The 57671-nt window shown below is 38.4% G+C and carries 34 protein-coding genes (2 of these 34 running past the window's edge); 19 read left to right on the top strand and 15 right to left on the bottom strand.

Annotation, left to right across the window (positions count from 1 at the left end):
* From EZ444_RS02665 to EZ444_RS02640, 6 genes are all read right to left on the bottom strand, one after another.
* Positions 1-424: the 5' end (the start) of a hypothetical protein gene (locus EZ444_RS02665; RefSeq protein WP_131606956.1), read on the bottom strand. Its footprint begins 1202 nt before the window's first position; 424 of the gene's 1626 nt are visible here — the first part of the coding sequence; it begins with the start codon at positions 422-424; its stop codon lies off the left edge, out of view.
* A 75-nt stretch (positions 425-499) separates the two neighbouring features.
* Positions 500-1831, bottom strand: coding sequence for a glycoside hydrolase family 71/99-like protein (locus tag EZ444_RS02660; RefSeq protein WP_131606954.1), 1332 nt, complete (start codon positions 1829-1831; stop codon positions 500-502).
* A gap of 34 nt (positions 1832-1865) precedes the next feature.
* Positions 1866-2579, bottom strand: a complete 714-nt coding sequence (locus tag EZ444_RS02655; protein ID WP_131606952.1) for a DUF3823 domain-containing protein — start codon at positions 2577-2579, stop codon at positions 1866-1868.
* A gap of 19 nt (positions 2580-2598) precedes the next feature.
* The gene (locus tag EZ444_RS02650) at positions 2599-4443 is read right to left on the bottom strand and encodes a RagB/SusD family nutrient uptake outer membrane protein (protein ID WP_131606950.1); all 1845 of its coding nucleotides are present in this window, start codon (positions 4441-4443) and stop codon (positions 2599-2601) included.
* 10 nt (positions 4444-4453) lie between these two features.
* Positions 4454-7603, bottom strand: a complete 3150-nt coding sequence (locus EZ444_RS02645; protein ID WP_131606948.1) for a SusC/RagA family TonB-linked outer membrane protein — start codon at positions 7601-7603, stop codon at positions 4454-4456.
* Between the two features lie 295 nt (positions 7604-7898).
* Positions 7899-9173 carry a glycoside hydrolase family 71/99-like protein gene (locus EZ444_RS02640; RefSeq protein ID WP_131606946.1) on the bottom strand — a complete coding sequence of 425 codons (1275 nt, stop codon included), beginning with the start codon at positions 9171-9173 and terminating at the stop codon, positions 7899-7901.
* 221 nt (positions 9174-9394) lie between these two features.
* Here EZ444_RS02640 and EZ444_RS02635 point away from each other — a divergent pair, with 221 nt between their 5' ends.
* From EZ444_RS02635 to EZ444_RS02595, 9 genes are all read left to right on the top strand, one after another.
* Positions 9395-11944 carry a galactose oxidase gene (locus EZ444_RS02635; RefSeq protein WP_131606944.1) on the top strand — a complete coding sequence of 850 codons (2550 nt, stop codon included), beginning with the start codon at positions 9395-9397 and terminating at the stop codon, positions 11942-11944.
* Between the two features lie 67 nt (positions 11945-12011).
* Positions 12012-14585: a galactose oxidase gene (locus EZ444_RS02630; protein WP_131606942.1), complete on the top strand. Its 2574-nt coding sequence runs from the start codon at positions 12012-12014 to the stop codon at positions 14583-14585.
* A 236-nt stretch (positions 14586-14821) separates the two neighbouring features.
* Positions 14822-15214, top strand: a complete 393-nt coding sequence (locus EZ444_RS02625; protein ID WP_131606941.1) for a c-type cytochrome — start codon at positions 14822-14824, stop codon at positions 15212-15214.
* Positions 15215-15235: 21 nt separating this feature from the next.
* Positions 15236-17470: a DUF7133 domain-containing protein gene (locus EZ444_RS02620; RefSeq protein ID WP_205945191.1), complete on the top strand. Its 2235-nt coding sequence runs from the start codon at positions 15236-15238 to the stop codon at positions 17468-17470.
* Positions 17471-17572: 102 nt separating this feature from the next.
* Entirely contained in the window at positions 17573-19852 is a 2280-nt protein-coding gene (locus EZ444_RS02615) for a GH92 family glycosyl hydrolase (protein ID WP_131606939.1), read from the top strand.
* A 6-nt stretch (positions 19853-19858) separates the two neighbouring features.
* The gene (locus EZ444_RS02610; protein ID WP_131606937.1) at positions 19859-21112 is read left to right on the top strand and encodes a glycoside hydrolase family 71/99-like protein; all 1254 of its coding nucleotides are present in this window, start codon (positions 19859-19861) and stop codon (positions 21110-21112) included.
* A gap of 1 nt (position 21113) precedes the next feature.
* Positions 21114-23567 carry a glycoside hydrolase family 95 protein gene (locus EZ444_RS02605; protein ID WP_131606935.1) on the top strand — a complete coding sequence of 818 codons (2454 nt, stop codon included), beginning with the start codon at positions 21114-21116 and terminating at the stop codon, positions 23565-23567.
* Positions 23568-23597: 30 nt separating this feature from the next.
* Entirely contained in the window at positions 23598-24833 is a 1236-nt protein-coding gene (gene fucP / locus EZ444_RS02600; RefSeq protein ID WP_131606933.1) for an L-fucose:H+ symporter permease, read from the top strand.
* Positions 24834-24868: 35 nt separating this feature from the next.
* On the top strand, positions 24869-28504 hold the full coding sequence (locus tag EZ444_RS02595) for a glycoside hydrolase family 2 protein (protein WP_205945190.1): 3636 nt from the start codon (positions 24869-24871) through the stop codon (positions 28502-28504).
* A 351-nt stretch (positions 28505-28855) separates the two neighbouring features.
* Here EZ444_RS02595 and EZ444_RS02590 read toward each other — a convergent pair whose 3' ends face one another.
* The 6 genes from EZ444_RS02590 to EZ444_RS02565 form a co-directional block, all read right to left on the bottom strand.
* A complete protein-coding gene (locus EZ444_RS02590; protein WP_131606931.1) occupies positions 28856-30316 on the bottom strand; it encodes a BACON domain-containing protein in 1461 nt (486 codons plus the stop codon).
* 23 nt (positions 30317-30339) lie between these two features.
* Entirely contained in the window at positions 30340-31611 is a 1272-nt protein-coding gene (locus EZ444_RS02585) for a glycoside hydrolase family 71/99 protein (RefSeq protein ID WP_131606929.1), read from the bottom strand.
* 38 nt (positions 31612-31649) lie between these two features.
* Positions 31650-33662, bottom strand: a complete 2013-nt coding sequence (locus tag EZ444_RS02580) for a SusD/RagB family nutrient-binding outer membrane lipoprotein (RefSeq protein ID WP_131606927.1) — start codon at positions 33660-33662, stop codon at positions 31650-31652.
* Between the two features lie 11 nt (positions 33663-33673).
* A complete protein-coding gene (locus tag EZ444_RS02575; RefSeq protein WP_205945189.1) occupies positions 33674-36964 on the bottom strand; it encodes a SusC/RagA family TonB-linked outer membrane protein in 3291 nt (1096 codons plus the stop codon).
* 652 nt (positions 36965-37616) lie between these two features.
* A complete protein-coding gene (locus EZ444_RS02570) occupies positions 37617-38903 on the bottom strand; it encodes an MFS transporter (RefSeq protein WP_131606923.1) in 1287 nt (428 codons plus the stop codon).
* A 21-nt stretch (positions 38904-38924) separates the two neighbouring features.
* Positions 38925-39665, bottom strand: coding sequence for a ThuA domain-containing protein (locus tag EZ444_RS02565; protein ID WP_131606921.1), 741 nt, complete (start codon positions 39663-39665; stop codon positions 38925-38927).
* A gap of 207 nt (positions 39666-39872) precedes the next feature.
* Here EZ444_RS02565 and EZ444_RS02560 point away from each other — a divergent pair, with 207 nt between their 5' ends.
* From EZ444_RS02560 to EZ444_RS02515, 10 genes are all read left to right on the top strand, one after another.
* On the top strand, positions 39873-42230 hold the full coding sequence (locus EZ444_RS02560) for a TonB-dependent receptor (RefSeq protein ID WP_131606919.1): 2358 nt from the start codon (positions 39873-39875) through the stop codon (positions 42228-42230).
* Positions 42231-42344: 114 nt separating this feature from the next.
* On the top strand, positions 42345-43889 hold the full coding sequence (locus EZ444_RS02555; RefSeq protein ID WP_131606917.1) for a DUF5010 domain-containing protein: 1545 nt from the start codon (positions 42345-42347) through the stop codon (positions 43887-43889).
* A gap of 27 nt (positions 43890-43916) precedes the next feature.
* Positions 43917-44738 carry a sugar phosphate isomerase/epimerase family protein gene (locus EZ444_RS02550; RefSeq protein WP_131606915.1) on the top strand — a complete coding sequence of 274 codons (822 nt, stop codon included), beginning with the start codon at positions 43917-43919 and terminating at the stop codon, positions 44736-44738.
* Between the two features lie 52 nt (positions 44739-44790).
* Positions 44791-46221 carry a Gfo/Idh/MocA family oxidoreductase gene (locus EZ444_RS02545; protein WP_131606913.1) on the top strand — a complete coding sequence of 477 codons (1431 nt, stop codon included), beginning with the start codon at positions 44791-44793 and terminating at the stop codon, positions 46219-46221.
* Positions 46222-46943: 722 nt separating this feature from the next.
* Positions 46944-47504 carry an RNA polymerase sigma-70 factor gene (locus EZ444_RS02540; RefSeq protein ID WP_131606911.1) on the top strand — a complete coding sequence of 187 codons (561 nt, stop codon included), beginning with the start codon at positions 46944-46946 and terminating at the stop codon, positions 47502-47504.
* A 37-nt stretch (positions 47505-47541) separates the two neighbouring features.
* A complete protein-coding gene (locus tag EZ444_RS02535) occupies positions 47542-48117 on the top strand; it encodes an RNA polymerase sigma factor (protein WP_131606909.1) in 576 nt (191 codons plus the stop codon).
* A gap of 93 nt (positions 48118-48210) precedes the next feature.
* Positions 48211-49335 (top strand): FecR family protein, encoded by a 1125-nt coding sequence (locus tag EZ444_RS02530; RefSeq protein WP_131606907.1) that lies wholly within the window; start codon positions 48211-48213, stop codon positions 49333-49335.
* Positions 49336-49535: 200 nt separating this feature from the next.
* Positions 49536-52853, top strand: coding sequence for a SusC/RagA family TonB-linked outer membrane protein (locus tag EZ444_RS02525; RefSeq protein WP_131606905.1), 3318 nt, complete (start codon positions 49536-49538; stop codon positions 52851-52853).
* 11 nt (positions 52854-52864) lie between these two features.
* Entirely contained in the window at positions 52865-54277 is a 1413-nt protein-coding gene (locus EZ444_RS02520) for a RagB/SusD family nutrient uptake outer membrane protein (RefSeq protein ID WP_131606903.1), read from the top strand.
* Positions 54278-54347: 70 nt separating this feature from the next.
* Positions 54348-55901: a thioredoxin family protein gene (locus EZ444_RS02515; RefSeq protein ID WP_131606901.1), complete on the top strand. Its 1554-nt coding sequence runs from the start codon at positions 54348-54350 to the stop codon at positions 55899-55901.
* Positions 55902-55939: 38 nt separating this feature from the next.
* Here the strand turns inward: EZ444_RS02515 and EZ444_RS02510 are convergent, their stop codons facing one another.
* The 3 genes from EZ444_RS02510 to EZ444_RS02500 all read right to left on the bottom strand — a co-directional run.
* Positions 55940-57001, bottom strand: coding sequence for a hypothetical protein (locus EZ444_RS02510; protein WP_131606899.1), 1062 nt, complete (start codon positions 56999-57001; stop codon positions 55940-55942).
* Between the two features lie 163 nt (positions 57002-57164).
* The gene (locus tag EZ444_RS02505) at positions 57165-57392 is read right to left on the bottom strand and encodes a hypothetical protein (protein WP_131606897.1); all 228 of its coding nucleotides are present in this window, start codon (positions 57390-57392) and stop codon (positions 57165-57167) included.
* 178 nt (positions 57393-57570) lie between these two features.
* On the bottom strand, positions 57571-57671 hold the 3' portion of the coding sequence (locus EZ444_RS02500; protein ID WP_131606895.1) for a hypothetical protein. The gene runs 127 nt beyond the window's last position; the window shows 101 of its 228 coding nt (coding positions 128-228); its start codon lies beyond the right edge, outside the window — the gene reads right to left on this strand; its stop codon occupies positions 57571-57573.

The following is a 57671-nucleotide window of genomic DNA, read 5'->3' as shown; positions in this document are numbered from 1 at the left end:
GTTGGTCAGATTGTCCTGAACTGGTGATTTCAATTTGCCCTTCCTTAATGGAGAGTGGTTTCTCCACATATAACCAGAAGGATAGCTGTGCTTTGTCTGCTGTAAGCTTACTATTTACGGGAGTACTTAATCTTTTTATAAAGTGTAGATAATCGTCGCCTACCTTAAATTTTCCTCCAACAGCGCCTTCACCTTCTTTTTTAGTTACGGTTTCTATTACACCTGTTCCTCCTGAAACCTCCCATTCGTCAAGCTTATCAGCATTATCCAAAAGGACTAAAGTCGGATCTACCGGTTCTGGTATTACCGGCTCTGGTACTATACCACTAGTGTCTCTGGAACTATATTCTTCTTTTTTACAGCTGGCAAATGTAAGTGCCAGTGTAAAAATGAAGCATGCCATCATTATTTTTACTAGTTTCATTTCTTTTAGGTTTAAGTTTGTTGATTTGGTCTATTGTTAAACTCTATTAAATCTTTACTAAATTTTATGGGTTGTTTATGGGGTTCTTGCTGGTTTCTGATAATTATAACCTGGCTGTCCATGAACCCATTTGGCGGCCTGACCTGTTAACCATAAGTAATAATCAGAAGGCAAATCGTTTTCGATGCCCATAAATCTCAGGTCTCCATTTAATGGAGTTTCAGATTCTCTTGCACATTTAAAAATTGCAGTTCCTTCATCAATTTCATCGAACATAGCCACATACAGGGATTTTGCGCCGAATTGTACGGCACCCGCTACCTGTGTCCATAAAAAGTCGCCCTTTCTTCTTGGTATGGAGTTATAAAGCGTGGGATCCTTGTGCATATTGCCCCAGCTAAAACCAGGAAACACCAATGGAACATAGTCTACGTTATTGGTGTTACACCATTGCATATCCTGTCTAAGGTTGTTTGGATTGTAATTATCCATACCGTATCTGCCCACTGCCCAAGGCATAATGATATCCGCTTTCTTTATCAGTTGGTGCAATGCAGGAGTATTTTCTGTATCTGATCCAAAAGATCTCCAGTAATAAGGAACACCTAACATAATCGAGACCCTTTTTTCGCCCGATTTTAACTTATCAACCAAGGCATTTACGTTTGCAATGGTGTAATTTCTGTTGTCATTAAATCCAACTCCCCAAATGGTCATTAGTGGTTTTTTATTGTGCCACAAATAAGTGGGGTTCTCTACTTTATCATAAAGCTTAAAAATAGTGACCAGTTCATTCCAGTCCTGCTCTAAGTAGGCTACATCGGCACTGGAGCATCCACTCAAATCATACATTACACTAATGGCCCTGCCATATTTTTTTGCTGCCTTTAAAGCATTGGTAAGCACTTTATTAAAGTGCCTTTTTCCAGATGCATTAGAAGATTTTATTTCTCCAACAAAGCGTTGCATGTGTACACCATCTATACCGTAATCTTTCATCCATTTAAAGTGAAGATCTACACTTTCCTCGTCGTACGGACTATACAGATAAGCATCAGATCCGTTGGCAAATTTGAAAGGGGATTTATAGGTTTTGGAGTATTCAGCCATATCCGGCCAGAAATCAACGTTGGTGATTCCTGGAGCGAATGTGTTGTTGGGCCCCTGATAGTGGTACCAACCTCGGTTAGATCCATCTCCCTGGGCAGCAAACCATCCCTGGTAACCGGCCATTACCAATCCTGTATAAGAAGGGTACAATAATCCTGAGGTATCATAGCCTGTTTTTTTCTCGTCTGCTACCGGGTCAACAGGTGGTGGATCCACTGGCTTTTCACTCTTCTTGGAACAGGCGATAACTGAACCAATTATCATTAGAAAAAGGAACAGATATTTTATTTTTTTCATTGTTATTTCTTTAATGATCTACCTTATTGTTAAATCAGGGAACTTTTACTTCTACAATTTGCGATAAATTTGAGCTCTTAAAGCTGTCGTTTAAACGCACGCCAACTCTTACATAGAATGTTCTTCCCGGAGTGAGGTCCGGAATAGTGAATTCTATAGATTTAGTGGCGGGATCCATGTTTAACCAGTCTTTGTTAATCACTAGCTTTAGTGCATCAGAATAGTTAAAGATAGAAGCCCCCGGACCAACCATTTTGGTGGTGTTTACATAAGGTTGTGCTTCTATAATCGTTGGCAAGCCTGCTCCAATAGGAGCGTCTATATCAAAATTCAATTTCAGGGTTTTGTTCTCTATCACGTAAGTGAAATTTTTGATCACCAGGTAGGGGGTAAGCTCAAAGTCATGCTTACTAGCCGAGCCTATATTTACTGTTGCAGTATCCAGTACCGGCCAGAATGCACCTCCAACCGGAATCACCTTGTACTTTCCGGCAAATAGTTTGGAATCTTTAAACGTACCATCCATTTTACTGGGTATTTCCTGCGGTGCCGGTGTAGCGCTCCAGCTCACCTGGAACAACCTTACCTGAATATTCCCTGTAGCGGTCTGGAAATTTTGGCCAGTAACGGCATCAATTAACCGGCCTTCAAAAGAGGCGTTAGGCCCATCGTAATTATCTATTTTTGTACATGCAGCGCTTGCCAGTAAACCTACTCCTAACAAGATTCTGCTCATCAACTTCTTCATAATTGTATATTTTATCTTATTAATAATTAGGGTTATTAGGATATAGATTTGGATTTTTACCGAGTTCACCTCCAGGAATTGGCTCGTAGTAATATTTCTTTTCGAAATTGTAATTGCGATCAAAGGTCTCACGCTCCGCCATGAAAATATATTTATTCTCACTAATCACATAATATGGCATTAGACCTGTGAATTTTGCATTATTTAACAATACATCCGAAATTCTCCATCTCTTTAAATCCCAGTAATAATGATTTTCAAATGCGAGTTCTTTACACCTTTCATTACGAACTTCATTTACATTTACAGCGGCTAAGGACAACTGAGGGCCACCAGCTCTTTCTCTCAATAGGTTCAAGCAAGTAAGTGCATCATCCGGGTTATTCAATTCTGCAGCAGCTTCTGCCCTGTTTAACAGTACTTCAGCATAACGGAATTCTATCCAGGCTTGTTCACTTTGGAATAGACCTGTAGCCGGTTGTGCTTTGTTATAGTCTATGTATTTTCTTACAAAAAATCCGGTACGGGTAGCATTATCAGAAGCACCAGGGCGTTTCATGCCTGCTTCACCTATAATTCTTCTACCGTTATGTAAGGTGTTGGGGTCAGAGGTAGTAATACTAGCTCTTGATTCAAGAGTTTTCGCAACTTCCTGGGTAACTGTTCCGGTAAACATAGTTTCGTATAGTCCTCTTTGTGTATCGAAAGTTTTTCCTCTCAATGTAGCTCCCGGGAAATAAACTGTAGCTAGTAAACGTGGTTCCAGGTTACTGTTATTCATTAAATCTGCAAGGTTATTAAATTTGATAGGATGATCTGTTCCATCAAGTACAGGTAGTTTTCCCCATCGTTCTACAAATTCAAGGGTAGGGTAGGCTCTTGATTCTGGACCTACTGTCATGTATCCCGGAGAGAAAGTAGCATCCCAGCTATGCGCTGTTTTTGTGGTCATAGAATAATCCCTTACCAGGATGTTCTCTTCACTAGATGGATCAAGGAATACATCAACGTAGTTCTTTACCTTGTCTGCCGGAGTTTTATTATACAATTTGTATTTTGTTCCTTCAAATAATTTTGCAGCATCCCATGCTTTCTGGAAAAAAGAATTCGCTTTGTCTGCAGGGATACCCACCAAGCCAGCAGATCTTGCTTCTCCGTCTACAAAATTTGTAGATCCGTATTTTGCAATTGATCCTGCATATAACATCGCTCTTGATTTTAATGCCAGTGCAACATATTTATTTGCTCTTCCCCTCGGACTAGAAGCAACCATCATCTCGTAAGCCTTATCTAGATCTTCGCCTATGAATGTCCACACCTCTTCTTCTTTGTTACGGTGTACCTGTAATTCTTCTACACTTTGCTGCGGATAGTTTTGTACTGTAGAAACGATAGGTACACCACCATAACGTTTAACCAAAGAGAAATAAAAGAAAGCCCTGCAAAAATAAGCCTCGCCAAGTAATTCGTTAACCCGAGCTCCTGTAAAGTTAGCTGGGTACTTAGGCAGGTTTTCTATCACATAATTTACTGCTCTGATGTCATCATACGGCCAGTAGCCAAAACCACCGCCAATATCCATTCCTCCAAAAGGGCCTACCATTTCTCCAACGGTTGCGCCTGCATGAAAGAAATTCTGCCATTCGTGGTGTAGGTTCATGCCACCTCTGCCTTCTCCTCCTGGTCTGTATCTAAAATCTTCAATCGGCAGCTTACGGTAAATATTAGCCATGTATACATCTATACCAGCCTCTCCTCCAAACACCACGTCTTCGGTTACAACATTTGTTGGCTTTATATCTAACTTCTGGCAGGAAACCAATATCCCTGCTAATACAGCTATTATTAATTTATATCTTTTCATCTTTAATAATTTAAAAGGAAATACTGGCTCCAAGGTTAAATGTTCTGTTTAAAGGGTATTTATAACCACGTGCACCATGATCGAAACTCGCATCAGGGATTTGTCCAGGGTGTTCAGGATCGCTGTCTTTAAGTTTGGTAAAAGTTAACAGGTTATAAGCATTTGCATATACCCTCATTTTTTTAATACCCACTTTGGCTAGCGTAAGTGCCGGAATAGAATAACCTAACTCTAAAGTTTTTAACCTTAGGTAGCTGGCATCCTGTACCGCTTTGGTTCCTTCTGCAATTGGCGAACCCATTGCAGGATAGTTTCCTGGAACCCATTGGGTATTAGGGTCAAATACATTATCATTTGGGTTTACGGTATGCCAGCTGTCAAGAAACTTGGTTAAAGCACTTCTTCCATACATTAATGGTTCCGCATACTGCTCATCATATTGTACATAGAAACTGGTAGCACCGGCAAACAAAGCATTCAGATCGAAATTTTTGTAGCTTAAACCCAGGTTAATACCATAATTAACCAATGGGATATCTTTAGTAGCAATAGGCTGGTCGTCTTTCTCGTTAATCACACCATCTTCATTCCAGTCCTGGTAGTAATAATCTCCGGGAATAGTGTTGTTATTTCCTCCACCAGTATTTATAGGGTGACTAAAAATCTGGTCGTAATTAGTGAATTGTCCTGCATAGGTTTTTCCCCACCATATACTCGTGTAGCGATTGGTTCTTGATGATTTCCAGTTGCTGTATTCATTACCAGCGAGCCCCTGAATAACATCCCTGTCCATGGTACGTGTGGTAGAAAAGTTACCCCCAATGTTATAACCGAACTGACCTATTTTATTCCTGTAGTTTACAATGATCTCCACGCCTTCAGTTCTGTTGGAATTTAGGTTTTCCTGAGGTAACTCAATGCCAACAGTACCAGGTATTTGTACATCTCTAAGGGCTAATAGACCTTTCATATCTCTTCTGAATACATCAACTGATCCATCCAGTTTTCCATTAAACATGTTAAAGTCCAGTCCAATATTTTTAGTTTCAGCAGTGAACCAGGTAAGATCTGGATTAGTAAGCGCCCGTGCCGCTGCGCCATTATAGAATTTACCATCGAAGAAGTAACCCCACACACTGTTGTCATTAGGGTTAAGCGTTGGATAGTTGAAGCCCGAAATGTATTGAAAAGCAGTTGCACTATCATCACCGGTTCTACCGTAAGATGCCCTGATCTTTAAATTGCTCAGGATATCTGTAGGGACTAAATTTTTAAAGAAAGTTTCTTCGCTGATTCGCCATCCGATAGAGCCTGCTGGAAAGAATCCCCATTGATCTGCTCCCGGTTTGAACTTATTGGAACCATCCCTACGGAAACTGAATTCCGCCAGGTATTTGCCCTTATAGTCATAATTTAACCTTCCTATGTAACTCCTTGTTGCTTCTTCACGTAATCCGTTAACATTCATTGATCCCAGTTGTTGGTCGTCTTCCCCACCAAATAAATAATCTATAGGAATGGTTACATTTCGTTGGGCATAAAAATTATCAGATTTGAAATGGCTTTCTTCAAGTAATACCAAAGCCGATACGTTGTGTACCTGATTAAAAGTTTTAGTGTAATTTAACGAGAGCTGAGTAAGTATTGAAACACTGTTTGCATAAGAGCGGTTGATGTAAGCAGGAGAGCCTACCACGGTAGGTGCGTAGGTATCCTGCTCAGCATTATAGGTATATAGTTTATAAGCCCTTTTATGGTCTGTATTGTCATCAGCGTTGTATCCATAATTGTACATTCCTTTTGCCTTCAGTCCTTCAATACCTGGTATGTCGTATTCTAAGGTTAACTGTCCCTGAAAGTTCTTTTGCGTACGTTTTTTATAACCTACTTGGTCAGCATCAGTAATGGAAACAGGATTGGCATCGTCCGGCATTTTATTAGGGTACAATGGATTGTTATTTGCATAGATCTGGTTAGTAGGAACCTGGCTCCAAGCATATTTAAAAATGGTCCATAGATCCTGGAAAGGTTGATTTTTTTGATCTATATGTCCAGAGGTTAATATCTGTGCCCTGATGCGCCTGGTGATATTTACGTTTACATTAGAGCGGAAATTGTAGCGATTATAATCCAAATCACCACTTTTAAAAAGACCATCCTGTTTCATGTAGCCCAGGTTAAAGAAATAATTTGCTTTCTCTGTACCACCATCTACATTCATGTTATGCTGAATTTGAGGCGAAGTAGTGTTAAATGCCGCACCTATCCAGTCTGCCGAAGGGTATTTGCCTTCCAGCCAGGGTTGCATATCTCCATAAGAAAAGGTGGATTCCTGGTTATTAGGGAAATTACTGGCAAAGGATCTTTTATTCTTTTCGTTGGTTAACAACATATAATCAACGGCACCAACACCTTCCGGCATTCCTAAAAATTGTTGCCATCCTTGGTTAACAGAATAATTGATGTCATATTTGCCATCTTTCTTGCCTTTTTTAGTCGTAATTAAAATTACTCCGTTTGCCGCTCTTACACCATAAATTGCAGCAGCAGCATCTTTCAATACAGAGATGTTATCTATCTCATTTGGATCCATCCTTGAAAAATCACCACTACCTCTTGGTATGCCATCAATAACAATTAGCGGACTACCAAAGCCCCTGATGTCAAATGTGTTTTCATAACCACCTGGTTCACTGGTTTTTTGTAATATACGTACACCAGGAATTTTTCCGGTTAACATATTGACCACGTTCTCGTTTTTCGTTACTGTGATCTGTTCCGTGTTTAGGGTAGCGATGGAACCTGTTACTGTCGCTTTCTTTTGTGTACCGTAACCTACTACAATAAGCTCATTAAGTGTATTGTTGTTTTCCTGAAGTGTGATCGCAAAATTTCTTTTGGCGTTTACCTGTAGTTCCTGCGAAAGATAGCCTACATAAGAGATTTGGATGTAAGCATCAGCACTAGGTACGCTAAGGGAAAAACTTCCCTTACTGTCAGTAAAGGTGCCTACTGTAGTGCCTTTTACCTTGATACTTACCCCTGGGAGGCCAATGTTGTTGACATCAGTTATTTTTCCGCTGATATTGACAGGCTGCTGGGCAAGCAAAATGAGGGGAAAAAGAAAAAATAATGTAAATAAGTATTTAATTTTTTTCATACTGTTTAGTTTATATGGTTTGTTTTTAGTTGATTTTGTACCTGAATAGGTATGGAGTTTGTGCTGCCTTTTATGGTCATGGCGAATTAGACTGATGATTGTTCATAATTTAATATTTGGTTATTGCGGTCAATCATGATCGGGTAATCAGAGGGTCGACTTATAATTTGTTAGCAATTAAATGAGTTGATGACTAATAAAAAATTAATAAAATATTACCAAATGGCTGTTAAGCCCGTTTTTTTTGATTTTTTTTGATTTTATCTATTTGTATGGTTAAAATGGTTGGCTAATGTTAATGACGTTCTGGTATTTTGAAGGAAAGTGGTTTTTCATTACGCAGAATTTTTGCTGCTTCGCCTGTTAACCATAAATAATGATCTGAAGGTTTACCATCCATATCGATGAATGCTACAGAATTTCCTTGAGGAGGGGTATCGCTTCCTTTAAATATCGCCGTACCTTCGTTAACTTCATCAAACATGGCCACATAAAGCATCGTCGCCCCCGCGTTAAGGGTCGTTACAATTTGTTGCCAGAAGAAACGTCCACCTTGTCTTGGAATTGATCCTACAGGTTTTACATCATCAGGAAATTCTTGTTTACTTAAATTATGCCAGCTAAATCCGGGATAAATGCAGGGCACATAATCAATCTTATTTTCTTTACACCATTTAATATCGTCAACGGTATTGTCACGCAGTCTTTCCATATCATTATGCAATAGTCCGCTATAACGTTGTACAGTCCAGGGCAAAAGCAGGTCTCCTTTTTTTATAAGTTCATGTAGATATGGATCGTTAATGCAATCTGCATTCAGGTTTCTCCATGAGGTGGGAACTCCAAGCATAACGGCACAGCCACCATATACCGGGTCATTTTTAAGAAAATCGATCAATCGCTCTAACCCTATATTTCTAATATTGTAAGGTCTGTCAGGAAATCCCACTCCCCATATGGTAACTACAGGTTTACCATTGTGATGTAAATACGTTTTTTTACCGGCCTGATTGGTGATCTTCAGCTCATCTACCATGCGTTTCCAGTCTTCTATTATTGCCGAGCAGTCTTCTCCCGAAGCTTTTAAGCCAGATAAATCGTACATCAGCGCGATTGCTCTATCATATTTTGAAGCGGCTTCAAAAGCATTTTTGAGTATAGTTACTGAGGCCTGGTCTTTATCTTTAACATTACTGAAGAAACGTTGCATGAAAACGCCGTCAACACCATATTCCTGCATCCATTTAAAATGAAGATCAACAGTACTCTTGTCATGGGAACTAAAAAATTTCGCGGCTTGTCCGTTCTTTAATTTAAAAGGGGTTGGATAAGTTACCTTATATTCACTTACATCAGGCCACATATCTATATTACTTAGATTTTCATTCCCGTAAGCGAATCTTTTACTTCCAGTCCCGTCACCTTCAGCCCTGAACCAGCCTTGGTAGCCCGCCATTACCAGACCTTTGTAGGACGGGTACAATGTTTCTTTACTATGTTTGGATTGCGCCTGTAGGTTAAGCACTGAAAAGCCGTATAACATAAAAACGGCTATTTTTTTTAAGTTCATATATAAAATATTTGGTTATTTGTTTGTTGCCTGGCGGCATTTGTTTGTTATGAAATATAAACTTATTCTTTGGCCCTTAATAAATAATTAATTTTGGATTACCGTCAGGGAATATCCTGATTGATAGATTTTTTAATTGCAAAAGATGAATTGAAAATCTTACATTAGCTCATAGATAAGGGCTTGGGGAAGCCAAATTTATGTTTCTACCCCGAAATACGATGAGAATAAAAATTTACGCGATCCTTTCTTTATTTTTAATTATTGCTTCATTTCCGGCAAGCGCACAGTCTTATGGTCTTGGTTTTTTTGGACATGAGGTAGTGCAAGATAAAAGAACGAGTCTCGACCTCAGTTTAGAAAAACCAATATGCTTTGATCATAATTTTGAACTGTCTTTCGATCTTTCCTTTATGCCAGGTTATACCGATTACTTTGGATATATTTTTCGGCTGATTGATGAAAAAAATCGCAACATAGACCTGGTCTATGATATGCGCTTTCAGGAAAATAAGCACTTCAAATTAATTATTGGGGACAAAGTATCGGATGTTTCTTTTGATATTGATATCAATAAACTTTATAAGAACTGGTACAATTTAAAACTTCGTTTTGATGTTGAGCTTCAGGAGCTTGTTCTACTCGCTGATGGCAAAGCTTATCATCAGAAAATTAGTTTAAAAAACGAATGTTATAAGCTGCTGATCGGAGCAAATAATTATATGGATTTTAAGGTTAAAGATATACCCCCGATGAAAATAAGGGATATAAAAATAGCTGAAAATGGTAAGATCAGTTACCATTGGCCTTTAAATGAGATGACTGGACTAAAGGCGTCCGAAATTATAAAGGGGAACGACGGGAATGTAACCAACCCCATGTGGATCAGGAAAATGCATCATGATTGGCAGTTGGTTAAGGCTTTTGAGGTAAATGGAGCTGCCAGCGTAGCCTTAAATTCAGATAAAGAACTGTTATATGTGATTGCGGAGGATTCTTTGGGTACCTATGATATTGGTTCGCAAACATTGTCCTTTAAACGTTACAGCTCAGGAAAACAACAATTATTAAGCGGTAACCAATCTGTTTATGATGTGTCTACCAATAAATTGTTGAATTTTTATATGGACCAGAAACTGGTTTCTACATTTAATTTTTCAGACAATTCCTGGGATAGGAAATACGTTCACCCAGATGTGATTACCATTTTCTGGCACCCCAATAAGTTTTATTCTGCTGCAGACAGCTCTTTGTATATGATAGGAGGTTATGGACAATACTTTTATAGGCGAAGCGTGCACAAGTATCGTTTCACTGATAAGAAATGGAGTATATCTGAACCCAAGGGTGATTTTACTCCCCGTTATCTATCTGCTTTAGGGGGCGTAAAAGATGGCGTTTATATTCTTGGTGGTTATGGCAGCTCAACAGGACAGCAGATCTTAAATGCTAAGAATATATATGATCTTAATTTTTATGATTTTAAACACAATGTGTTTAAGAAGGTTCTTGAATTAAAACCTAAAAACGAGGAGTTTGCATTTGCAAATTCAATGGTTATAAACGAGAAAACAGGATCTTATTATGCGCTAACATTTCCGAACTATAAATACAACTCATCGCTGCAACTTATACGCGGCTCTTTGACTTCAGCTGACTACACGTTAATGGGGAGTTCTATTCCGTATGCTTTTCATGATATTCATTCCTATGCGGATTTGTATTTCTGCCCCGTCAGTAAAAGGTTCGTAGCAGTCTTGTTGTTGCATGATGAAAAGACGAACGTAACCTCAGTTAAAGTTTATACCTTATATGGACCACCTGAAGAGTATCGTGCAGACCTATCAAAAGAATCGTCTGTAGCTACAAATAAGTATTTTTTCCTTTTGCTCTTTACGCTTTTAGCAATTGCCGGTTTTGTAGTATACAGATGGCGCAAAAGTAAGGTCAAGAATAAGAAAATGGGCGAGATATCAGCATTGCAGGTAGTTAAAGTTGAAGATACTGTGACGGGAGGTTCAGAACCGGTGGTGTCGCCGGTAATAGGGCCTATTAAGAATGCAATATTTCTGTTTGGGAACCTGCAGCTATTTGACAAAGAAGGAGAGGACATTACAAAAAACCTTTCTCCTTTAATAAGGGAACTCTTCCTGGTGGTATTATTGTATACTATAAAAGGTCGGGGCATCAGCACTGAAAAGCTTACTGAAGTGCTTTGGCTTGATAAATCGGTAGAGAGTGCCAGAAATAACAGGTCGGTAAGCATTGCCAAACTTAAATTGATTCTGGAAAGAATGGACGGGTGTCAGATCTCTAAGAACACCGGTTACTGGATGATAGATTTTAATGAGCACAACGTTAAAGTTGATTACAAACAGTACCTTAATATTGTAAATGGCGAAGGGGAAATTGATAAACAAAGTTTAACTAAACTTACAAAAATTGTAAATCGGGGTGGTTTTCTATCTAATCTTGAGTTTGATTGGCTGGATAGTTATAAATCGGATATTTCCAATGAAATTATAGATATTTACCTTCATTATGCCGCAACGGTTAATCCAATGGATGATCCTGAGTTTTTAATCGGTATTGCGAATACCATTTCTTATTTCGATCCTGTTAATGAAGAGGCGATGATTATTAAATGTAAATCATTGGTTTACCTCGGCAAACATTCACTCGCTAAAACTAAATTCGAAACATTTAATAAAGATTATAAGGTGATTTATGGCGAAGAGTTTAAAAAGAGCTTTCAGGAAGTGCTTGGATAGATGTCACTTAATTTTTACATATATCTGTTAATCTATTGATATATCTATTATATTCGTATTCCCGATTATGAAAGCCAAATATCTATTCTCGATTCTCTCTGTTTTTTTTACGCTTTGCTGTAATAAAGGTTTTTCGCAATCATACGGCCTGGGCTTCTATAGCCATGAAGTTGTTCAGGATCAGCGCACAGGTTTGGATTTAAGTCCTGGAAAAACACTTTGTTTTAATTCAAGCTTTGAAATTGCTTTTGATTTCAGCTTCATGCCGGCTAAAGCAGATTACTTCGGTTATATTCTTCGCTTTGTTGATAATAACAACGAGAATATTGATCTGATCTACGACAAAAATTCTAAACAAAAAAATCACTTTAGGCTCATTATAGGAGATAAATTTTCCAAAATTGCGTTTAACATCCCTCGGGATGTTTTATTCAGCTCTTGGAACACAATTAAATTTAAGTTCGATTATGAGCACCAATTGCTTCATTTAACCTGTGGGCAGTTCTCCTCTCAAACCAGTTTAGCCCTTAAAAAGGGGGATTGTTTTAAAATTCTATTTGGGGCCAACGAATACCTGGGATTTAAAACTACGGATGTTCCGCCTATGAAAATCAAAAATGTTAAGATTTCTGAAGGCGGAGATGTAAAATATGCATGGCCTTTAAACGAATATCAGGGGATAATGGTGAGAGAGGAGATGGGTAATAAAGATGCTTCGGTAGTTAATCCTTTATGGATAAAGAAGCTTCACCATGAATGGCAATTGCTACAAACGCTATCAATTAAAGGTGCCGCAAGTGTCGCTTTTGATGCAAAAAAAGAGGTTTTAAATATAATTGGAATCGATTCTTTATATAAATATGATATAAAATCAGGGAAATTAGACCCCATTAACTATTCATCCGGAAATCAAAATCTTTTACGGGGTAACCAATCTTTATATGACGATAAAAACAAGCGCTTACTAAACGTTTATGTCGACCAAAAATTGGTAAGTACATTTGATACGCTTAGTAAAAAGTGGAGTAAGAATTATATTCCTAATACCCCAATTACGGATTTCTGGCAATTCAATAAATTTTACTCCGAAACAGATTCATCTCTGTATCTGATTGGGGGATATGGACATTTTATCTACAAGAACCAAATCCAAAGATATCATTTGCCTTCCGGTACCTGGCAAGATGTAAAGGTTATCGGTGATCGGTTTACGCCCAGATATTTAGCAGCATCAGGTAATACCAAAACAGGTGCCTATATTTTTGGAGGGTTCGGCAGCTCTAGTGGTGAGCAGATCTTAAACCCTAGAAATTTATATGACTTGCTTTATTTTGATGTTAAGAAGAAAACGATAAAGAAAATCTATGAACTGAAGGTGGAAGGAGAGCATTTTGTGTTCGGAAATTCTTTAATCATTAATGAGAAATCGAACACTTATTATGCCTTAGTCTTTCCTAAGCATAAATTCAAGTCGCATTTACAGCTGATACAGGGATCATTGTTAAAACCGGAGTATAAACGTGTTGGCAGCCTGATACCTTATCTTTTTCATGATATTAATTCATTCGCTGATCTTTTCTATTGTGCTGAAAGTAAAAGGTTTATTGCTGTTACTTTGTTCAGAGACGAGGGCGACCGTACACATATTCAGATTTATTCTTTATACAGTCCTCCAATTAATGCCGATGTAAAGCTGCTGTCTGGATCGACAAAAAATGTTTTTATTGTTATTTTAATGCTGCTTGCTGCGGTTGGAATAGGATGGTTTATTTATGTCAGAAGAAAGAAACGTGCCGCTGTCGCAATTAAACCCATAATTCAGAACACTAATCCTATTGCGGTTGTTCCTACTAGCGCTGTTAATGTTGTTGCTGATCCTCTTAAGCCTGTTTCTGAGAAAAAAATGGTTGAAGAATGCAAGTCTTCTATTTTTCTTTTTGGCGATATGCAGGTGTTTGACAAACAAGGACAAGAGATCACCAAGCAATTTACTCCCTTGATTAAAGAGCTTTTCCTGGTTATTCTATTGTACACCATCAGGTGGGAACGCGGTATCAGTTCTGAAAAATTAAAAGAATTGTTGTGGTTTGATAAATCAGACGAAAGCGCCAGGAATAACAGATCTGTTAACATCGCAAAGCTGAAGAGCATTTTAGAGAAGATAGAACATTGCACGGTTTCTAAAGAGACAGGATACTGGAAAATTATTTGTGATTTTGAAAGTGTCTATGTGGATTATCAACAGTATTTTGAAATCATAAAAGACAAGAAGAAACTGAATAAAGAGAAGATTTCCGAGCTGGCAAAAATAATCAAACGTGGTCCGTTTTTGCCGAATACCAGCTATGAATGGATGGATCCGTTTAAAGCCGAGATTTCTAATGAGATTATTGATACTTATTTGCATTTTGCCCATTCTATTGTTATTGCAGACGACCCGGAGCTGCTGATTGAATTGGCCAATTATATCTTTTATTTCGACTCTGTCAATGAAGAGGCGATGGTTATAAAGTGTAAGGCTTTGGCGCACCTGGGTAAGCATTCTCAATCTAAAAATACCTACGAAAGCTTTTGCAAGGAATACAAGCTTTTGTATGGTGATGACTTTGATAAAAGCTTTAACGATATCCTGTCGGATTAAATCTTAGGTATCCTCATTTTCTAAATTTTTCTTAATGCTGCAAGGGAATTCATTCTTATGTCCTTTTTTGCCTTAAATATTGATTTTTTTAAGATAAAAAGTTGAATTAAGCCTTTTGTTAATGATTTATTATGTAATAATTAATAGGCTGGACGTAATCTTGGTATAAATTAAATACATATGTTAATGTATTAATCATACACAAACCGAGGCCTGACCAAATAAAACTATTAAGCATGAAAAAACAGAAGTGGAGTTTGTTGTCCACAGCATTTACAATTTTAGTCCTGGCAAACAGCAGTTTTGCACAGACAGCAAAAAAAAAGAATATTCCTGTTAAGAAATCCATTTCTACTGTTGCATCGGCAGCCGATATTCTAGCTGGAAAAGCTTTAATCCAAAAGTCTGATTGTGTGGCTTGCCACAAGACGGATGTTAAGCTAGTGGGACCGGGTTTTCTACAAGTCGCAAAAAAGTACCCGGCAACAGAAGATAATTACACTTCATTAGCTTATAAAATTATAAGTGGTGGTACTGGTGTCTGGGGACAGGTACCTATGTCTGCACATTCAGCGTTGTCGCAGCTTGACGCAAAAAAGATGGTTAAATATATACTCTCACTTAAGTAACCTCAATATTAAAATAAACGAATGCAACAAAATATGAAGCAGCGTAAGAAACTTGTATTGAGCATGCTGGCACTGTCGATGCTTATTTATACTTGTAAAATATCCAGGCAAATCGTACAACGTGATGCCAATGGAAATATTATTGTGATTAATAACCCATCACCAGCTTATTTATCTCCTCAGGAGAGTTTGAAAACCATACACCTACCAAAAGGATATCATTTGGAATTGGTGGCAAGCGAACCTATGATTCATGAACCAGTGGCAATTACATGGGACGCGAACGGTAGAATGTACGTGGCTGAGATGAATACCTATATGCAAGACGCAGAGGGTACTGGTGAAATGAAGGCTGTGAGTAGAGTTAAGCGGCTGGAAGACACCAACGGAGATGGGAAAATGGATAAGTCGGTTGTCTTTATAGATAATTTGCTTTTGCCAAGGATGATTCTGGCGCTGGATGATAGAATTTTAGTGAATGAGACCAATTCCAATAATATTTATAGCTACCGGGATACCAATGGTGACGGTAAAGCTGATGAAAAGAAATTAGTTTTCAGAAATGATGACATCAGTACCAGCAATTTAGAGCACCAAAAAAGTGGCTTGATCTGGAACCTGGACAATAAAATATATGTGACTGTCGAAAATAAGCGCTATTACTATGAAGATGGTATGCTTAAAGCAGAGTACTTACATGAAGGTCCGGGAGGCCAATGGGGTTTAACCAGTGACAATTACGGAAGATTGTTTTTTTCTGCAGCAGGAGCGGAGACACCTGCACTTAACTTCCAACAAAACCCTTCTTACGGCAGGTTTGATTTTAATGATCAATATGATAACGAATTTAAAGCTGTATGGCCAATTATTTCCACTCCGGATGTTCAGGGTGGTTTAAATAGATTAAGGCCCGACAGCACGCTAAATCAGTTTACAGCGTGTACAGGTCAATCGGTATTTAGAGGTACAGCATTGCCGGCTGATGTTCAGGGGGATCTTTTTATATGTGAACCAGTAGGGCGTTTGATCAGACGTGCGAAAGTGATCAATACAAACGGTAAAATAACTTTGAAAAACGCTTATAATAAAGAAGAGTTTATAGCGTCTACAGACATGAATTTTAGACCTGTAAACAGTGTAACCGGTCCGGATGGCTGTTTGTATATTGTTGATATGTACCGTGGAATTATCCAGGAAGGCAATTGGACAAAAAAAGGAACTTACCTGCGTAAACAAATTGATGAAAAGAAGTTTGATAAGAATATTGGTCGTGGAAGGATTTATCGCGTGGTATATGACGGCATAAAACCGGATAAAAATCTACCAAAGATGCTAGATATGACTACAGATAAATTAGTTCCTTATCTGGCGCATACCAATGGCTGGTGGCGAGATAATGCACAAAAACTGATTGTAGTTCGTGCTGATAAATCCGTTGTTCCTGCATTAAAAGCAATGGCATTGAACAAAGGAACAAGCCAACTTGGCCGTATACATGCTTTGTGGACAATGAAAGGACTAAAATCCTTAGACAATGAAACATTGATGCAAGCACTGCGTGATGAAGATGCAGAAGTTCGTAAAACTGCGGTCTGGATCGCTGACGAATCCGTTAAAAAAGGCGATGAACAAATCATTAAGGCATTGGATTTACTTAAAAATGATCCTAGTGCCGATGTGCGTTTTCAATTGGCATTGACGATGCGATTTAACAAGTCAGATAGCGCGCAAGGCATTATACAGTATATGATGCAGAAGTTTCCTAATGATAAGCTATTGGTCGAATCACAAAAAAACTTCCAGAATAAAAACAATGCACGTGACTTGGCTGCCAAGAAAGCTGCAGCGCTTACAGAAGAAGATCAAAAGGTTTTACTTAAGGGGGCAACCATTTTTAAACAGCTGTGCGCCATTTGTCATGGAGCCGACGGAAAAGGAGTAAGCATTGGCGGAAGCAGTATGCCGGCACCACCTTTGGCGGGCGTAAAAGATGTGAATGGCGATCCTGAAAAGCTGATCAAAATTCTTCTTCATGGATTATCCGGCCCTGTTGATGGTAAAACCTACGCAGATGCCATGCCAGCATTGGGAAGTAACGACGATGAATATATCGCTGCTGTAATTAGTTACATCAGAAATGATATGGGTAATAAAGCTTCTATCGTAAGACCTGCAGATGTAAAGAAGGTCAGAGACAATCATAAGGGCAGGGATAAAAATTGGACCATTCAAGAATTGCAAAACACGACAAAGTAAAATAAATATACATATCGCTATGCACTGATGGCCTCTTTTTAGGGGTCAAATGGGCATGTATTAAATAAAAAAAACCGACTCATTAACCTTTAAGCCTTAAAAATGTTAAAAAATATTTTTCAATTGAATGCCAGAACATCATTAGTCCTGGGGCTGCTATTCGTGATCAACGGATGTGTAAATGCTCAGGAAGAAACATACGCAGGCTCAGGAAATTTAAAATATGTAGATCCCCAAATCGGTAATGTTGGACACTTGTTGCAGCCAACCCGGCCAACTGTGCAACTACCTAATCAAATGATCAGGATGTTTCCACAGAGAAAGGACTATATGGATGATCAGATTTCAAGCTTTCCATTAAATGTGGTTTCACATCGCCTTGGAGAAGTTTTTTCATTGAAACCTTCCACGCAAAATTTGGAATCCTCCAGCTGGAAAGGAAAAATGACCTACGATCATGACCTGGAAGTTACCCGTCCATGGTATTATAGTACTTACCTTATTGATGACGAGGTTAAAGTTTCCTATGCACCGGGTAAAAAAACAGGTTATTATAAATTTCAATTTCCTGCTAAAGGGAACAAAGCATTACTCCTGGATAACTACAATGATGGTTTGAATGAGTTTAATTTTATTTCTGCCACCGAAATAACTGGTGTTGAGGTTTACCATGGCGATATCAAGGTTTACTTGTATGGTGTTTTTAGTGAGGGCGCTGTTGTAGGAACAGTTCAGGATAATAAGCTCTCACCAGTTCGTAAAGTTACTGGCAAGGATACCAGGGCATGGATTCGTTTTCCAGAGAATACTACAGGAAATGTTGAATTCAAATATGCCATATCTTATGTTAGTGCAGAACAAGCTAAAAAGAATTATCAGAATGAATTGAAAAGCACAAGTTTTGATCAGCAGGTGGCAATTGCTGAGGCTGCATGGGCAAAAGTAATCAACCAAATCAAAACAACCGGAGCTACAGAAGCGCAGAGACGCTCATTCTATACCGCTTTATATCGTTGCTACGAACGTATGGTGGATATTACTGAGGATGGGCAGTACTTTAGTGGTTTTGACAATAAAATACATAAAACTAACCGTCCTTTTTATGTGGACGATTGGGCATGGGATACTTACCTGGCGCATCATCCGCTAAGGGTAATTCTTAATCCTGCGCAGGAAGAAGATATGTTACAATCTTATGTGAAGATGTATGAGCAAAGTGGCTGGATACCGACTTTCCCGGTATTATTCGGTGATCATGCTTGTATGAATGGTTTTCACTCTACCCTGAGTTTTTTAGATGGACACAGAAAAGGACTCAAGAATTTCGATTTGACCAAAGCGTACGAAGGCTTGGTAAAGAATGCCAATGAGGCTACCATGCTTCCATGGAGAAATGGCCCTAAAACAGAGCTTGATGATATTTACTACAGCAAAGGATTTTTTCCTGCGCTACATAAAGGTGAAAAGGAATATGTTTCAACAGTAGATAAATTTGAAAAACGTCAGGCTGTAGCGGTAACATTGGGGCATAGTTATGACGATTGGGCACTGGGACAATTGGCTAAGGATATGGGCAAAGAGGAGGATTACAAAAAATTCAACCTGAGAGGAGCTAACTACAAGAATTTATGGAGCAATGACGCTAAATTATTTATGCCGAAAGACAGTAAAGGTAACTGGATTAAAATTGATCCGAAGTTTGATGGCGGGATGGGTGGCAGAGATTACTATGATGAAAACAACGGTTGGACATATATGTGGCAGGTACAACATGATGTTAGTGGCTTGATGAACTTGATGGGCGGAGCAAAGGCTTTTGAAAACAGATTGGATCAGCTTTTCCGCGAGCCTTTAGGCAGAAGTCAATATGAGTTTCAGGGCACCTTCCCGGATGCAACAGGTTTAGTTGGGCAGTTTTCTATGGGAAATGAGCCAAGCTTTCATATTCCTTACCTGTATAACTATACATCGTCTCCATGGAAAACACAAAAGCGCATTCGCTTTCTGTTGGATACCTGGTTTAAGGATAATGTGTTCGGTATTCCGGGAGACGAAGATGGCGGTGGTATGACTGCGTTTGTTGTTTTCTCTTCAATGGGATTTTATCCCGTTACTCCAGGTATACCTGTGTATACAATTGGTAGCCCGGTTTTTGAAAAGGTAACTATTGATTTGCCAAATGGTAAGACCTTCCAGGTTATAGCGAACAAAAGTTCGGTTCAAAATAAATATATTCAAAGTGCGAAGTTTGATGGTAAGGTACTAGACACGCCCTGGTTTACACACCAGCAATTGGTTGCTGGCGGTAAGCTGGAACTGGAGATGGGACCAATGCCAAATAAAACATGGGGAACTGGGCAGGATTTAAAAGTGTCGAAGTAAGAAATCATGAGAAAAAAAATATATGTACTGTTGGTTTGCTGTAGCATGGTCCTTATTGGCCATGCTCAAAATAAGCATGCTAAGCAATCCAGATTCCCTAGTTACAAAGGTTTGGTGATGACTGGCTATCAAGGTTGGTTTAATGCGAAAGAGGATGGCGCCAATCGTGGATGGAACCATTATGGAAACATCGATAAAGAAAGAATTGGCGTGGAAATATGGCCTGAAGTATCAGAATATGATAAAACGTATAAAACCCCCTTTAAGCTGGCAAATGGAGATAATGCTTATTTGTTTAGTTCTTATGATGATTCAACAGTAAAGCTTCATTTTAAATGGATGCAACAATATGGAATTGACGGGGCGTTTATTCAACGTTTTGTAGCAAACCTCAAATCCAAAACAGGTACCAATCATAATAATAAAGTGCTTTCAGCTGCGCTCAACGCAGCTGAAAAGTATAAAAGAGTAATTGCTGTGATGTACGATTTTTCTGGTATGCATGATGGCGATGAACAGCTTGTTATTCGTGATTTTAAAAATCTGGTTGACAGTATGAAGTTAACCAATCGTGGTAATAACCAGAGTTATCTATACCACAACAAGAAACCATTGGTGGCACTTTGGGGTGTTGGTTTTAATGATAACAGAAAATATAACCTTAAAAACGTACGTGCGATTATAGATTTCCTTCAAAATGATCCAGTTTACGGTGGCTGTGCTATATTGTTGGGTGTTCCTACTCAATGGCGCGAGCTTGCGGGGGATACGGAATCTGACCCGCAATTGTTGGAAACATTTAAGAAGGTAGACATTATACATCCATGGTTTGTTGGTCGGTTTATAGAATCGAGGATACCGAAGATGATGGATAGGATTAGTGCTGATATAGCCTGGTGTAAACAGGAGAAAGTAGACTATGTTCCTGTTGTTTATCCAGGCTTTAGCTGGCATAACATGAGGCCAGAATCTCCATTGGATCAGATTCCGAGAAATAAAGGACAATTTTTCTGGAAGCAATTATCAGGTGCTATCCAAAAAGGTGCGGAGATGATCTATGTAGCGATGTTCGATGAGGTTGATGAAGGAACGGCTATTTTTAAAATCAGCAAAAATCCACCCGTTGGAGCTATCGAGTTTGTAAAACCAGAAGTAGACATCCCTTCGGATTATTATTTATACCTGACTGGGTACGCAGGCAAAATGCTGAGGAAAGAAATTCCGTTTCAGCTTAGTATTCCAGCGCCAAAAAATAAATAGAATGAAAAAAAATATTCTGTTAGCCCTATTTTTTATAAGTGGCTCATTGTATGCCCAACAGCAAGAAATGAAGTTGTGGTATAATAAACCTGCTGAAAAGATCTGGGAAGCGGCATTACCAATTGGTAATGGAAGGATCGCTGGTATGGTTTATGGTAATCCGGCAAATGAACTGATCAAACTCAATGAATGTACCGTATGGTCTGGCGGTCCCAACCGCAATGATAATCCAAATGCCTTATCGGCTTTAACAGAGGTCAGACGCTTGATATTTGAAGCCAAATATGCGGAAGCTAGCGATTTGGCAACGGCCAGGATTAAACCAGAGAAGATCAACGGGATGAAGTATCAGCCTGTGGGCGACCTTCACCTGGACTTTAGTGGTCATGAGAATTATACTAATTATTACCGGGAACTGGACATCGATAATGCGGTGACGAAGACCAGGTATATGGTTAACGGGGTTACATTTATGCGAGAGGTATTTGCTTCCTTATCAGACCATGTAATTGTGGTCAGGATTACCGCTGATCAGCCTTCAAAAATTACTTTTAATGCATCGTTTTCAAGTCCTCAAAAATCAACCATTTCCACAAAAGGTAATAATGAATTGCTTTTGTCGGGGATATCTGGAGATAAGGACGGAATAAAAGGTGCGGTTAAGTTTCAGTCACAGATCCGTTTTAAAGCGGAGGGCGGCAATATTTCTGCGACAAATTCGACTATCGCTGTTGAAAACGCGAATGCTATTACCCTTTATCTTTCTATAGGAACCAATTATAACAGCTATAAAGATATCAGTGGGAATGAAGTTGAACGAGCTGAGGGAAATCTTGCTCCAGCATTAAAAAAATCATATGCAGTTTTGCTGAAAAATCATATTACTGCTTATCAGAAGCTGTTCCACCGGGTAAAGATCGATCTGGGTAAAACAGAAGCTATAAAAAATCCTACGGATCAAAGAGTAATTGACTTTGCAAAGGGGAATGATCCACAACTTGCCGCGCTTTATTTTCAGTTCGGGAGATATCTTTTAATTTCTTCCTCACAGCCAGGCGGGCAGCCTGCTAATCTTCAGGGAATTTGGAATGATAAAATGGATCCGCCATGGGGTAGTAAGTATACCATTAACATCAATACGGAAATGAATTACTGGCCGGCAGAAGTAACCAATTTGTCGGAGACCCATGAACCTCTGATCCAGATGGTGAAGGACCTTTCCGTAACAGGTAAAGAAACTGCAAGGGTTATGTATGGCGCAAAAGGTTGGGTGGCCCATCACAATACAGATTTATGGCGTATAACAGGACCTGTCGATGGTGTTTATTCGGGAATGTGGCCTATGGGGGGAGCTTGGTTAAGCCGGCACTTGTGGGACCGTTTTCTATATAATGGTGATCAAAAATACCTGAGATCTGTTTATGATGCGATGAAGGGATCAGCAGAATTCTACGCAGATTTTTTAATAGAAGAGCCTGTAAATAAATGGTTGGTAGTCTCGCCCTCTATATCACCTGAAAATGCACCCGCTATAGCAAAAGGGAAATCAATAGCAGCCGGGGTTACCATGGATAATCAGATTTTATATGAGCTTTTTTCAAACGTAATCAGGGCTTCAGAATTGCTATCAAAGGACAAGGAGTTTGCTGAAAAGCTTAAAGGTTTAAGAAAACGGCTACCTCCAATGCAAATTGGCCAATACGGGCAGCTGCAGGAATGGTTGCAGGATTTGGACAATCCAAGGGATAAGCACAGGCATGTATCACATTTGTTTGGCTTATATCCTGCAGGTCAGATATCCGCTTATCGTACTCCGGAATTGTTTGATGCGGCAAGAACTTCACTTATTCAACGTGGGGATTTATCTACAGGTTGGTCTATGGGTTGGAAAGTAAACCTTTGGGCAAGGTTTCTGGATGGGAATCACGCGTATAAACTGCTGACCGATCAGTTGTCTCCAGTCCGTGAAAAAGCCGAAGGTGGGGGTACCTATCCGAACTTATTTGATGCCCATCCTCCATTTCAAATTGATGGAAACTTTGGATGTACTTCCGGAATAGCAGAAATGCTACTTCAAAGCTATGACGGTGCCATACATCTGCTACCGGCCTTACCCGATGTGTGGAAGAATGGAAGTATTAAGGGCTTAAAGGCAAGAGGCGGCTTTGAGGTAGTAAATCTGCAATGGGAAAACGGGAAGTTGAAGCAGGTTGTGATCAGGTCATTAAAAGGCGGTAACTGTCGGTTACGTGTACCCAATAAGTTGAAAGGCATAAAGGGATCCATACTAAAACCTGCTAAAGGTTCAAATTCAAATGAATTTTATCAGGTTGATAAGACCCCGGTTCCTATCATTTCAGCCAAAGCTAAACTAAACGCAGTGGAGATCGGAGCAACCTTTCTTTTTGACTTCGATACAAAGGCCGGTCAGCTATATACATTTCAGGCCAACTAAACTTAATCATTAAAAACCAAACCAAGTAATATGAACGAATCAACAACTAAAGTCGCATTTACTGACAAAAAATTCCTGCTCACGCTTGTCTTTGTCACTTCACTTTTTATGTTCTGGGGCATTGCCATTACTATGGCTGATGTATTGAACAAACATTTTCAACATACCATGAGTCTTTCCAAATCACAGTCAGCCTTTGTACAGTTTGCTGTTTTTGGTGCTTATGCTGTGATGGGTATACCTGCGGGTTTGTTTATGAAACGCTTTGGCTATAAAAAAGGGGTATTACTAGGCTTATCGCTTTTTGCGATAGGGGCATTTCTTTTTGTACCTGCTGCCAATATTTCCTCCTTCGCTTTTTTCGGCATTGCCCTGTTTATTGTGGGTTGTGGCTTATCTACGCTAGAAACTGTTGCACACCCATTTGTTGCTTCACTCGGAGATCAGCGCACCAGTGATCAACGCATCAACTTTGCACAGTCTTTTAACGCCGTTGGTGCCATGTTAGGTCCAGCAATTGGTAGCTACTTTTTATTGAGCAATAATGTAGAAGGTAGTACAGACCTTACTTCCGTTAAAATACTATATGCGGTAATTGGCTTAGTTATTTTGTTGGTTTCCATATCGTTTTCTTTTGTTAAAGTCCCGGAAACTACAGATCCGCATGCGGTTTCATCTCTGGATGCAGAGAATATAGATTTTGCACCAGATAAAAAGCTATTTGATCACAAACATTTTGTGTGGGCTGTTGCAGCGCAGTTCTTTAATGTGGCTGCACAGGCAGGAACATGGGCCTTCTTTATTAATTATGGTCACGAAAAAATGGGCTTTAGCGATTCAGAAGCTGGAAATTATATGGTTTTGTTTATGGGGATGATGCTGGCGGGACGTTTTATAGGCACGTTTTTAATGCGTGTAATTGCTCCAAATAAGCTCCTGGCAATATTTGCTTTAGGAAACATTGTGATGTGTATCATCGTTGCTCAAAGCTTTGGTGTAATGTCTTTCGTTGCTTTATTGATGATCAATTTCTTCTTTAGCATCATGTTCCCTACTATATTTAGTTTAGGCCTTAAAAACCTTGGCGCACGTACCCAGCAAGCCGCTTCATACTTGTCAATGGGCGTTGTTGGTGGCGCATTTTTCCCTTTTATTATGGGAGCTATAGCCGACAGAGCTGGAATCGCGAATGCCTATTATGCCCCGATCATTTGTTATGTCGTGATCTTCCTTTTTGCCTATAAGTTTTATAAAGTTAAACACTAAGGCTGTTTTACTTTTTATACCAATTATAACACACAATGACGATAAAAAAAATATACCTGTTTCGAGCCGTTCCTTTAATGTTGCTTTTTTTTACTGTAAATCTGTTCGCGCAATCAAAGATTGATTTAACAGAAAAGTTTGATAATCCTAAAAATAAGCTGGATAAAATCGGTAAAGGATTACTTAAAACAGAAAATGGAGTTTTAAAAAGTAAAGATGCCTATGCAATGTTTGGCGATGCAGATATGGTTCATTACGAATTTAGTTTTAAAGCTCGTACACCAGAAAATGAAAAAGAGGTTCAAATTTGGTCAGGATTTAGGGCTTCCAGCAGAAACGATCGGTATATTCTTGGCCTGAGAGGCGGTATTCAAAACGACTTATATCTGGCCAGATTAGGCTATATGGGCGCAGATGATCATCTTGCCCTAAGACATCTTGATTTTCCATTGACTCCGGGTAAATGGTACGATATAAAAGTTCAGATTGTGGGCAACCGCATCAAAGTTTTTTTGAATAATGAAACCCTGCCTTGGATCGATGTTCAAGATCCAAATGCGCTGATTTCTCCGAAAGGTAAAGTAGTGCTTGGTGGCAGCTGGATCAATACAGAATTCGATGATTTAAAAATCAAATCACTGGCCGATGATTATTTCTCTGGTAATCCGGTAAAGGAATATCAGGTAAAAAGAGATGATAAAGATCAGCTGCGTATCAAACAAAGGGCTGCGTATCGAGCCATCCAGATTAAATCAGTAGGTCAATCCAGAACAAAAGTATCTTTAAATGGTGCCTGGTTGTTTAGTCCTGGTTATGAGTCCAATGCTACTGAGGCAATTTTACCTACTGTATCCGATAAGAACTGGCATGTGATGACTGTTCCTCAATTCTGGAATCCAAACAGGGAATGGCTTCATGGAGAAAGATACAATACTGCTAGTAAAGGCGTTGCGGATAATTATTATCAAAAGGAGATTGAACGTTGTGAAGGATACACCTTTGATTATAAAAAAACTGATGTTGGCTATTACAGGCAATGGATTGAACTGCCGGAAAATATTAGTGGAAAATATCTGGAATTAACTTTTGATGCGGTATCAAAAATTGGCGAGGTATTTATCAATGGAAAAAGAGCTTCAGATCCACATATTGGGATGTTTGGAGAATTTAAAGTGAATGCTACACCTTTTTTAAAGCCTGGAAAAAACCTGATTGTTGTTAAAGTATCCCGTGATTATGTAAAAGACATTAAAGATGCAGATAAAGTGACTGACGTTGCTGTAACCGTTCCAGTTACCAATAAAATGTTGAAAGATCTGGCGCATGGTTTCTATAATGATGATCCTGCCGGAATCTGGCAGCCTGTAGCCTTGGTGATTTCGGAGCCGGTAAGGATTACCGATGTCTATATCAAGCCAAAACTAACGGGAGCTGATTTTGAGGTAACTGTAAAAAATAATACGAGCAGTTCACAAAAGTTTTCGATTTCAACGGCAATTGATTCGGAGAAAAGTAAGGCCAAATTATATGATGCGGCAAGTTTAAAAGACCTCTCTTTAAATGCTGGCGAAGAAAAGACATTCACATATAGCGTGGGCAATTTGAAACCGTTATTGTGGACTCCAGCGGCTCCAAACCTATATAATTTCAATTTTGTAGTCAATGCTGCCGGTAAAGAGTCGGATAGGCAGATGATTGTATCAGGATTCAGAACATTCCAAGCTAAGGGCGACTTCTTTTATTTAAATGATAAGCAATATTGGCTAAGAGGAGGGAACCATACGCCAATGTCGCTGGCACCTAATGATACGGCCCTTGCCAATCAGTTCAATAAACTATTGCATGATGGAAATATTATGGTTACCCGTACCCATACTGCTCCATATAATGAATTGTGGTTGTCCTCATCAGATCACAATGGGGTAGGTGTAAGCTACGAAGGTGGCTGGCCATGGTTGATGATTAAGAGTAGTATGCCTGATCCCAAATTAATAGAACTTTGGAAAAATGAGTTTTATGATTTAATCAAGAAATATAGAAATCATCCGGCTTTATTGTTTTGGACGGTGAATAACGAGATGAAATTCTACGACAATGATCCTGATTTTGAACAAGCCAAACTTAAAATGGCAATCATCTCTGATGTAGTTAAAAGGATCCGCCAGATTGATCCGACAAGACCGGTTTGTTTTGATTCTAATTACACCCGAAATGAAAAGAAATTTGGTAAAGATTTCTTTACTAAAATTGATGATGGCGATATTGATGATCACCACTGGTACATCAACTGGTACCACGGATCAATCTTTAATGAATTTAATGGCGAATGGCAAAAGAGCTTTAAAAATGAAGGCCGACCATTAATTAGTCAGGAGTTTTCTACAGGTTATGCTAGTGAAACTGGACATCCAACACGATTTTATACCTATGTGCATCAAAATCCAGCATCACTTGTCGGCAACTATGCTTATGAATTTGCCAACCCTGAATATTTCTTAAAAGCGCAAACATTCATTACAAGGGAATCTGCAGAAGCAGTTCGCAGAACAAACGAAAAGGCTGCTGGTATCTTGCATTTTGCCGCATTAACCTGGTTTAAGAATATCTATCTGGCAGATAAAATTACGCCACATCCAAGCTATTTGGCTATGAAAAAAGCACTGCAGCCGATACTTGTTTCTGCAGAAATTTGGGGTAGACATTTTTATGCTGGGACACAGTTGCCAGCAAGGATTTACGTTGTAAATGATAGAGATGAAGGAACAGAGCTTGCTGAAACTGAATTGCAGTGGTCAATACAAGGTACTGATGGTAAAGCGATCGCAAGTGGTAAAGAGGCTATTGCCCCGGTAGCCTATTATGGACGTAAATGGATCACACCTAAAATTAATATTCCAGCAACTTTACCAACTTCAAAAGTTAACGCAAAGTTGGTTTTGAGGTTACTGGAAAAAGGGAAAGTTGTTTCAGAAAATGATTACGAACTATTACTTTCTGATCAAAAATGGTTGGGCACAGATGCCTTGAAGGGAAAAACCGTTGTGCTTGTTGATAAAGCTGATAAAACCACAGCTGTTGCTGATTATGTTGGTTTGACCTATAAAAAGCTTAATTCGGTAACAGAGGGAATCCAACAAAAATCGGCTATATTGATTTTAAGCGGCTTAGACGCTTCAAATACTTCCGCGACTGAGATTGGCCAGATTAAAGCTTTTATTGCAGGAGGGGGTAAATTATTGCTGTTAAATTCAGGAAAACTAGCAGTCTCTCTATTTCCAGAACAGATCCGTGATGTTTTGCAAGAAAATGGAGAAATCGTTTCTATCGAGATCCCTGAATCAACGGTGTTTGATGATATTGATCCAATGGATACAAGGTACTTTAATAACAATAAGAGAGAGAATCCTTTGGTTATGAAAAATGCCTACAAAATTAATCGTGATCAAGGTGCAGAAGCACTAGCATCATTCGTTAAAATTCATGGATACCTGGAAGGGAATGTAGCTGAACGCATCAAAAAACTGGATGATATTAAAGGCTTTCCAATAGTAAAGATCAAAAATACTGGAACTGTTATCTTATCAGAAATGATGTTGGATAAGGGGATCACTGATCCAGTAGCGGGGAAGTTGTTCGTAAACATGTTAAAAGAATTATCAACTAACCAATGACAGATTGTTTTTTGAACCTTCTACTAATACGGTCGTCATGCTGAATTTATTTCAGGACCTCGCACCAGCTATCAAAACATGCTCAGGAGTGATGCTGAAATAAATTCAGCATGACGAACGGACAAAAAATAGGGCGTATCATGTTTAATGATACGCCCTATTTTTTGCCTGGATCATTTAGTTTAATCCAGCATATTAACTAAATGATCCATGATATTAACCAAATGATCCAGCATATTAACTAGGGTTTACTAAAGACTGATAAACAAAAAACGACCTGTGAGTTTAACTCACAGGTCGTTTTCATTTAATTAAAGATGATTCAATCCTAACGGACGATACACCTATCTCTTATAACGGACAGTTTGTAAAACCAAATCCTGTGTTTTGAGGGCATATATTGGCAAAATTCCAACTCGCTTTTTTAGGATGGGTTGCCATATCTGCCGGTAATGGCCCTGTAAAATTGTTAAGTCTCAATTCTAATGAATTAAGGTTTGGCATTTTGCTGAAAACATTAGCTGGAATTGGCCCTATAAAATTAGAGGTATGCATCTGAAGCGAGGTCAATTTGGTCAGATTTGCAAATTCAACAGGAATCGTACCTGTCAGACCAGATCTGCTTAATGTCAAAGCGGTAAGATTGGCCAGATTACCCATCGTTGCTGGGATTGTTCCTGTTAGCTGCTGGTTGTTGTTATTCATATCAATGGTAACCAGCTCACTTAGGAAACCAATTTGAGGCGGAATAGGCCCTTTTAGGTTTTTTGCTCCGAAATTTAATGCTCTTACCCTGTCAACACCGTTTACTTTCGCTACAACTACTCCACTCCAGCTCGCAGCTGCCGTAGCCTCTGTTAATGGCGCTGTAATATTCCATTTGGTACCTGTCCAATTGGCACCGCCCATTGAATTGTATATCGCAATTAAAACCTGTTTGTCCAGTTCATTTCCCGTAGTAATACCAGCCTGTTTAACACTAACCACAACATTTATGGCACCATAAGTAATCGTAATGGTTCCGCTCTGATCGATAAAGTTGTTTTTAGGAGCAGTAACCGTTAGTTTACCTCCGTCTCTTACCACAGTAAACCAGGGGGCCGTACTTGTTACATAATTCCATTGCTGATTGGTTGTGATTAGTACGTCTACAGAACTGCCATCTTTGGTAAACTGGACGTTTTTTGTGTTGATATCAAACTCTACAGTACCTTTTTGCGTAACAGTGATAGTCTGATTGAAGATTGGAGAGTCCGCATTTACCGTAACAATTGCGCTGCGCTCACCTTCAGCAGGATTTGCTGTAGCGATCAGTTTAACCTGGTCTCCATTAATCTCCCAGGTTAACCAATCTGCGGTAGAAGTTAAGGACCATGACATATTGCTCCTGATCTCTACAGTAGCATTGTCACCAGGGTTTAGGAATTTCAACGCAGTTTTATCAACAATAAGAGTCGGGGTATTTCCGTGCTGTTTAATCACGATGATTTTGCTTAAGCTTTTGTCGGTACTGCTGACTTTAACCTTAGCCACCCTGTCATACAGACTGGCATTTTCCTCCATGGAAAACTCAAGCTGATCGCCTTTTTTAACCACACCGAACCAGGATTGTTCTGCCAGTGTTTCAACGGTCCATTCTATGTTTCCTGTAACGGTAATAGCGGCAGTTCCTGTCCTGTCGGTATTTAGATATTCATAAACATCCCTTTCAAGAGTTATGGTGGGTTTATCTGGTGCCTGATTGGGGTCTTTTGAACAATTTACCAAAACAATCATCAGGAGTATTAAGCTGAATATTGATGTTCTTTTCATAATTGATTATAATTAAACTGTTTTTATTGAACTTTGAACTCTTGACGCACGATATCCAGATACTTGCTTCCATATCCTTCTCCGTAATTAGATACTGTCGGCTCAATTTGTGAATCCCATGTCCAATTGTTCATCGATTCAATAAGTACCATACGGTTATTCCCTAAATTCATCTTGGCAACGTTACAACGCTCTCTGAAGTCATTTTCATTTTTTCTGATCGTAGGAGCGCTATAGTCCGGGTTGGCGTTGTTGATGTAAGTGGTATAAGATGGAGATACTGATGGAATAAAATCAATACCGAAATTTTTAGACAGATAGTCCTTATTCAGCTTATAATTCTCATTAATTAATCGGTTTAGCAAATAACTTCTATCCCAGCCAGTGGCACCGCCACCCACATTACACATATTATCCATGCTTACGGCATCAACTTTTCCCTTATTAAAGAAATACTCAAAGCGTGCAGATGGTGTCCATTGTGGCTGACGGGCAATGATGTAAACATCTTTTCCTGTTTGCTCTTTAATAACGCTACGGATATTGTCATACACCTTTTTACTGTCTTCCGTGTACAATTTATCTGCGCCTATAAAGACCAGCACTGGGCGACCCTGGGAATGATAATAGTTTAGGTCTTTAAAATAAAGAGAAATCCGTTTCAAAAAGTTGTATAAGCGCTGTTCGCGCGTAACGGTTATATTTTGTCCATTCACATTGATTACAGTAGCTGGGGCGCCTTCCAGAAGTAGGTTGTTGCTCAATCCAGCACTAAAATTTTGGATGTCTACTGATATGGCGTACTTCATCTCGCCCATATTTACTGAGGGAAGTACAGTATTGTGTTCCGCAAACATGTTTACCAATAAGGAATCTGTACCATTAAGGTTATTCGGAAATAAGGCATTTCCATTTTCCCTAATTGGAGGGGTGATCAAAAAATCGATTCTGGATTCTCTTGCCCATCTTGCGATTGAATCCAAACGGCTAACGCTTGCTATTACAGGTTTCAATTCGTAACGTCCCAATGTCGGCTGAACATTTGGCCCTAGCTTTCCAATACTTGTATTATATGTTTCTGTGATTCTTGTCCACTTAATTTCATCAGCAACCAAGGCCCCAGAAGGATCATAAACATAGGCGCCAACCGGAATGTCGGAACTGACAGCAACTTTTGGAATCGTATAGTTTAATGGATAGTCGTCTATAGACGGACTTTTGTCTTTTTTACAGGAGCTGGCCATAAGGGCTATGGTCAATCCTGTCAATACAATGTTAATATTTCTTTTCATCATGATTATTTCTATGTAGATAATCTCTGTTTTTTAAGCTGTTAAGGTATATAGGTCTTCAAAAGTGACCTGAAGTTATAACTGAAAGCCTTGGTTAAGGCAATGTTTTCATCTGTCTCTCCAGTCATCGCTTTTGCGGTTACTACAACTTCCTCATAGGTTTTACCGTATTTCTTATTGAAATACTCACAATTAGGTTTGATGATTTTATTGCCACCATATATTCTTTCGGCGAAGATGAGATCGGGGTTCAATTTTGCAAAACCCAGGGAAGTATAAACATTATCTCCCCATCTGTCTCCCCTGTAATATGGACTTACTGCTTTTAGGTTTTCAATCCCGTTGTAGTAGGATTCAGTGTTTTTACTCTGCTCTACAATTGGATAGACAAAACGCTCGGTCCAGTAATTATAAACGGAATTGTATCCTTCTACATCACTGCTGCCACCATTGGCCAAAAATGGTGGAAAACGAAGTGCGCGTGTCCTGCGTTCCAGGTTCCAGCCTTCTAAACAGTTTAAATAATCCGCTATGTAACGTTGTTTATAAATTTGTTCCAGGTGATTGTCGCGGCCACCTTTTCCACGGATACTGGCACGGTATAATAAGCGTCTGTCCGCAAATCCTTTGCCGTCAGTATTCCATTTTATGCCGTTTTGTGCAAGGTAATTGTCTACGCCTCCTAAATTATATTGTGCAAAAGAAGCTTTAACACCTTGTTCGTAGTATAGTTGTGCTTTTCCTTCCGAACCAAAGAGCATTTCGGCTTCCGCTTTAAGGAAATAGGTATCGGCCCAATTTAGTAAGACCATGCTGGCATTCTCTTTTACAAAATCGGTATGCACAAAAGAGAAATTGTAAGGGCTATTCTTGCTACCCAAGGGATCATTATAGCGATAAGTTTGTCCAGGTACAAAAGCCCATTCCCAACCTGCAGCCAAACTATTTAATTCAGGGAGTGGTACATACGGCATTGCATACTCTACCAGGATAGAATCGACCCGGCTGGCATTTTTACCATCAGCCTGGTGTGCCGCAAAAGTTGGGCAGTCCTTAAGTGTACAGAATTTGAGGTGCGCACGGGTTAAGGTGTCCGAATATAACATAGGTCTTGTCCCGGCTGGCGCCATTACATTCGCTTTCATAGCATAAGCACCTATTCTAGGATCGTTATAAGAAAACAGGTAAGTCGAAAAATATTCGCCCAGGGCAGGGTAGGTCATTTCACTGAAAGTAGTCACATTCTTGATGAATCTGGTGTAATAATAAGAAGCACTTAGAGACTCGTCGCTACCCCATTGCAATTTAACCATCTCATCTAATGAAGAGATTAATTTTGAGTCATCGTTCATTACTGCAGTTGCATGTTCTCTGGCCAAATCCATGGATATATTTTGTACATGCATGGCCACATTTAAACGCAAGGTATTGGTAAACTTTTGCCATTTTACCAGATTCGATTTTCCAAAAGTAGCGCCGCCAAATACTGGGTCACGTTGTATCAGGTCGTTTGGATAAGTAGCTGAGCTGCTATATAGATCCCCGGCATTTTTAAGGTCGTTTAGGACTTGCGTATAAATTTCCTGCTCTGAATCATATTTGAAGTTGATTTTATTTTCGCCAGCAACACTTAAAGCGTCGCTCATTGGCACACTGCCGTATATAGAGGCCATCATGTAGAATACATAAGATTTCCAGGTTTTTACGATAGCCAAACGATTGGCATATTCTGGTTTACCAGCATAATCTTTTTCTAATTTCAGCAGGTCCCGGAGGATCCCCACATAAAACTGACTGAAATAATTATCTCCAATATCCTGGGATGGATTTGTAGCAAAACCAACCACTGCGTATCTGGAAAAGTTCATCAATTTGTTGAAATTCAGTTCCTGAATGAGTTTCATGGTACGCACAACTGTACCTGCAAAAATGTCATTGGCATCTACGGAATAGACCTTGTTATTATTTCTATTGGTTTCTTCAAAATTCTTTGTACAGCTTTGAAAGGCAGCTCCTAAGAAAATGAAAGATAATATATAAGCTATTTTTCTCATTATCGTATTTTTTAAAATGATAGTTTAACATCAAATCCCCAGGTTGCCATCGGTAAACTGAATCCTCTTTCAAAACCCTGGGCATTGCCTGTTGTAGAGGTCGCTTGAGGATCTAGCCCTTTTGGTGTGTTCTGATATAATATGGCTACGTTACGGCCTACGAATGCGACCCTGGCTCCTTTAACCGGAGTTCCTTTAAACCAGGTGTTTTTTAGGCTGTAGCCAAGGGTTACTTCTCTTAATTTAATATAAGAAGCATCATAAATATATCTGGCAGCGCTAGAACCGCTGTTGTGCGTCCAGTGGTCCATTGGAGCTACCCATGCCATAGAAGGTTTTTCTGCCCAGAATGAACCAACAGATGGATCGTATACTGTATTACCCAGTTGAACTCCTTTTGGACGAAAGCCATCTGGATAAGCTACATAATTCTCCAGGTAATTGGCGCCTGCTTTAATCGTGTTTCCCGGCTGAAGAAATCCTCTTCTTTCATCCCCATTTTCTCCCAATATCAGTTCAGATACCAACGCATCATAGCGTCCATCTAAAGATTGGACGGTACTGCCATCAATACCACCTCTAAATGCGGTATAAGACCATACTTTTCCTCCAGACTGGAAGTCAATCATAAAACCCATATCAACTGGCCCAACTCTGAAACTATTTTGCCAGCCTCCAAACCAGTCGGCTTGTATAGAACCCAAATACTGATCAGGCAAAAACTTAGCCTTTCCGTCTACGCCAACGTAAATTGCGCCGTCACTATTCCGCTTATAATCGTTGCCATAGAAAACACCATAAGGTTTTCCAACTTCTGCATAAAGTTTGATGTTATCACCGCTGGCCATCTCATATCGGGCCACACCATTATTCAGGGAGAGTACTTTTGAATCGTTTTTGGCCCAATTGAATGTTGTATTCCAGTTAAAGAATTTTGTTTTAATCGGGTTAACCATCAAACTTACTTCCAGTCCCTTGTTTTGAACCTCACCTGCGTTGATTATCGTTCTACGGTAACCACTGGCCAATGGTGCATCGGCCTCCACAATCTGGTCATTGGTACGTTTGTTATAATAGGTTACATCCGCGTTCACACGGCCGTTCCAGAGTTTCATTTCTGCTCCAAATTCCCATGATTGGGTTTGTTCTGGCTTAAGATTTGGATTCTTCAGCACGTCCTCGCCAGTAAAATAGGGGATACCTTGGAAAGTGCCGTCATTGGCTCTATAATATCCGCTGTAAAGCCTGTCAAAACCGGTGTCATTTCCAACCTGGGCAAAAGAGCCCCTCAATTTAAGATATGAAAGTACTTTTTTATCTATTTTAAGTGCATCGGTCAATATTAAACTGCTGCTGAATGAATAGTAGAAGTAAGAAGAGTTTTTTGGAGATAAAGCACTTGACCATTCATTACGTGCTGTAGCTTCTAAATATGCCCAGTTCTTGTATCCAACATTACCCATTCCAAAAATGGCTTGTTTGTCTTTCTTTTCTATCTCCGGTGTAACGCCAATAAGTCCTTTGGCATTGGCAATGCTTGCCAAATCCGGGGTGATCAGCATGAAAGCCCTGTTCGATAATTTATCGGCCTTGATATTTTGTATGGATGCGCCAAGATTCGAGTTAAGGGTAAAATCTTGCTGAATCTTTTTGTTAAAGGAAAATAAACCGTTGAAATTGTTGTTGGTACTGGTTCGATTCCACTTATTGTATTCACCATCAACGTCCCAAGGGCTATATAAATTCGTAAGATCCCAGCCCTTTCCTTGTTGCATTTCAGTTGAGGCTACTAATCTCAGTCTTAATAAATTGTTGAACCTGATGTTAGCAGTCAGGCCCGCGTTAAGGGAACTTTTGTCGTCCTGGTTCGGTGTTTCATTTAACAACCAAAATGGGTTTACAAAACCATTGAAGTTAAAGGGCATACCACCAGCTTGTTTCCAGGGCACCAACTCCTCATAAGAAGCATCTCTTGGCAAGTTGGCCATCACATACAATGGGTTTCTATTGCTAGCGTTGCGGTAGCCTCTATTGTCCGTATTTTCATAAATATATCTGACATTGGCATCAATATCCAGGTAGTCGGTAATTTTAGCTGTGCTTCTTAGGTTAAAATTATGTCTACTCATGATATTGAAATTTTCCAGAATATCATCTGCTTTTTGCCCGGTATATGAAAACCTCAGACTCAATACGTCGGTAACTTTATCGATCGCAAAACTGTTGGTAATGGTATTAGAGATTTTATACATATTCTCGATGGTTTGAGGTTGTGGTATGTATTCTTTCACTACACCATTTCTACCAACAACATCAAATCCCAGCATCGGCATACCCCAGGAACGCTGATCTTGGTTTCCCATATTAGGATTCCATATTCCGTAAGGTAAGTCCGGATTAAAATTTACACCATTATTAGAGTTTCCAAAATAATTCATTCCTTCTCTTTTAAAAGCGTTACCCTGACCCGCACCGTAAATGTTCTGATAGGTAGGGAAGTTGTATAGGTGTCCAAACATGGCATTAAAGCCATAACTGATACCGAGTCCCTGTTTTCTACCTGCCTTTTTTGTGGTAATTAATATTACACCATTTGCGGCATCGGATCCGTATAAAGCTGCGGCATTTGCGCCCTTTAAAACCTCAATGTTTTCTACTTCATCAGGATTAATATTATTCACCGGGCTACCAAAATCCAGGTCACCATTTTCTCCTGATCCATTCAGTACAGGTATTCCGTCAATTACAAATAAGGGCTGGTTGTTTCCAGTCAGCGAGTTATTACCCCTTAGCACTACCCGTGTTGATGCACCTGGGCCGCCTCCGGAAATGATCTGCATCCCCGCAACCTTACCAGCGAGCATGTCCAATAAACTACTTCCCCTGGCCTCAGTCATTGAAGTTGGGTCAATGCTCTGTCTGGCGTAGCCTAAAGATTTGGCATCCTGCTTAATTCCCATGGCTACAACTACCACTTCATTCAGGATTTTTGGATCTTCTTGCAACACAACTTTTAATTCCGCATCCGATTTGATCCCAATTTGCTGGGTAATGAAGCCTATAAAGCTTATTCTTATCGTCGAATTAATAGTTGCATTGATTTTAAATTTTCCATTTGCATCCGTTATAGTGCCTTTTTGATCTGCAACGCCAATGATGCTTACAGATGCTCCCCCAATCGGTTGCTGAGTTTTATCAACAACTACACCTTTAAGGGTGATTTGCTTATTCTGACCATGAGCTACTCCGATAACGAAAGTCAGGAGTAAGATCAGATGATATTTATAGATCTTTATTTTCATTTCGGTTAAGTTTAGATACATGTTTTTTAAGCTCCATATTGAAAACTGGAGTTAAGGGTATTGATGTAAAACAGACTAGCTGTTTTAAAATAAAATGCTTGTTAATGCTCATGAAGGTTTGGTTTATGTTGGTTAAAACAGGCTGGTTTAAGGCCTTCAGTCTTTTTCTGCCAGATCTTATTAATTTGCCAGGCTATATTTTAGCAGGCAAGTAAATAAGCCGGATCGGTTGGTTGAATAGGTTAGGTTTTTGGTCATACACAGTTTTGCTTTTTGAAATTTATTATTTGGTTATTTATTTAGATTATCACATTGGCATGTTTTAATCTTTCATAAATTACGTGGTGCCCAATTAATAAAATAATAATAAAGCATTAATTAAGGTGGCTTTAATTCTCTAAAATGCAAGATTAATATCTAATTATCAATTTATTTGATTTAAGCAAAAAGAGTCGGCATTATTAATTCGGCCGTCATCCTGAATTCGTCATGCCGGCGCAGGCCGGCATCAGGACCTCGCAAGAGAAGGATTGTCTTTCTCTTGCGAGATCCCGGCCTTCACCGGGATGACGACCGCTAGGACGATCGTATAAAAAAAGGTGTATCATAATTTATGATACACCCAGTTTACCGGTAAAAAAAAGATAAATAATTATGCGCGTTGATATGAATCACTGTTCACAGACTGTTTATTTCTCGAGCGCATGTAAATAACCAGTCCGCCAAATGCAATAATAAGTACAATTGGAATAACAAGTGTGGCTTGTAACACCTCAGGACCAGCAAGGTTTTTGGCCTCGGCTAGTGCTAATGCAGCGGAAGAGTTTTCCGTAGCTGTTGTAGCGCTTTCTAGCGTTGTGCCGTCTGGTAGATGTTTAACAATCAGGTTGTCGTAAAAACTACCCATGAAGATCGTATATATAGAAACGGCAAACATACCGGCGCCGCCCATCAGGTTTAATCCTAATGCACCAGATTTTGGAATATTCTCCGCGACAAAGCCGATCATAGTTGGCCAGAAATAACAAACCCCAATACCGAAAATGATAGCAGCAAAGAAAACGGAATTGCCACTGAATGTACTGAGCATATAAAGTCCTGCCGCCGCGAATATGGCCGAAAGTAACAATACACCCTGAGGTGCCAGACGATGCACTACAGGCTCTGCAAAACCACGACCAATCACCATAATTCCTGTGGTCAGGGTAAGCAATAGAATTGCATTGTCAGTTACATTTTTAAGTAATAAACCAATCCATTGGCCGGTAAACAATTCGGTAATGGCGGTACCAAACATACAAACGAACATAAAGATAAATAGGGGCGATAGTACCGCTTTATACATATCTGAACTGGTGTATCCAGAAGAAACTCTTTCTGTAACAGGGAAGTCCAGTTTAGAGAATAAGTATCCGTAAACTAATGTTGGAATAATCATCATAGCAACTTGAAGCTTCCAGCCCAAACCCAGATATATAAAAAGGGTAACCAGTAGCGTGCCGATTACAATACCACCTGGAAACCATAAATGGAAATAGTTTAAACGTGTCGTTTTGTTATTGGGATATAAGGTTGCAATCAATGGGTTGCAAGCTGCTTCTACAGTTCCATTGGCGATGCCAATAAGTAAGGTAGAGAAAAATAAAGTCCAGTATCCTTGAGCGAAGATGGTTAATGCGATGCCCACAAGATGAAAAATAAAAGCCATTACCAAAAGGCGTTTCATTCCGATAAGGTCGACAATGAAGCCACCGATAACAATGGCCAAAGGGAAACCCCAAAATGCAGTTGCTGTAATGGTGCCAAGCTGGGTGGCACTTAAATGAAAATCTATAGCCAGTTGGTTCATCATTCCGGCACGTATGCCAAAAGAGAGCGAAGTAACTAATAAAGCCAGGCAGCTTGCCCAGAATAATTTGGAAGTATGAATTTGAGTCATAAGTTTGGTCTTAAATGAATGTTATTTTTTTCGGCCCATGGCATATTTAATTCCACCAAGCAAATGCTGGAGAAATAGTGGTTCTGCAAAGGATTCTTCCGTATGGCCTAATCCGGTATAAAAAGAACGTCCGCCATCATATTTATGATACCAGGCGATCGGATGGTTGTCTCCCATTTTGTTTTTGCCCGCATCATAGCTTTTCTCATCTATAAAAATCAATACATTTAATCCTTGCGCTACATTTCTGAAGTTGTACCACTCATCCTTTCTTTTCCATTGCTCAGGTAGGTGTTCGGTCGAAATGTGTTTGCGATCTGTAACGTTTAAAGTAGCTTGTTGTTGGTTAGGATGACCAGCGAAATAAGCGCCTACTAAATTTCCAAACCAAGGCCAGTTGTACTCACAATCCGTGGCGCTGTGCACACCAGCAAATCCCCCGCCTGCTTGTATGTATTTTTCAAAAGCAGCTTGTTGCTCATTGTTTAATACATCGCCAGTAGTGCTTAAAAATATTACAGCGGCATATTGTTTGAGATTTTTATCATTAAAATAGGTGGAATTTGTGGTTGTATCCACCTCAAATTTATTGGCTAAGCCAAGTTTTTGGATCGCATCAATTCCTTGCTTAATTGAGTTGTGGTGGAAGCCCAGCGTTTTACTAAACACCAGAACTTTTTGCTTTCGGGCATAGGCTGAGTTATTGATTATAATCCCGAAAAGGACGATGGATAAGGTTGTTAAAAGAATTCTTTTTCTCATACATTAATTAATTTGGTTTCCTCTAATGTAAGATCCTTTAATTAAAAATGTATTAATAATTAGTTAATGGGAAGACTTAATGTTAGTTTTTTTGAAGTTATTTAAGCGTCAAATGTTTTATTAACCCTTTATTATGCTTTTGTTAATCGAAAAAACGAATTTAGGTGAACGGATTTCTATTCACTACATGCTATATTAAAAAATATAATGATTAAACAAATTTATCTATTGTGTGCATTTTTACTATTCCAGATTGGCTTACAAGCACAGGAGGTAACGGGATTAACAGGAACTGTGCATAACCAAAAGGGAATTGCTATTGCTGGTGCCGCAATTCATTTACTCAATACAAATTATAGTGTTTCTGCCAATTCGAAGGGCAGTTTTAATCTTGGACATATTCCGTTCGGAAAGTATAGCCTACAGGTTAGTGCTTCGGGCTACGCTACATCCATAAAAGAAATTGTTGTCAGTAACACGCTTTCTCAAATTGATTTAGAACTCATCGCGTCGGATAAGCAATTGGATGAAGTGGTGGTAACTGCTCAAAAAAGCGCTGAAAACATAAACAATGTGCCCCTTAGTATAACTACAATTTCGGCTAGCCAGGTTGAAGCCTATGGCATTCGGAACGTTAGGGACATTCGTACCATTATACCTAATCTGTATGCAGGCAATCCGGGCGACGGGAGGAACGTGGTATCAGTACGCGGAATAGTAAGTACCTCATACGATCCGGCAATTGCCACCTATGTTGATGGGGTAAACCAATTTGGGCTGGATACCTATATTTCGGATTTACTGGATGTAGAAAGGATCGAAGTGCTGAGAGGTCCGCAAGGTACTTTATATGGCCGAAATGCCATGGGTGGTGTCATCAATATCATTACAAAGCAACCTGGCAATACCACTTCAGGTTTTGCCGGAATAGATGCGGGTAGCTTTGGACAACAACGTTATCGGCTTGGTTTGCGTACGCCATTGATAGAGAATAAACTGTTTTTTGGGGCAATCGGGATGTATAATGTACAGAATGGGATCTATACCAATGAGTTTACAAATGCCCGCTTTGATCAATTTAGCGGAATTATGGGGAGTTACTTCTTAAAATACCTGGCAAATGATCGGCTGTCGATGGTTTTAAATGTAAAGCACAATGCCAACCGGAACAATGGTACTTTTCCATTGGTAGGCTCAATGGAGGCCGCGTTTGACAATCCTTTTAAAGTGAATCAGGATGCGATTGCCCAAATGGTGGATAATTTAATAAACGCATCATTAGCTGTTAATTACGTTACAGGTAAGGTTAATGTATCTTCGCAGACCGCTTATCAGTCTAACTACAGATTTTACAAAACACCTATTGATGGAGATTTTTCCCCTTTGGATATTGTTGCTATACAGAACAATTTTGGCAAGGACTGGAACAAAGTGCAGGTATTAAGTCAGGAGTTTAAATTCAGCTCGTCGACAGCACTAGAAAGCAGGTTTAATTGGGCAGCTGGTTTGTATGGGTTTTATCAACATAGTCCGACAAAACAAGGTACACATTACGGTGAAGACGCAGGGCTATATGGCAGTCCGATTGTTAACTTTACTAACCTGGCTACCCATACAGCTAAAAATATGGGCGTAGCAGCTTACGCACAACTGGGCTATGCTATTACCCCTCAGTTAAGTGCTACAGCAGGGCTCAGGTACGATTATGAGCACAAAAAGCTGAATGGCTTTGAGGAAATTATTATGGATGGAATGATGCCTTCATCGAGTCCGGATTTTGAGCGGGATTCAAAAAGTTACCACGCTTTTTCGCCAAAAGTAATCCTAAAATATCAGCCTGTGGCGAATAGCAACTGGTTTGCCAGTTACAATAAAGGCTTCAGAGCTGGTGGTATCAACCAAACGAGTACAGAATCACTCCAATTTGTAACTTATAAGCCAGAAAATAGCAACAGTTTTGAAATTGGTAGTAAGAACACCTTCTTCAATGAACGTTTGCGGGTCAATGCTGCGGTATTTTATACTGAAGTAAATGACGCACAGGTGCCAACTTTGATCCTTCCTGAAGCCATTACAGTAACTAAAAATGCGGGTAAGCTAAGGAGCAAAGGTGCAGAATTAGAGATCTCGGCTATTCCTGTAAAAGGCTTGTCTATAGATTATAACCTAGGTTATACCGATGCTAAATACACGGATTTGAAATTGGGGAAAGAGAATGAGGTGTTGAATCTGGATAACAACAGACAGGTATTTACACCTAATTTCACTGCTATGCTCGCTTTACAATATGCATATGAGCTTTCTGCTGAAGCCCATATGAAGCTTATTGGAAGAGGGGAGTGGGCAGCTACAGGTAAACAATATTTTGATCTGGAGAATAAGCTGGAGCAAAAGGCTTATGGTCTGTTCAACGCCAAATTAGGTATTTCCTCAAAAAAACTAGACTTTTTTGTCTGGGGCAGAAACTTGGGCAATAAAATATATGCAGATTATGCTTATGATTTTGGCGCCACCCATTTGGGAAGCCCGAGAACCTATGGTCTTAGTATCAGCACTAAATTTTAAAAACAAATAAATTGAAATATTAATACTTTTTTAAGCTTTAATTAAGCGCGCTATACTTCTTTTGATGGAACAGTGATCAACTGCAACCAAATATTAACAATTTAAACTTAGCGTATGAACCAAGTATTAATTCAATTTATCTTTACTGGCCTAACTGTGTTGATGGTCAGCGGCTGTGCTAAAATAAATTCTATCGAAGCCAGTCAGCAAATTTCAACTAGTGAGACTGTAAATAGTATCGCTTTAGCCGCTCCAACCGAGTTTATAGGGTCTGTTGTTGGTTTTAACAATACCATTCGCATTGGGGGTGGACCAAATCCTACAGCAGCGGGGAATGTATTGTATAACCTGCCATTATACAAATCTTCAGCTTCTGAAAATGACTGGTGGGACAATCTGGTAGAGGAATTTGCTTATAGTGGACAGGATTTTTTTGCAGCGAATTGTCGTGGCTACAGCCCTAATTTTCCAAATGTAGATCATGGTGATCCCAGAAAATTAGCCTTATTGTCTCAGGCTATGGATCGTCGTGGTCTGGCAGGAAATTTTAAAATTGCAGTATTTGATGATTGCCCTGCATCCTGGGGAGCTAACAGAAATGTCGATAATAATCTTGGTTATCAAAATAGCAGTCCTAAATTTGATTGTGGGGATCTCACCAATTACAAATACATTTGGGATTATAACATCAAAACTGCTTTTCAGCAGATCCCTGATGCTAAAAGGTTTAAGTATAATGGAAAACCTGTCGTCTTTTTTTGGGGTGTAGGCTCTAGTTGGGCCATCAATTATGGTAATGGCAATTTAAAAAAGATTTTGCAGTACATACGTACTCAATTTAATATAACATTTGGTCAGGATCCTTATCTGGTTGTGGATAAAACATGGTTAGATCGGGATCCATTAGTTAATGATCCTGCAATTATTGATGCCGTAGACAATTGGTTTACGATGGCCAACCCATGGACTTTATGGACCTTTAATAACGTAAAAGTGGGCTCTGGTGTACCTGGATTTAGGGTGGTGCAGGGTACAACAAATATGTTTATAGATGCCAATCATGGACAAGCACTGATCAATACTTTGAACAATACAAAAGGTGCGGGAGCAGTGATGACTTTGCTTGAAGGCTTTACGGATTGTGCAGAGAATGCAGCCCTTTTTAGAAGTAAGGATGTGACTTACTATGATTATCCAAATCAGCGCATCAATATTGTACGTCGATATTCAAATGATCCTTATCCGGCAGTACTAAAAATTGAAGCTGAAGGATGCGATTTTTACCATGATTTGAGCGTTGGAAATAGCGGCGGGACGTTCCGGGACGGAGATATTGATATTGTAAAAAACGGAGATACAAATGGGGGTTGGCATGTGAACAATACCCAGGCTAATGAATGGCTGGAGTGGAGGGAATTGCCATTGTTGGCCAATACAAAATTCCAGTTAAGGTATTCTTCCAGTCAGGCGGCATCAGTTAAGATTTCGGTTGATGGAGTAGACCTGCCGGTAGTGAATTTGCCGGTTACCACAAATGGAGTATGGTCTACTTTTGATCTGGGGACGAAGACTTTTCCACTAAACAGCTTACATACCGTAAGATTAACTATAGTCTCCGGATCCTGCAGCTTGAATTACATCAATCGAACCAGTATCTAGTCATAACATACAAACAAATATAAACACATGAAAAAAATCCTTTTTTGTTTAATGCTGTGCTCAATTTTAGGGCAATCATCTTTCGCTCAACGTTTCGGGAAACTTTTAAAAGAAGCACCTGGTGTCGTTTCCTATACTTTTAGAGATGCTTTTTCTCAAGATGTGCCTGGTACGCTAGATATGATTAAAGCGATGGGTATAACCAATATTGAATTTTCTAGCTTATTTAAATTAAGTGCTGAGCGGATGCGGACACTATTGGATGAGCGTGGAATGCGTTGTAGCACCTATGGCGTAGGGTACGACGCCATGAATAATACTGAAAATGTAATCAAAACGGCGAAGATATTAGGCGCCGAATTTGTGCGTATACCATCCATCCCGCATAAGGATGCGATTGATTCAAACATCATCAAAAAAGCAGTGGTAGATTTTAATGTTTTTGGTAAAAAGCTTAAAGAAAGTGGCCTGAGTTTTTGTTATCATAACCATGGCCCTGAATTTGTACCCGGAGGTGCCTTTTTTAAGGAAAGTCTGTTTGATTACCTTGTTCAAAAAACCGATCCAAAATATGTTTCTTTTGAAATGGATGTACTTTGGGTATTGGTGCCAGGGTATAATCCAATTGAATACCTAAATAAATATCCAAAACGTTTTAAATTGATGCATTTAAAGGATCGCCCGAAATCAGGTGGCGAAAATGTTGCCCTTGGTACTGGTCAAATTGATATGAACGACTTACTTAAAACGGCTAAGAAAACAGCTGTTCGATATTTTTATATTGAAGATGAAAGCAAAGGCGTGAAGCAACAGGTTCCCAAAAGTCTGGCGCATTTAAAAAGCCTTTAAAATCATATCTTAGAAAAAAAACACCGAATGTAAACCTTATACGATTATTAAAATGAATAGTAAAGAATTTTCAAGACGACATTTTTTAAAGCAAACTATGATGTTGTCTGCTGTGGCAGCGATAACCCCAGGCGTACTGATGGGGATGAGTAAAGGAGATATAAAATTTGCCAGCCCTAATGAACGCGTAAACCTGGCTTGTATTGGCATTGGAAACAGGGGTGCCGAAATCATCCGTGATTTGTACAAAACTGGTCTCGTTAATATCGTAGCCTTATGCGATGTGGATATGGGCGCCGCACAAACATTAGCCGTTTTGAAAGAATTCCCTAACGTACCCCGTTTTCAGGATTTCAGGAAAATGTTTGATAAAATGGGTAATCAGATAGATGCCGTTACCGTTGGCGTACCTGATTTTTCGCATTTCCCCATCACCATGATGGCTATGGGTTTAGGAAAACACGTATATGTTGAAAAGCCGATGGCCCGTACTTTTAATGAGGTAGAGCTCATGATGAAAGCGGCGAAAAAATACGATAAGGTAGTTACACAAATGGGCAACCAGGGGCACTCTGATGCTAATTATTTTCAGTTTAAAGCCTGGAAAGAAGCGGGTATCATTAAGGATGTGACTTCAATAACAGCGCATATGAATGCACCAAGGCGCTGGCATGGATGGGATATCCATATGAAATCTTTCCCAGCAGCCCAAACAATGCCGGACACACTGGATTGGGACATCTGGCAAATGGCCACAACGGGACATAATTATAATAAAGATTTTGTGAATGGCCAATGGCGTTGCTGGTTTGATTTAGGAATGGGGGCTCTTGGCGACTGGGGCGCACATATTCTGGATACTGCTCACGAGTTTCTGGATCTAGGCCTGCCGTATCAGGTTAATCCAGTTTTAAGTGGTCATAATGATTTCTTTTATCCAACAGCTACTACTTTGGCTTTTAAGTTTCCAAAAAGGGGGAACATGCCTGCATTGGATATCAACTGGTATGATGGCGTGAATAACCTACCGCCAATTCCAAAAGGGTATGGTGTTTCCGGTTTAGATCCGAATATACCGCCGCCGAGCACAGGGAAAATTGAGCCGGCAAAATTAAACCCAGGAAAGATAATCTACAGTAAAGAGCTTACTTTTAAAGGAGGATCTCATGGCAGTACACTATCCATTATTCCTGAGGAAAAAGCTTTAGCAATGGCTGGCTCACTACCAGAAGTCCCTAAAAGTCCTTCAAACCACTTTAAGAATTTCCTTCAAGCTTGTAAGGGAGAGGAGAAAACACGCTCCCCATTTTCGATAGCAGGCCCACTTAGTCAGGTATTCTGTCTGGGGGTACTTGCTCAGAAATTAAATACGAAGCTTGAATTTGACCGTAACAAGAAAATCATCACGAATAATAAAGTTGCCAATGCTTTACTTGTCGGTCCACCGCCGCGTAAGGGCTGGGAGCAATATTACAAAGTGTAGTGGTATTTACGACCTAATCAACCTGATTTCGGAAGATAGGGGACTATCAATAAGATAACCATATCCTTGCCAATAACAAAAGAGCCGTTTCTAGTAATAGTAATGGCTCTTTTATTTCCTTTAGGATATAGAATTGTTCTTAATTTTGTATTATTTACCGGATCTTGCCTGTTTGCTTAAGTCAAAGCTTAATCTAGAAATGACTATTATTCAGAATGGCGCATCTGAACAAAATGAATAATGGATTGACGATTTGTTAAATTTATTTTGACGATGCAGGGCTGAATTGTTAAGTTTGCATCATGTTCATTTCTATCTCACAATCGTGAGGTCCAGGTGCTAACCTGATAACTCCATAAAGCCTATTGTTAAACCCTCATCTATAAGCTGGTATTTTAGCTGTCTTATAGGACTATTTTGTATCATAAAACTAACGTCTTTTTTTTAAGTAAGTCTATTTTAAATCGTAGATTTTTTAATTAAAAAGGGCGTCAGATAGGGATTGGAAAAAAATACGACTATTAACAAAATACCTAATCTGAAAAATATGAAATCGAATCGAACAAAATCGAACAAGCGTGAAGCTTGTGAAGCTGAAAATAAGCCGATAAACTGTGAACAGACAGGAAAAAACAGCTTTGAACAAAATGAACAAAATGAACAGGTTACTGTTTTTTCAATTTTGGGTAGGTTAAATCCTACTAGATTTAATCGAGGGATATATGATTAATTATAGCGAATTTTCAGATGTAGAGCTCGTAGAGTTGCTACAGTCAGAGTATGAAGATATTGCTGCATATACAGCAATCTATGATCGTTACAGGAAATTATTGGTTTTGCATGCTAATCGAATGTTAGGTGATGTGGAACTAGCTAAGGATGTGGTACAGGAACTTTTCACCACGTTCTATCAGCAGCGAAAAACCTTAAATATTAATACTTCTCTTTCTGCTTATTTATACAAGATGGTGCGCAATAAGGTATTTAATAATCTTAAGCACGCGAAAGTTAAATTGAATTATGCAGAAGATTTTTTCAACTATACACAAAATTCAGGAGAGTTTGCTGATGAACAAGTTTGTCTAAAGGAGCTTGCGGATGCTATTGAATCAGAGATTGAAAAATTGCCGACTAAAATGCGCGAAATTTTCGAACTCAGCCGTAAACAGTTCCTTTCTCATCAGGAGATTGCCACACGGCTCAATCTGTCCAAAAAGACAGTCAATAATCAAATCAACTTAGCAATCAAAAAAATAAGCGGCAACAACCTTTTACATACATGACTATTCATGTATTGATTTATTTAATCATTGGGGAATTATGTGTGATTATAGCGGATTTTCAGACGTAGAACTGATAGCGTTGCTACAGTCAGACGGCGATTTTAATGGTGCGTTTACAGTAATTTATGATCATTATTTTCCCCCCTTAGTGTTACATGCTGGCAAAATGTTAGGTGATATGGATCTCGCAAAGGATGTAGTCCAGGAGATTTTTACTAAGCTGTTTTACCAACGAGCAGAAACAGATATTAATACTTCTCTTAAATCATATTTACATACTGCCGTACGACATGTTGTATTTGATCATCTAAAGCAAGCAAAAGTAGAAATGAACTACGCAGAGGATTTTTTTATCTACGCAAAAGGTTCAGGAGAGCTTGCTGATGAACAAGTGTGTTTAAAAGAATTGACTAGGGTGATTGAGTCGGAAATTGAAAAAATGCCGTTTAAAATGCGCGAAATTTTCAAGCTCAGCCGTAAGCAATACTTTTCTCAGAAGAAGATTGCCAAATTGCTCGGTCTGTCCCAAAGTAATGTCAGTAATCAAATCCAAAGGGCCATCAAGATATTACGCAACAACCCTATCATTTTACGCACGCAGAGTACTATTTGATTGAAATATTAACAAAATGATAACTTTATTTTAATATGGTATGGGGTCTAGGCACCTTTGAGTTGTCTTAAGGTTATAAGTCCTAAAAAGTTTATGATAACTCAAGAAGATTTTCAAGCCTTAACGAAAAAATACCAAGATGGTAGCTGCAGTCCACAAGAGTTGCAGCAATTAGAGAATTGGTACAATAAGAAAGGAAAAAATAACCCTAATGGAGAATTACCTGATGATGTTTGGGAGGACGATGTAGAACGTTTTCTGCAAACTTTTGATTCTGAATCAGGGAAACAACAAAAAGGCGCACGGATTAACTGGCCATTAAACATTCTGCTTGCTGCGGCGGCAATAGCAATTATTGGCACCTTTTCGACACTGTTATTTAAAAGAACTGCTATTACACCTACGCAATATGCAGTAGATGTCGATCCAGGTGGCAACAAGGCGACTTTAACCTTGTCAAATGGAAAAAAGATTGAACTAAGTGAAGCAAAGGCAGGTATTGTAGTTGATGCATCGAAGTTAACTTACACTGACGGTACATTAATTAATAATGAGCGGGCTCAGAGCTTTACCATCTCTACTCCGCGTGGCGGCACCTATCAGGTGCGCCTTCCAGATGGTTCAACGGCATGGCTTAACGCCGCATCCAGCTTAACCTATAACTCTTCTTTAAAAGGAAAAGAACAGTATCGAAATGTTAAGCTATTAGGTGAAGCATATTTTGAGGTAGCTAAAGATAAAGAACATCCTTTCGTCGTTACCACAGATAAACAAAGAATTGAGGTGCTGGGTACCCATTTTAACGTATCTGCCTACAACGATGAACTCTCAGTTAAAACAACCTTGTTAGAGGGCAGCGTTAAGGTTGCCTCTCTTACAACAACTGGTAGTGAAACAAAAGGAGTCATATTAAGACCTAGCCAGCAATCTGTACTTAATTCGAATGGCATTAGTGTACATCAAATTGATCCAACAATAGCTATTGCCTGGAAAAATGGAGAGTTTATTTTTATGGACGAAAGACTTGAAAGTATCATGCAGAAAATTGCACGTTGGTACAATGTCGAGGTGATATACGCCGATAAAGAAATTGCAAATAGGCCATTTAGTGGCTTTATATCTAAGTATGAAAAAGTCTCTCAGGTTTTATGTTTATTAGAAGCAACAGGGGACGTTAAATTTAAAATTGAGGGAAGGAGGATTATGGTAAAACCTTGACTAGAGATCCTCCCTAAATAATCTTAATGCGAGCATAAAAAAGTCGCTTATGTTTTATCAGAACATAAACGACCAGGGCCTGTATTACTTAACCTATCAAACGATCAATTTAACAGACAAGCAAACTTAGCTAATTTTACTTACGTAAGCAAAATTAAAGTAGCGTCGGAACCGCTAAGCCTTGTCATAAAACCGATGAAATGTATAAAATCAATTTCATGAAACGGGATGTTCTTCGGAAGAGCATTCAAAAAACACTGTTCATCATGCGATTAACGATTATTATAATTTTAATAGCCGTAATCCAGTTAAGTGCAAAAGACACTCGCGGACAAACGCTGACTTATAATAAAAAAGGCATCACTTTTTTCGACCTCGTAATGGAAATTAGGAAGCAAACCAGCTATGGTGTGGTTTGGTCTGAAGGCCTACTCAATGGTCATGAGCTTATAGATGCTGATTTTTACAACACACCCGTTGAAAAAGTGTTGGATAAGCTTTTATTTGGGCGCTCTGTGACTTACAAAATTGTAGGGAAGGCTATTGTCATTAAAGTCGACAATCGTTCCCTTATTGAAAAGGGGATTGGTGTGCTTGTTGGAATTGATATACGTGGAAGGGTGCTTGATGAAAATAACGTGCCTTTGGTGGGAGCGACTGTAAAGGTTAAAGGCAGTACTAATAGCACAGTTACAAATGCCAATGGTGAGTTTAGTTTACAAAATGTAAATGCGAAAGACATTTTGGTAATTTCATTCATTGGGTATAATAGTAAAGAAATAAAGGCATCTGAAAATCTGAAATCAATATCACTAATATCAAGTACGGACAAACTTCAGGAGGTAGAGATTAATGCGGGGTATTACACCGTTACAGATAGGGAGAGGACTGGAAATATATCTAGAGTAGATGCAAAAGCTATCAGTCAAAATCCAGTAAGTAATCCACTTATGGCATTACAAGGTAGAGTAACGGGCTTGCAAGTAACTCAACAAAGTGGTATTCCTGGAGGTGGTTTTAATATACAAATTCGCGGCCAAAACAGTTTGAAGAGTGGTAACAACCCTCTTTATATCATTGATGGAGTGGTTTTTCCCTCACAAAATTTATCTACTGGTCAAAGTACACTTTACGGTCTCCCTGGAGCCAGCAATCTTGCATCTATAAATCCAGGAGATATTGAAAGCATCGAAGTTCTTAAAGATGCAGATGCTACAGCTATATATGGCTCACGGGGAGCGAATGGAGTTATCTTAATTACGACTAAACGAGGGAAAGCCGGAAAAACCACAGTAGGTGCAAGTTTCAATGCGGGTTTTAGTGAGGTAGGTCATTTTGTTAATACATTGAATACAGAGGAGTATCTGTCTATGCGAAGAGAGGCCTTTAAAAATGATGCATTACAACCTGGAGCACTTGACCATGACTTGAATGGTATATGGAAGCAAGACAATGAGATTAATTGGCAAAAAGAACTAATTGGTGGAAAAGCAAAAAATACCTCGACTTCAGTTAATGTAAATGGAGGAGATAATAAAAATAATTATATTCTTGCAGCAAATTATTATACGGAAGGAACAGTGTTCCCAGGAGACTTTGGGTTGAAACGAGCCAGTGTTCGTAGTGGAATAAATTTAGGTGCACCAAATGATAAATTAACTGTTAACTTATATGCAACTTATACTAATACAAAAAGAGATCTATTAAATCAAGATCTAACTTTATATATTTTATTAGCTCCTAATGCACCTCAACCTTATAATCAGGAGGGGAAATTGAACTGGGATAACAGTACCGTTGTGACAAACCCAATGGCTTTATTACTACAAAAAAACAACAGTACAACCGATAACCTTTTAGCTAATCTATCTTTTAATTATAAAATATTTCCAAATTTTAAATTTAAAGCCTCATTATCGTACAATACAATTAGGACTGAAGGTACAAGAAAATTTCCCTTAGCATCAATTTCGCCAATATATAATTATACAGCCGTAAATAGAAGTACTTCCTTCTCAAATAACTATAATAAAAACTTATCTTTTGAACCTCAGTTCAATTACAATAATTCTTTTGGTTTAATTAAAATAGATGCCTTATTGGGGCTGACTCTCCAAAATACACAATATAAACTTACAACGGTAAACGCCTCAAATTTTAGTAGTGATGAACTAATGGACAACATAGGCTCAGCCGGATTAATAACAAATGCTGAATTACTGCCTGGATTTAAATATCGTTATCTCGGTTTATTTTCTCGTTTAAATTTTAATATTAAAGAAAAGTATTTTATTAATTTTACTGCGAGGAGAGACGGATCAAGCCGTTTCGGGCCAGATAAAAAATTCGCTAACTTTGGTGCAATAGGGGCAGCCTGGATATTGTCCGAAGAGCAATTTCTCAGACATACACTACCATTTGTGAGCTTTGCTAAAATAAGAGCAAGTTATGGGATTACAGGCAATGATCAAATCGGGGATTATCGATATTTATCATTATGGAATTCCTCAAGTTCATATCAGGGGGCTCCGACTTTATCTGTTGCATCAATAGCTAACAATGACTTTGCTTGGGAAACCAATCAAAAGCTAGAAGCAGGTATTCAATTGGGGATTTTTAAGGATAAACTTAATATTAATATTTCGTTTTACCGAAATCGTTCATCTAATCAATTACTATTTAAAGATCTCCCTATCAGCATTGGGCCTGCTTTTATATATGCTAATTTACCAGCTACTGTTCAAAATACTGGTTGGGAATTTGATTCCAGTTATAAAATTATTGGAAGTAAAAATTTCAATTGGACAACCTCCTTTAATTTAACTATACCTAAGAACAAATTAATCTCGTATCCAGGATTATCAACTTCAAATGACTTCGATACATACGTAATTGGCGAACCACTGGCTATCGGTAAGTTTTATAATGCTTCAGTCAGTAATCAATCTGGACTTTATGTTATTGAAGACAAAGACAATAGTGGTACTATTAATCCTCCAGATCGTCAAGAGATAAGATTCTTAGGTCAAAAATACTATGGGGGCTTCCAGAATTCAATTAGATTTAAGCAGTTTAGTCTAGATATGTTGCTTTCTTTTGTTGATCAAAAAGGCAATAGTTATCAAACTACAACTTTATCTAATCCAGGTCGATTTACGGGAGAAAAAATTTCAAACCAGTTAACGGCGGTACTTGAAAGATGGCAAAAGGAAGGAGATGCCACTTCAGTCCAAAAATTTAGCACATTAACTTCAGTAAACACATTGAACTCCCGAGCTAAACAATCCACCTTGTCTGTAGTAGATGCTTCTTATATACGCTTAAGAAATATAGCTCTGTCTTTTAACCTTCCTAATCACTTGCTAGAAAAAGTTAAAATAAGCAATTGCGCTATATATCTTCAAGCCCAGAATCTCGTCACAATTACTAAATATATCGGACTGGATCCAGAAACAGCAACTTTAGGAATGCTACCTCCTTTGAGAACCTTTGCCATCGGAATTAACTTATCACTTTAAATCTTAAAAAAATGAAAAATCTTTTAAATAAAAAAAGTGAAAATGGTGGTAAATTCAAGGTTACTATCATGATTGCATTGTGCATGCTGTCCTCTTTGTCAATGAATTGTAAAAACTATTTGGAAGTAGGTACACCAGAAGCAAGTATAGAACAACAAAACATCTTAAATAATGATGAGCTTGCTATTTCGGCATTACTGGGAATTTACAGCAAAATGTCCACTTATAGTTTCGCTTATGGTGGCCAAGGAAGCGTTACTCTAATGTGTGGATTATCCTCCGATGAACTTATTGCCTATAATACTTTAGGTAGCGAGTTTTATGAAAATAAAGTTACACCAGAAAATGATCTGTTAAACCAACTTTTATTTGGAAGTCCTTATCAAGCAATATACACTTCAAATGTTATCTTGGAGGGCCTTAGTGGCCCCAATAGCATAACATCAAAAGTGAAAAATCAGATTGAGGGCGAAGCTAGATTTATTAGAGCCTTTAGTTATTTCTATCTTGTAAATTTATTTGGTAGTGTTCCATTACATTTGAATTCTGACTACAGAATTTTGCAAAACGCACAACAGGCTTCTGTTACTGATATTTATAATCAAATCATTTTAGATTTAAGGGCCTCGGAGCAACTCCTTGATGAAAATTATGTAACCATAGAAAGGGTAAGGCCAAATAAATCAACTGTTCAGGCCTTACTTTCAAGGGTCTATTTGTATTTAAAAGATTGGCAAAACGCCGAAAATTATGCAACGACAGTAATTTCCAAATCTAGTGTATATAATCTAAATACCTTGGATAAAGCCTTCGAAAAAAGCAGTTCCGAAACGATATGGCAATTAATGCCACCGGCAGGAAAGAACACAAATGAAGGTGCTGCATTTATTCTCTCAGCCACCCCTCTGGTTGTTTCATTGAGAAATACATTTGCAACAAATGCTTTTGAAGTGACTGATAAACGAAAGATCGCCTGGATTAAAAGCTTTACGAATACTGCTGGCACCTTTTATTTTCCATTTAAATACAAAATTGCTTCTTCAACAAATGTTAATGAATATTCAGTCGTTTTACGCTTGGCGGAAGTATTTTTAATAAGAGCTGAGGCAAGGGCACAATTAGATAAGCTCTCACTAGCGATTGAAGACATAGACAAAATTAGGGGCAGAGCTGGTATTGCTCTTATTAAGGACACAAACCCACAAATTAATAAAACGAATCTTATACAAATCATATTAAATGAAAGACGATTGGAGCTTTTTACTGAGTGGGGGCATAGGTGGTTAGATTTAAAAAGAACAGGTAAAGCTACAGAAGTATTGAGCCCTGTAAAATCTAGTTGGAATTCTACTGATGTTTTATATCCGATTCCTAGCAAAGAAATTAATAGAAATTCTAATATTAAACAAAATGATGGTTATTGAAAATTGTGGTTTGCTCCTTTTAATGTAAACCCACTATTATAATATATTCATATACTTAAACTCGGAACTAATGATAACCTCAGCTATAAATAACATGACTCATTTAAAAATACTGTTAGCAATTTTTATATCCATTAATTCAGTTCTTTCTTTTGGTCAAAATCCCTCTACTTCAAGCTTTTCAGGACAAATCGTTTACCAACCAAACAATATAATAGGAAGTCCAAGTGCTATAGATGTAAAAAGTATAGTTACTTACGTGAAGTTCGATGAATATCCAAAATTTGGTGGAGATATTCAAACACCAAGGGTTGATAAAAGCGGCGAATTTCACTTTTCAATTCCTTATTTGGGTAAAGTTCATAAATTTCAAATGTTTTATGAAGATGCGGGTAAGAAATGGAGATGGACAGGTGGATTTTATCAGGAACCGGGCGATCAAATAAAAATAAAAATCTATGCGAAAATGGACGGTATAGATTCTATTAGCTTTCAGGGGGAAGGAGCTGAAAAATACAATTTAACTAATCGATTAAACAATGAAATGTGGAGAAATTATATGAAAGATCCATTGATCACAGAAATCCAAACGATAAAAAATTTGAAAGAGTTAAAAGATGTCTTAGAAAGACTTATAAGGTTAACTCTTAAACATCAAAGTAAATCCAATAATTTGATAGAAAATTCAAATTTAAATTATGATTTAAAAAAAATATTAAAGTATGAATTTGCAGACTATCATTCTGATTGGGTATTCAGATTAGATTTACTACTTAAAAAATTTCCTCAATATAAAGATGTTATTAGGGACAGTTATGTGAACAACAGTCATATGCTTTACATCCCTCCAACTTCACTAAGTACATTTGCACCAACTTACATCCGAACTGCTGTAGCTAAAATTAAATTTGAGTCAAGATTAGATTCTTCTTCAGCTAAATCCGATCTTAAATACGTGTATGATGAAATAAAAACAAAATTTAAAAACGATATAAGAGATAAAATTATAGGAAGATTAATTTTCGCTTCGATGACCGGAATTCGTTCGTATGATCAATCATCCGATATTGAGAAAGATTCAATAATAATGGATGCTTATCAAACGGTAACCGAGCCCCATATAAAAGAAACTATTGAATCCAGAATGGTCGTTAATAGCAAGAAAATTGGAAAATTATTTATCACTGATTTTATAACGTTAGACAATAAGAAATTTAACATTGAGTCATTGAGTGGAAAAGTTATACTAATTGACACATGGTTTCTAGGGTGTGCTGGTTGTGCTAATTTTCACGCACTGTATGAAAAAAATATTAAAAAGAAGTTTGACACTGATACAAACTTTGTTTACTTAAGTATCAATATCGATAAAAAAAAGGACGATTGGATAAAGGGAATAAAAAGCAATTTGTATACTTCTGACAAGAATACTAATGTTTCAACTGGTAGTTTAGGAGTCGGTCACCCTTTTTTGATAAACTACGGCATTACTGGTGGCCCATTTGTTATGATAGTAGACAGAGATATGAAAATTCTTAGTATACCCTCATTAATTAGTATCTCAACTGAAAATAGTGGGTTTGAAAAGGTTATAGAAAAGGCATTGATGAGACATTCGAACTAGAATGACTTTTTACTGTCCAAAAGATTGTTATATTAAAATTAGATTGCCTCTTGATTATGTTTAGTGATTTTATAAGTCAATATTCGATTTTCAGTTATAACAGTTATATTGTTTTTTTTAACTTCAAAACCAAAAATTATATCTCTATTTAGTTTTGGTAAATAAAAGCTATACAAATACTTTTCAGATTTTATAGAGTAAACATCAATTAGAATGTTTTTATGGGAGTCTTTGTATTTTTCATTGTCGCCTTTAATTTTGGAACATACATATATAAATTTTTGATCTGTAGAAATTAGGGCATTGACAATATTATTCTGTTTAACTTGAATATTTTTTTTCGCGAAACGTCCTTTGAAGTTTATATTAACCGAAACTACTTTAATATTTGATTTAGTGATAGTGTCGATTGTCTTAATAGTGCTTAACATTTTTAAAGATGTGTCCAACGTCAATATTTCACCTCTATAAGAAAAGAGATAGTACAACTTTTGGAGGTCTTTATTGTAATGTAATGTTCCATCATTACAATAAAAACCATCGACTTGAATAGGTAGATCGACGCTCTTTAAAGATGACAATGTATCGGTGAGTGTAAGTTTTTTTAAAGTTCGAACTCTCTGCCCTTTTACAGTGTAAAAACTTCTTACTATTGCAGAATTACTTGATATTACTTTAGGATGATCATAGCGCATACTTGGAATGTTAAAATTATTAATAATTGAATCTTTGATAACTGAAACATCTCCTTCATTGTTATTTAAAAAAGTAGCCCCGTATCCCATAGAAGCGTACATTAATCGAGATTTATAATTGAATTTTGGAGAAACTTTTAATTCTATTAATGTAATATTTTTCGGCCCCAATTTATAAAAATTTCGATTCTTAAAGTTAAATAGTACAGTATTTCCATTTTTGTCCTCACCGGCAAAGCAAAATTCGCTGTTAGGAATATCAATTATTGAAACTAGCTGTGGGGCCGCTCCTTGTAAAATTCTTTTGAATCCATTTTTAGTGTTGTCTTTGTCAAAACTCAGAAACCAAATTATAGACAAACCCAGAAGGCTAATTGCAGATATTATAAAGATACTTTTTTTCATTTAATATTTTTTTTGCATTGTGGAATTGCACTTATGGACGATAACGTAAATAGCGGTAGTGTTAATCAATATTTGAACTTCAATTCCTTGAAGCGCATATGCTAGAATTTACGATATTTTTAGAAATAAGCAAGCAATAGTTAACTATTCCATTATATAAGGATTACGGCGTAATTTGGTAAAAAAAGTCCTCATAAATTGATGGATTTATTTGATTTCTTGGTTCAATTGGAGAATCATAAAATACCAGAAAATCACAAGGGTGGCCTAAAGAAAACGTACAATTCCTCGGTGTACCATCTGCCAAATAACCGCTGTATTGAGCGTTTACTTTTAGAGCTCCGCCAAAAGCTGCTATAGCTACAAGAGCGGGAAAAAAATATTTTTTCATTGTTTAAGATTTTAAACTATTTTGGCTCAGTATTGTTATTCTCAACAGGCTTGAAATAGCCAATAGAAGTTTCATGATAGTTCTGTTTTTTATCGCTATAAAATTGTCTGTTGAAATTCTTTGTTTGTATCAAAACCTTATTTTGATAATGGTCTAATCGTACCAACAATTGAGGATATTATGGAACCACTGGATAAAAATAATCCTCATAAATTGACGGGTCGATTGGGCTTTTTTGGTGAATTGGAGAATCATAAAGCACCAGATTACTACATGAGT

It is taken from the genome of Pedobacter hiemivivus (assembly GCF_004331685.1).
Classification (GTDB): Bacteria; Bacteroidota; Bacteroidia; order Sphingobacteriales; family Sphingobacteriaceae; genus Pedobacter; species Pedobacter hiemivivus.
The sequence above is the reverse complement of the archived record's forward strand: the minus strand, read 5'-3'. Positions and strand labels throughout refer to the sequence as shown.

Bases quoted from the DNA above. Each gene is read 5' to 3' on its own strand.
- EZ444_RS02565 (WP_131606921.1), bottom strand. From the start codon at position 39,665: ATGAGAAAAAGAATTCTTTTAACAACCTTATCCATCGTCCTTTTCGGG.
- EZ444_RS02570 (WP_131606923.1), bottom strand. From the start codon at position 38,903: ATGACTCAAATTCATACTTCCAAATTATTCTGGGCAAGCTGCCTGGCT.
- EZ444_RS02555 (WP_131606917.1), top strand. From the start codon at position 42,345: ATGAACCAAGTATTAATTCAATTTATCTTTACTGGCCTAACTGTGTTG.
- fucP (WP_131606933.1), top strand. From the start codon at position 23,598: ATGAACGAATCAACAACTAAAGTCGCATTTACTGACAAAAAATTCCTG.
- EZ444_RS02605 (WP_131606935.1), top strand. From the start codon at position 21,114: ATGAAAAAAAATATTCTGTTAGCCCTATTTTTTATAAGTGGCTCATTG.
- EZ444_RS02540 (WP_131606911.1), top strand. From the start codon at position 46,944: ATGATTAATTATAGCGAATTTTCAGATGTAGAGCTCGTAGAGTTGCTA.
- EZ444_RS02550 (WP_131606915.1), top strand. From the start codon at position 43,917: ATGAAAAAAATCCTTTTTTGTTTAATGCTGTGCTCAATTTTAGGGCAA.
- EZ444_RS02640 (WP_131606946.1), bottom strand. From the start codon at position 9,173: ATGAACTTAAAAAAAATAGCCGTTTTTATGTTATACGGCTTTTCAGTG.
- EZ444_RS02615 (WP_131606939.1), top strand. From the start codon at position 17,573: ATGTTAAAAAATATTTTTCAATTGAATGCCAGAACATCATTAGTCCTG.
- EZ444_RS02620 (WP_205945191.1), top strand. From the start codon at position 15,236: ATGCAACAAAATATGAAGCAGCGTAAGAAACTTGTATTGAGCATGCTG.
- EZ444_RS02610 (WP_131606937.1), top strand. From the start codon at position 19,859: ATGAGAAAAAAAATATATGTACTGTTGGTTTGCTGTAGCATGGTCCTT.
- EZ444_RS02635 (WP_131606944.1), top strand. From the start codon at position 9,395: ATGAGAATAAAAATTTACGCGATCCTTTCTTTATTTTTAATTATTGCT.
- EZ444_RS02660 (WP_131606954.1), bottom strand. From the start codon at position 1,831: ATGAAAAAAATAAAATATCTGTTCCTTTTTCTAATGATAATTGGTTCA.
- EZ444_RS02625 (WP_131606941.1), top strand. From the start codon at position 14,822: ATGAAAAAACAGAAGTGGAGTTTGTTGTCCACAGCATTTACAATTTTA.
- EZ444_RS02645 (WP_131606948.1), bottom strand. From the start codon at position 7,603: ATGAAAAAAATTAAATACTTATTTACATTATTTTTTCTTTTTCCCCTC.
- EZ444_RS02505 (WP_131606897.1), bottom strand. From the start codon at position 57,392: ATGAAAAAATATTTTTTTCCCGCTCTTGTAGCTATAGCAGCTTTTGGC.
- EZ444_RS02525 (WP_131606905.1), top strand. From the start codon at position 49,536: ATGTATAAAATCAATTTCATGAAACGGGATGTTCTTCGGAAGAGCATT.
- EZ444_RS02560 (WP_131606919.1), top strand. From the start codon at position 39,873: ATGATTAAACAAATTTATCTATTGTGTGCATTTTTACTATTCCAGATT.
- EZ444_RS02655 (WP_131606952.1), bottom strand. From the start codon at position 2,579: ATGAAGAAGTTGATGAGCAGAATCTTGTTAGGAGTAGGTTTACTGGCA.
- EZ444_RS02535 (WP_131606909.1), top strand. From the start codon at position 47,542: ATGTGTGATTATAGCGGATTTTCAGACGTAGAACTGATAGCGTTGCTA.
- EZ444_RS02515 (WP_131606901.1), top strand. From the start codon at position 54,348: ATGATAACCTCAGCTATAAATAACATGACTCATTTAAAAATACTGTTA.
- EZ444_RS02545 (WP_131606913.1), top strand. From the start codon at position 44,791: ATGAATAGTAAAGAATTTTCAAGACGACATTTTTTAAAGCAAACTATG.
- EZ444_RS02510 (WP_131606899.1), bottom strand. From the start codon at position 57,001: ATGAAAAAAAGTATCTTTATAATATCTGCAATTAGCCTTCTGGGTTTG.
- EZ444_RS02575 (WP_205945189.1), bottom strand. From the start codon at position 36,964: ATGAAAATAAAGATCTATAAATATCATCTGATCTTACTCCTGACTTTC.
- EZ444_RS02585 (WP_131606929.1), bottom strand. From the start codon at position 31,611: ATGATGAAAAGAAATATTAACATTGTATTGACAGGATTGACCATAGCC.
- EZ444_RS02650 (WP_131606950.1), bottom strand. From the start codon at position 4,443: ATGAAAAGATATAAATTAATAATAGCTGTATTAGCAGGGATATTGGTT.
- EZ444_RS02520 (WP_131606903.1), top strand. From the start codon at position 52,865: ATGAAAAATCTTTTAAATAAAAAAAGTGAAAATGGTGGTAAATTCAAG.
- EZ444_RS02630 (WP_131606942.1), top strand. From the start codon at position 12,012: ATGAAAGCCAAATATCTATTCTCGATTCTCTCTGTTTTTTTTACGCTT.
- EZ444_RS02530 (WP_131606907.1), top strand. From the start codon at position 48,211: ATGATAACTCAAGAAGATTTTCAAGCCTTAACGAAAAAATACCAAGAT.
- EZ444_RS02580 (WP_131606927.1), bottom strand. From the start codon at position 33,662: ATGAGAAAAATAGCTTATATATTATCTTTCATTTTCTTAGGAGCTGCC.
- EZ444_RS02590 (WP_131606931.1), bottom strand. From the start codon at position 30,316: ATGAAAAGAACATCAATATTCAGCTTAATACTCCTGATGATTGTTTTG.
- EZ444_RS02595 (WP_205945190.1), top strand. From the start codon at position 24,869: ATGACGATAAAAAAAATATACCTGTTTCGAGCCGTTCCTTTAATGTTG.